Raw genomic sequence first — 57,671 nt, forward strand, 5'->3', positions numbered from 1 at the left:
CGCGCGGACACCGATCGGCAGATGGTCGACTGGTACGGCGGGCGAAGCGACGTGGCGGCGGCCGTCGCGGCGGTCGAACGGCTGGCAGGCGCACGCGGCGTGCCGCCTGCGCAGATCGCGCTCGCGTGGGTGCTGCGGCGTCCGGGCGTAACTGCGCCGATCGTCGGCTTGTCGAAGCCGCACCATGTATCCGACGCGCTCGCTGCGCTCGCGCTCGAACTGTCCGACGACGAGATCGCCATGCTGGACGGCACGACGGAGAACAGCCTCGACGTCGCGCAATGGTGAGCGTGGCGTGCGGGTTCGCGCGGCGCTCGTCTTGTCGCAAGTCCTTCCGCTTCGCGCGTACGAAGGAAACAACGGCGCGCGACGCCAGGATCGATCGCGAAGGAACTGGTGGGGCGTGGCCGTTTGGACGACCGATCCGTCAATGCGCTTGGCCTGCCGCCGAGTATCGCCGGCGGCGGCGAACAGCGCTCGCGTTTTCCACAACACCGTTCGATTCACGCTTCTCGCTTCGATGACGCTTGTTCCGCTTTGATCATTCGCCGATCACCGGCGTGATCGACGCGATGCGGCAAAGCCGCAGCTTCATCCTGCTCGACGGCGGGAACGACGAGGTCGGCGCGTTCGGCGTGACGATCGTCGACGTGACGGACATCGGCATCGCGCAGGATGTGCTGCGGAATCGGGAGAAGCGGCTGACCGAAGCGCTCGCCGAGCTGACCGCGAGCCATGTGGAGCTGTTCGAGCTGAACCGCCAGCTCGCCGTCGGCATCGTGCTCGAGATCAACAATCCGGTGCAAGCCCGTGCGCATCGGCGCCTTCCGCGCGTATTGCATCGACCGAATCCGCCGTGATCACATGTTCTCGCGGACACCGATTGGATGAGCGACGCGCTGGCGAACCGGCTCCCCCGATCGGTATTGGCGATGCACGGTCTCCGTGGCGGGCGGCGTGCGCGGGCTCGCCGGCGGCAATCCCGGTGGCGGCCCGGTGTCCGCCAGATTGAACGTCGGCATCGAAACGGGACACTGGAAAGTCTTCAGCACGTTGCTGGTCAACGGATTGGCGACGCTGCCGGTACTCGCGATGTCGAGCACGGCCCTGCGGCCGTCGAAGTCAAGCGCGACGCGCGAGCGCCCGGGCGTCGCCGTTTCGATCAGATGCCCCTTCTGCAACAGGCGCAGCAGCGCCCATGGGCCGTCCGTCGAGACCGTCGACGTGTCGGGCCGGATGCGCGGGCTCGCCGTGATCTCCACATGGACGCCGCCGCGCGGTCCCGGCCAGCTCACCGTAAATGGGGCAACGGGACCGTGCTGATAGAGCGTCGTCTGTCCGTCGACATCGATCATCAGGCTCGTGATCGTAGGGTCCAGTTCAGGCGTCCGGATGTCGGCCTTCCAGGCGAGTTGCTTCTCGCCCGGATCGCCGAAAAAGATCTCGCGGATCGCCTTGGCATGCTGGAACGGTTCGAGATCGGGGCCCTGCACCGGTTCGGTCGCGCCGGGCAGCGTCTTGTAGCGCCACGGCCTCGTAGACGTATCGACGAACGGCGCGAGCGTCTTCGTGAAGAAGTCGTCGATGACGCCGCCCCGCGCGAACACGCGTGTGAAATCGTCGATGCGCACGTCGCGCTTGCTGTCGGTTGCAAACGGATAGTTGCCCTCGATCGTGAGCCGGCAGGTGTCGCCGACCATCGCCTCCATCTGGCGCGACAGCAGTTGGCCGATCCCCCGGTTCACCTCTCGCGAGCCCTCTATCGAGAGTTCGAGCAGCACCGCACGAAAGGGCGCCGGCATCGTGTTCGCGGCCATCTTCAGTTTCGCCGCGGCGTCGCTTGCGGGCGGCATGCTGTTGTTGGAAAGGGCGTCGTCCGCCACGGTCAGTGCGGTGTAATAGTCGTTCAGCAGGTTCGCCACGCCGTCGAGGCCGGTCTTGCCCGCCTGCGCGGCGGAGGGGGGTGTTTCCGTCCGGGCCTCCGCGCTGCCCGTCACCATTTCGCGCAAGCCGGCGAAACGACTGTCGACCAGCTCGCGCTCGACGCGCTCCTCGGCGCGAATGCCGAGCGCCTTGTCCGCTTTCTGGCTCAGCGAGTCGGTCGCCTTTTGCAGGACGGAACGGTCCGCCTGGGCGATGGGCTGCGTGAGTGTCGTTTCGTGGACCGCCGCGCGCGCGAGCCGTGCGAGCGGCGAATCCGGTGCGGCGAAGCTTCGCAGGACCAGCAGGTTGAAGGCGAGACTCGTGCCTGTCACCGTGCGGATGTCGCCGAGAAAGGCATCCCATTGCTGTGCGTATTCCATCAGGTATTGCCGGCGGATGGCTTCAGTCAGCGGATCGTCGGTATCCGCCGCCGCGCGCCCGATTGCAGTCGTTTTTTTTTGAGCCTCGCCCAGATAGGCGCGGCCCATGACCCACGCGTCGTCGTCGCGCGCGATCTGCACGAACTCGGGCAGACGCTTGTCGAACACGCGCCGATAGCCGTCGAACGTGAAGAGGCCCGGCACGCCGCGCGAGAGCGGCGCGTCGCTCGCGCGTGCGAAGACCGTCCCGGCCTGCGGGCCGACGGCCTTGAGCAGCGTGAACTCGTCCGGCGCTTCCTTCTGCATCGCCGCCTTCGCGCGCTCGTAGAGCCGCTGGGTCGCGTTGCTGCCGTCGAGAAACGCACGCGCCTGCTGGATCAACCCGTCGTTACGGATCAGCGGGGACTGCACGGCACGCTCGCCGGAGAAGAGCTGCTCGACGTGGGCGATCATCGATGCGCGACCGCCGAACACCGCCGCGCTGTCGGTCTTGGCCCAGTCGTCGAGCACCCACGCTTCGACCTGGGCGGCGTCGAACTTTGCCTTGTCGTACAGCATCAGGTAGACGCGCAGCGCATCGTAGGCGGCCTTCGGGTTCCTGCCGGCGATCGACTGAGCAAGGACCGCTTCGATGCGCTTCACGATCTGCGGCAGCAGCAGGGTGTCCTCCAGTGCGTCGTAGGTGCGATGGCTTTCGGCGACGATGTCGGGCGGTGTGTACAGGCCGAAGCGCCAGGCGCCGTCCGGGTTCGACAGGTCGAGACCCGGGTACGCGGGGAGGTGGCGCGCTTCGGTCAGCGCATCGGGCACCGCCTCGGGCTTGGGCGCCTTGTATAGCTGGCTGACCCGGGATGCGAGCGCCGCCGTCTTGTGCCCGATCGCGTCGAGATAATCGCCGTTGTTGCTCATGCTGATGCGCAGGCCGATCGCCAGCCACCCGAACAGCAGCAGCGCGAGCGCGTGGCCGATGAGACACAGCGTGCGAGAGCGATATTCCCACCGCAGATTGGGGTGTACCAGATGCGCGTCCGGAAACACGATCTTCGTCAATGGATCGTGGAGGAAGAAGCTCTGGCTGCCTTCGTGCCGCGGCGCGAGCGTGGCCGTGGCCGGCACGCGTCCGATGGCGGCCGCGAGACGCTGCGCCACGGTGCGCGGTTCCGCCGCGATCTCCCCGCCGGTTTGGGCGGCGCTCGTGAAATACACGCCGCGCAGCGTCGAGTGGCGCTGCGTATCGTCATAGCGGGAATCGAGGAACACGCGGTTGATCAGTTCGCCGAGCGTGTGCGTCAGCACGAGGAACTCTTCGGCAAAGGCGGCGAGCCGGCGGCGTCTGAGCGTTTCGTGTTCCTCCAGCAGACGTGCATTGACGCCGGCGGCGAGCCTCGCGGCCAGTTCGCCCAGTTCCTCGGTGCAGCGAGCATGGACGCCCTCGTTTGCAATGGTTTCCTTGCCGTACGGGAGCGTGAAACCCCAGGTCTGGGCACGGCCTTCCGTCGTCAGCGAGCTGAAGTATTCACTGAAGCCCGGCAACCGGTCCATCTTCGTGATCAGCAGATAGACGGGAAAACGGATGCCCAGCTCCGTGCGCAGATCGGCGAGCCGTGCGCGCAATGCGGCGGCTTCGGCAATGCGCGCGTTCTCGTCGACGCTCGTCAGTTCGGCCACGTCGACGGTGAGCAGCGCGCCGTTGATCGGCGCGCGGGGACGGTGCTTGCGCAGCATGCGCAGAAAGCCGAGCCACTCCGCCTGGTCGACGATCTGCCGCCACGTGCTTTCCTCGCCAGGCGGGAAGTCGGCACTTGCCGTGTTTGCCGAGGCCGCAGCGGCAGCGCGGCCTTCACCGGTCGTCTGGCCCTCCGAATGGCGGGCGTGGGGCTTGCCCGCGGATTCGGCGCCGTCCGGATGCCCGGACGAAGCCGGGACGGGCGGTTGCGGCAATGCATGCCGCGAGGTGCCGTGACGCGTGTAATGGCCCGCCGTGTCGATCAGGACCGCGTCGTTGGTCAGCCACCAATCCACGGCCCCGCTCTGGTTCGCCAGCCTGGCCGTCGCCCGTTGCATCTGCGCGGCCAGCGGGAACGACAGCCCGGCGTTGAGCAGCGCGCTCGTCTTGCCCGATGCCCCCGAACCGAGCGTGATGAACCACGGCAGTTCGTACAGGTAGCGCTTGCCCTGGAAGAGGCGCCCGAGTCCGCGGGCGCCGGTGCGCATCGCCTTCAGCCGCGCGAGCGCGCCGGCGACCGCCGCATTGACCTTGGCCAGTTGGCCGGCTGCGGGCGACGCGTGCTTCTTGCTGCCGAACTCGATCAGGTTCTTGAGAAAGTCCGCGTCCGTGCGCATCTTCTGCAAGAGCCGGAACGCCAGGTGGATCAGAAATGCCGTGAGGACGACCGCGATCGCAATCACCCGCGCAGATTCCGGTACGAAGGGCGTTGCGTGTCCGAACGCAAGAAGCGGCGACGCATGCCAGATCAGCAGGCACAGCAGCGCCACGAACACGACGCTGGTCGACCAGTCCGCGAGCCACAGCAGCACGCCGGCCAGCAGCAGCGCGATCACGAGGATTCGCATGCCCGCGCCCGCGAGCGGCTTGAGGCCCCCGAACGCGACAAACGGGCCGACGAACCAGATCAGCAGCGCGACGAGCAGCAGCGCGACGAAGGAGAGGAACTGGCGCGACACCAGAAAGGACAGGAACTTGTTCATGTCGAGGTTCCGAATGGTCCGGCGGGGAGTTAGTACGCAACCGTGATTTCGACGCGGCGGTTCAGCGCGCGGCCTTGCACGGTTCCGTTGTCGCCGATCGGGCCCGTGTCGCCCTTGCCGATTGACTCCAGGCGGCTCGCCGGCACGCCTGCGCTCTGGAGCATCTGCATGACCTGAGTCGCGCGCTCCTCGGACAGCGCCTCGTTCGATGCGAACTGACGGCTTTTGATCGGCACGTTGTCGGTGTAGCCCGTCACCGTCACCTTGCCCGGCATCTTGACGATCTCGCCCGCGATCTTCGCGATCAGCGGTCCCATCGCCGAATTCACGGCCGCCGCGCCCGGCGGGAACATCGCATCGCCGCGAAAGGTCACCGAGCCGTGGCCGCTGTCTTCGTCGACGCTGACCGTACCCGCGGCAATCTCGTTCCCGAGCAATGCCTTGAGACGCAGCGCGGGCGGAGCAGGGGGCGGCGTCATGCGGCCGATGTCGGCGATCCGCTGTTGCACGTCGGCGCTGCGGGTCGAGAGCACGTATTTGAAATAGCCGAACAGGCCGAGCAGGATCAGCGACAGCACGACGACCGTGATCCAGACGGGGAAGTCGTAGAACGAGACGCGCCCGCCCCTGGCGTCGGACTGCCAATGCGGCGAAAGGGCGACGGACACCGCGCCGCGTCGAGACGCGATCTCGTTGTGGAGCCGCTGGCGGACGGTCTCGTGCTTGCGCTGGCCGTCGGCTTCGTACCGGTAGCGGCCTTCGAAGCCGAGGCTCAGGAGCCGGTACACGACTTCGAGCAGATCGAGGTGTTCCTGCGGCGAGCTCATGAGTCGTCCGATCAGCAGATAGACCTTGTCGCCGCCCTGCCGGTCCTCGTGAAACGAGGTGGCGAGCCCTTCGCTGATCCAGGTGCCGAGGCTGCTTTCGCCCGACCTGGCCCACGAGGTTTGCATGGCCGCTTCGTCGAGCGCCGTGCAAAGGCAGTAGCGCGCGCCGAGCATGTGATCGCGGCGGATGTTCGCCTGATCGCAGAGCCGCTGGAACAGGCGCACTTCCTGTTCGAGCAGCAGGCGCAACTGCTGGATGCCTTCGCGATCGAGCTGGTCGGGCATGTCGGCCAACGCCCGCAGCAGAGGCCGGGCCGCTTCCAGCAGCGGGTTCGGCGCGGCCTTGATCGCGGCGAGGCGGGCAGCGGGCGACTCCGCGGCCGGGGCGCGCGTGGTGCCGCCGCGCTGCGCAAACGGCGTCACGGCGAGATCGATCGGTTCCGGTGCGGCCCTATCCGGACGATGCACGGCTTCTGAGGTCACTGGTATTCCCCGGTTCGTTTCATTCATCCAAGCGACCGGCGCACGCAGTCCGGTCGCGCTTCGTACATGCCGTTATCCCCGAATGCCCCACAGCTCGAGCTTCAGCGACGGAAATTCGCCCGCGACGTGCAACGCGAGCCCGCCGTGACGCGAGACTTCTTCCCACAACGGTCCGGTTCGCGTGAGTTCGTAATAGACGTAGCCCGCGTTGAACGGAATCTGCCGCGGCGGCACCGGCAGCGCCTGCAGCGCGATGCCGGACAGATGGCTGCGCACCAGGTCCGGGAGGCGCTCGGACGGCCCCGCCTTCGCCTGCGCGGCAAACTGCTGCTGCAGGATGTCGGGCGGCATCTGCGCGTGCACCGCGAGTACGACCGCGCTGAAGCCCTGCATGTCGGCCGGGTCGACCACGGCATTGAGCATTCCGTGTCCCTGATCGGTGAGCACGATGCTTTGCGCGCTGCGCACGAGCACGGCGTTGAGCAGCCGATGTGCATCGTCGACGACGGGCTTCAGGCACAGGTGCGGCGCGACGTGCTGATACGGCGGATGCGTGTCGAGCGGCCGGCGCGTGTCGGTCCGCACATAGGTCGACAGCTCGCCCGCCATGCAGACGAGCAGCGCATACAGCTCGGCGGGCGAGGTGGTCGGCACCCGCTGCAGATGCTGCAGAAGCGGCTCGTAGCGGTTGAGCGTTTGCAGCAGCAGGTAGTCGGACACTTCGGCCGTCGAGCCGGCCTTGCCGTCCGCGCCCGTCAGGCGTTCGGCGAGTGCGTTCGCGCGCAGGTGCGTGAGGTCGTGGATCTTCGCGAGCCAGCTCGCGAGCGTATCGCTCGCGCCGTAGCCGACCACGGGCGGAATCAGCGTGTCGTCGAGCTCGATGCTGGCGTCGGCGCGGATCGTCTTCACGCGCGTCAGCGCAAGGCCGATCCACGCGTCCGTCAGCTCCTTCTCCGGAACCAGCCGCAGACGCAGGTTCGATAGCTGAACGGTCTTCGGCCCTTGCCCGATCGAGTTCGTATCGCGCAGGTCGGTATCGAACACGACGTAGCGGGCGAGCGACTCGGCGGCATCGTCGAACGCGGTTTCCTCTCCGTTCGGCACGCGGATCGGCACCGCGAGATAGATCAACTGGTCCAGATGCTCGGGCCGGATCGTGAGCGGCGCGGGCGGGGGCGTGCTGCCCGGCGCGTCGAACGGCGTGCCGTCGGCGAATACGCCGCTGGCCGATTTGACGACTATCTTGCCGAGCGCCGGCGCCTCGGTATCGAGGCTGAAGTGGCTGAAACCGAAGAAAAACGGTGAGAGCGGCGCCGCGCGCTTGTGCGCATAGTGTTCGAGGTAGCGCTCCTGCTGCTGGAACAGTTGCGGGCGCATGAACAGTCCCTCGCTCCAGACGACCTTGTTATGCCAGCTCATGGTTTCGTTCCGCCGTTCATGTCATTTTCCGGTTTCGGTGACCTTGATCGCATGGGTGTCCAGATCGATGGTCAGTTTCAGCTTCGGCGACGAGAAGCGGTACCAGGCCGCATCCGGCGCGGGCGGCAGCCGGTAGACCGCGCGCCAGACCGCGTTCGGCAAATCGCGGTAGGCCGCGACGATGCCGATTGCGGTCGTCGCCGGATCGGCGTTGCGCCGGATCGTCCGGCGCTCGCCCGGGCGAAGCAGGAACCGGTCGCGCGTCACGAGATCGTCGGCCAGCACGGTCTTCTCGTTGTCCTGCAGCGTGAAGAAGTCGGCGGCGTTGAATGCGCCGTCGGTCTTCAGTTCATAGATGCCGACGACGATCGGCGCGGCTCGGTTTCGATCGTCCGGATTGACGGTAGGCGCGGCGTTCACGATCAGGTCGAGACGGATCGGTTCCTTCGGCTTGGGGGGGCCGCTCGCACATGCGGCGAACATCAGCGCGAACGCGACGACGGTAACGGGAGTGGGCGGGCGCATTCAGGTGTACGGTGCAGGAGGGATTCGATCGAAGGCGGGCGCTGCCCGGCGGGCGTCGTCGACGTTCGCCGGGCTCGCGACCCCGCCGCTCAAGCTTCCTTGTTGCCCTTGATGTCGAAGCTGGTCGTGACGGCGCCGCCGCTGCCGCCCTGCGCGTTCTGCACGACATACTCCTGCTTGACCTTCGCGAACGACAGCGACACCGTTTCGCGGCTGCGCTCCGCATCTGTCCTGCTGCCGGACGGCTTCACCCGCGTGACGATCACGTCGCTCATCGTGAGCTTCAGGTACTCGAGCGGGTTGCCGCCGGCCTTGCGCATGACGAGCACGGCCTGGTCGACGTGCTTGCCGGTCAGCGCGTACTTCATCAGATTCGGGCTGGCGCGGTCGATCGCATGTTCGAACGTGAGGTCCTTGACGCTCGCCTTGCCGGCGCCGCCGCCGCTGCCGGCGTGCATCGTGGATGCCTGCTCGATTTCCCAGTCCCAGTTCAGGACTTCGATTTCGTCCTTGTGACTGTCGTCGAGCGATTCGCCGTTGATGCCGTCGATCTTCAAAAAAATATCCTGAGCCATGTCGTTGCTCTCTCATGTGGATGACAAAAACAGCCGGTTTCGCGGCGCGCCGCGCGCGGTCAGCCCGCGACGAGTCCGCGATATGTCCGCGAAACCGGCCAGCCAGGGATGCCGGCCCGCAATCGCTCAGGCGGCTTCCTTGATCGACGGCAGCTTCGCAACCAGCCGCAGCGACACGGTCAGGCCTTCGAGCTGGAAGTGCGGCCGCAGGAAGAATTTCGCCTTGTAGTAGCCGGGGTTGCCTTCCGCTTCCTCGACGACCACTTCGGCGGCCGCGAGCGGTCGGCGCGCCTTCGTGTCCTGCGACGAGTTCGCCGGGTCCGCATCGACGTAGTTCATGATCCATTCGTTCAGCCAGCGCTGCATGTCCTCACGCTCCTTGAACGCGCCGACCTTGTCGCGCACGATGCACTTCAGGTAGTGCGCGAAGCGCGAGCACGCGAAGAGATAGGGCAGGCGCGCCGACAGGTTGGCGTTGGCGGTTGCGTCGGCATCGTCGTATTCAGCCGGCTTGTGCAGCGACTGCGCGCCGATGAAGGTCGCATGGCCGGTGTTCTTGCGGTGAACGAGCGGAATGAAGCCGTTCTTCGAGAGCTCGGCCTCGCGACGGTCGGAAATCGCGATCTCGGTCGGGCATTTCATGTCGACGCCGCCGTCGTCGGTCGGGAACGTGTGGCACGGCAGGTTCTCGACCGTGCCGCCGGACTCGACGCCGCGGATCAGCGAGCACCAGCCGTACTGCCTGAACGACCGGTTGATGTTCACGCCCATCGCATAGGCGGCGTTCGTCCACGCATAGCGGCGGTGATCGGCGCCGTTCGTGTCTTCCTCGAAATCGAACTCGTCGACCGGATTGGTCTGCACGCCGTACGGCAGGCGCGACAGGAAGCGCGGCATCGCGAGGCCGATGTAGCGCGCATCGTCCGTGTTGCGCAGCGAATTCCACGACGCGTATTCGAGGTTCTGCGTGAAGATCTTCGTGAGATCGCGCGGATTCGCGAGCTCCTGCCACGATTCCATCTGCAGCACCGACGGCGACGCGCCGGAAATGAACGGCGTGTGCGCGGACGCGGCCACCTTCGCGATCGAGCCGAGCAGGTCGACGTCCGGCGGCGTGTGGTCGAAGTAGTAATCGGCCATCAGGCAGCCGTACGGCTCGCCGCCGAGCTGGCCGTATTCCTCTTCGTAGATCTGCTTGAAGAGCGGGCTCTGGTCCCACGCCAGGCCCTTGTAGCGTCGCATGGTGCGGCGCAGCTCTTCTTTCGAGATGTCGATGAAGCGGATCTTCAGGCGCTCGTCGGTTTCGGTGTTCGACACCATGTGGTGCAATCCGCGCCACGCCGACTCGATCTTCTGAAAATCCTCGTGATGGAGGATCAGATTGATCTGCTCGGAGAGCTTGTGATCGATCTGCGCGATGATGGCGGCGATGCTCTTGTAGGCATCGTCGCTGATCTTGGCGGACTGCTGCAGCGCCTGTTCGGCGAGCGTGCGGACTGCGTACTCGACGGCTTCGCGGGCCTGTTCGGTCTTCGGCTTGAACTCGTGCGTGAGTAGACGCGCGAAGTCCGATGCCGGTTGCGCTTCGGCGACAGGCGTCTGCGTTTGCGGTTTTTTCATGATTCGCTCCTCGGGGTTAGCCTGTTCGACCGATCAGATTGCGTCGTCCTCGCGACCCGCGGCATCCTCGGTGCCCGGTTCGCTCGTGAGCTGGGGTTTCGGTGCGGACGCGAGCGACTGGAGCAGCGCCTGGTCCTGCAGCAACTGGTTCACGAGCGCTTCGGCGCCCGACTTGCCGTCCATGTAGGTCTGCAGGTTCGCGAGCTGCGTGCGCGCCTCGAGCAGCTGCCGCAGCGGTTCCACCTTGCGCGCGATCGCGGCCGGCGAGAAGTCCTCGATGCTTTCGAAGGTCATGTCGACCATCAGTTGCCCGTCGTCCGTCAACGTGTTCTGGACGGCAAACGCGGCGCGCGGCTTGATGGCCTTCATGCGCTCGTCGAAGTTGTCGATGTCGATATCGAGAAAGCGGCGGTCGGCCACTGCCGGCAGCGGCGTCACCGGCTTGCCGGACAGATCGGCGAGCACGCCCATGACGAACGGCAGTTCGACCTTCTTTTCCGAGCCGTAGACTTCGACGTCGTACTCGATCTGCACGCGTGGCGCGCGATTGCGCGCGATGAATTTTTGAGAGCTGCTGGATGCGGACATGCGTGACTCCATGGACGAGGGAAGGGATAGCAGGGTTAGTTCGCCTGCTCGACGAAAAGCGGCGCGGTTGGGGACGTCGCCGGGGATGTGGCGCGGTCCGCGTAACCGGGGTGGAAGGCGAGTGCCTCCAGCGCGGGCGCGGCCGGGTCCGCCACGTCGACGTCGATGCGCGCGAGCGCTTCTTTCGATCCGAACGCGTCGAGCCACAGCGCGGAGAGGCGCGGCAGCACGTGCTGCTCGATGAAGCCGATCAGCAGCCGGGCGCCGGTTTCCTGCACGAGGCACCGCCCGACGATGTAGTCGACGACCGCGTCGTCATACGCAAGGGCGATCCGATGGTTGTCGGCCATGCGCGTGACGACGCGATCCAGATGCAGGCGCACGATGCGCGAGAGCGCGCCTTGTTCGAGCGGCCGGTACGGCACGACGGTGACGCGCCCCAGAAACGCGGCGGGGAAGACCTTCAGCAGCTCGGGCATGAGCGCGTCGCGAAGGCCGGCGGCGTCCGGCGCGAGCGACGCGTCGGCGCACAGGCTCGCGCTCAGATCCGAACCGACGTTGCTCGTGAGCAGGATCGTGGTGTTGCGGAAATCGATGTAGCGGCCGTCGCCGTCTTCCATGTAACCCTTGTCGAACACCTGGAAGAACATTTCGTGCACGTCGCGATGCCCTTTCTCGATCTCGTCGAGCAGCACGACCGAGTAGGGGCGGCGCCGCACCGCCTCGGTCAGCACGCCGCCCTCGCCATAGCCGACGTAGCCGGGCGGGGCGCCTTTCAGGCCGGATACGGTGTGGGCTTCCTGATACTCGCTCATGTTGATCGTGATCAGGTTCTGTTCGCCGCCGTACAGCGCTTCGGCAAGGGCGAGCGCGGTTTCGGTCTTGCCCACGCCCGACGGCCCTGCCAGGAGGAACACGCCGAGCGGTTTTTTCGGGTCGATCAGGCCCGCGCGCGCGGTCTGCACGCGCTCGCCGATCTGGCGCAGCGCATCGGGCTGGCCGATCACGCGCGCTTCGAGGGTGGCGGGCAGCGTTCGCACGGCGGTGACTTCGTCGGTCACCATCCGGCCGACCGGAATGCCGGTCCAGTCGGCGACGATTTCCGCGACGATCGCCTCGTTGACTTCCGGGAACACGAGCGGCGTGTCGCCTTGCGATGCGGCGAGCACACGTTCGAGTTCGCGCAGCGCCGTGTTGGACGTGGCGTCCGGCGTGTCTGTCGCCGGCTCCGGATCCCCGGCCAGCGCCGCTTCGCGCGCGGCGAGCAGCGCCTGCGCCGCGTCGGCCTGCGCCTTCCAGCGTGCGTCGACGGCCGCTTCCTCGGCCGATAGCGCCGCGATGCGCTCGCGGGCGGCGGCGACGGACCGGCCGGCCGCGAGGCCGATGCGCGCCTCCTGCCGAAGCAGGTCGAGTTCGATGCGCGCCGCTTGCAGACGCTGGCGGACGTCCTGCAGTTCGCGCGGCGCGGCATGCTGCGAGAGCGCCACGCGCGCGCAGGCGGTGTCGAGCAGGCTGATCGCCTTGTCCGGCAACTGGCGCGACGGGATATATCGATGCGAGAGCTTCACCGCGGCGCGGATCGCTTCGTCGCGCACCGCGACACCGTGATGCCGCGAGAACATCTGCGCGAGGCCGCGCACCATATGGACCGCCGCCGGTTCCTCCGGCTCCGGCACCTGCAGCACCTGAAACCGGCGGGTCAACGCGGGGTCCTTCTCGATGTGCCGTTTGTACTCGGACCACGTGGTCGCGCCGATCGTGCGGATCGTGCCGCGCGCGAGCGCGGGTTTGAGCAGGTTCGCGGCGTCTCCGGTGCCGGCCTGGCCGCCGGCGCCGATCAGCGTGTGGACCTCGTCGACGAACAGGATGACCGGCGCGGCGGACTTCGCGGCGGTTTCGAGCACCCCTTTCAGGCGCGCCTCGAATTCGCCCTTCATGCTCGCGCCGGCGAGCAGTGCGCCGACATCGAGGCTCATCAGCCGTACCTCGGCGAGCTTCGGCGGCACGTCGCCTGTTGCGATCGCCCGCGCCAGGCCTTCCACGACGGCCGTCTTGCCTACGCCCGCTTCGCCCGTGAGCAGGGGATTGTTCTGACGGCGCCGCAGCAGGACGTCGATCATCGTGCGGATTTCCAGCTCCCGGCCGACGACAGGGTCGATGCCGCCGTTGCGCGCGCGGGCGGTCAGGTCCGTGCAGTACTGTTCGAGGGGCGAGCCCTTCGATGCCGGAGGCATCGCATTGGATACCTCGCCGGGCGTAGCGGGGGAGAAATCGCTGTTGTCGTAGGGCGCGTCGGCGGCTTCCGGGGAGCCTTCGATCCACGCGGGCAGCGCGTCATCGATTCCGTCCGGAGCAATCCTGCCGAAGGCCGGCGAAATGGACAGCAGCACGCGTCGCAGGTCCGGCGTATGCACGAGCGCTGCCACGAGCCACGCGCCGCGGATGCGGCGGTCGTCGAAGCGCAGCGTCGCCAGCACCCATGCGCGCTCGATCGCCGTTTCGATGTGATGCGAAAAATCGCTGATCGAACTCGCCCCGACGGGTAGCGCCGCGAGCGCGCGCGCCATGTCGCGATCCAGTGTGTCGCGATCGATTCCGGCGCACCTGACGATGCGATGGAGGTCCGAGTCGGCCTGCTGCAGCAACTGATGCAGCCAGTGGACCAGCTCGACATACGGGTTGCCGCGCAGCTTGCAAAAAGCCGTAGCCGACTCGATTCCCCTGAAGAGCGTGCCCCCGAGCTTGCCAAACAGCGCCTGACGCGAAATCGTCATGAACAGATCCTTTCTTTTGCTTACCTTGTCGTTCTTTTTATTGCGGAGGGGGCAGGTCGTTTCGCATGTTGTCTAAATGTTTTATGCGTCATTTGAAAATCGGTTGATTGCATTGAATCGACTGCCCTTGATCGAATTATTTTTGTGGGGTCGATCATTCGTCAACTACCATAAATCGTTGGCCTGTTTTATAAAGCGAAATGGTAGATGGTTATATAAGGCGAACGGAAACTGTTAAAAATTGCAAAGTCGATCCTGCTGGTTATGGACAGCGGCAATCGTCAGGCGCACACTGTTTTTGCGCTTGCGTCGGGCAGTATGTGGCTCGTAGTGAAAATGGAGCTGCGGTCATTGGTTTTTTTGAGATTGGATTGATTAATTAGCCGAAGGCTCGCGTGCGGCATGTCTGGTTTGTGAAAATCGGTTGACGTATTAAATCCGTTTCGACGGATGGAAAATTAGAATGGATGTCAGCGCCGCTTTTTAATTGAGCCTCGCAATTGATCGGATTCCCTATGCGCACTTTCAAACTGTTTCGCCGTGGCGAGCCGGATATGAAATACGCCGAAGCGATGCCGCAGCGCGCCGACGCTTCGCCCGCGGCTGCCTGCGACGCGGACGCGCCGGTCATGGAAACGCTGCTGACCGGCTCGCCGGAAGATGGCTTGCGTGACGCGATCCGCGACGGCAACGCGGTGTTCGGCCTCATCGGCACGGCGATTTCGGCGGAAACGTTCGCTCGCCGGCAGGGTGAACCCGCAACGGATGTTGCGACGGCGGCCGGCAGCCCGGTCCAGGCGCGGGATCTGATGCAGTCGCTGTACGAGCAGTACTGCGGCGCGCTTGACGATCCGCAGGCGTCGCTCGCGAGTGACTGGCCGGCTCAAACGGCGATCGTGCGCAGGCCGCCGCCCGATCAGCGGGGCGACCGGCGCAAGGGGATTGAGGAGGCCGAGGAGGCGGATTCGATCGACGCTCTCGTGTCCGGCTCGCCCGTCTTCGACGAAGTCTTCGGCTTGCTCAAGCCGGGCGATGCGCCCGATCCGGCGGCGATGGAGCCGATTCCGGAGGTCCTGCGGCTTTTTGCGCCGGCCGAATACCACGCGGCGATGGCGCGCCGGCCGGGTAGTCTGCCGCCTGCACTTGCCCGGCGGGAACACCAGACGCTTGCCATCGATAGTCCGCTGTCGGCGTCGGGTTCGACGTCGAACCACGACGCGCCATGACGATGCCGATTCCCTCCGATTCGTTCTCCGCCGCCGAGGCCGGTCCGTCGCGCGATCTGCCGCTCGAGGCGAGGCTGGCGAGCCTGGAGACGATAGTCCGGGCGCAGCCCGCGGTCGCGGAACACCGCTGGTCGCTCTTTCAGCTGCTTTGCGCAATGGGGCAATGGGAGCGCGCGGTTCAGCAGTTGCAGGTCCATGCGCAGCTCGCTCCGCAGGACGCGCAGACAGCCCAGGCATACCGCGATCTGATTCGCGCCGAGCGCTGGCGCGCCGGCGTGGCGGCCGGACAGGCGCGGCCCGGATTCGTGTTCGACGCGCCGCAGTGGGCCGGTGGTTTGCTGGAGGCGCTGCGCCTCGCGTCGATCGGCAGGCACGACGAGGCCGACCGCGTGCGGGAGCATGCACTCGATCAGGCGCCGCTCGTCGCGGCGCGCATCCCGCACGCGCTGTTTGACTGGATCGCCGACAGCGATTCGCGGTTCGGACCGGTTTGCGAGATCGTGACCGCCGGGCATTATCGCTGGCTGCCGTTTTCGGACATTTGCGCGTGGCACGTCGCGCGTCCGGCCAAGCTGCTCGATCTCGTATGGGCGCCCTGCGCGCTGAAGCTCGTCGACGGCAGCCCGATGCGGGGGTTCATGCCGGCGCGCTATCCGGGTTCGGAAGGCGGGCGGACGGGCGCCGGGCCATGCGCGCGCGAGGAAATCGACGCGCTGCGCCTGGGCCGCAGGACGGTATGGCGCGAGGTCGGCCGTACCGGCGTGATCGCGCTTGGCCGGAAGACCTGGTCGACGAGCGCGGGCGACTTCGGCCTGTTCGAACTGGAAACCTGCGAGTTCGGCGAGAAAGCGCTCGCGACCGACGCGATCGGCCGCGCAACGCATGAACCGGCATCATGCGAGGGGGACACCGATGGGCATGAATAAGAAGGGCGTGCCGGTGCAGGACAAGCGCAGCGACAGGCGCGCGGGCGACGATGGCGTGGCGACGCCGCGCCGCGCGAACACGCATCTGCTGCCCACGCTGCTCGACCGCCTGCGCGACGACGCGCCCCAGCGCCAGACGGAAGCGCCCGGCGAATACGCGGTGACGCGCATGCAGATGCGCGGCATCGTCCAGCGGGACCTTGCGTTTTTGCTCAATACGATGAGCATCGAGGAGCACATCGACCGGGAGCGATATCCGGAAGCGGCGGCGTCGACCGTCAACTTCGGCATGCCGCCGCTCGCCGGCGCGTTCATGGCCTCACGCAAGTGGGCCGAGATCGAGCGGATCATCCGCCGGGTGATTCGCGACTTCGAGCCGAGACTGATCGCGGAAACGCTCGTCGTCGCGCCATCGAAGGACACCGAGGCCAGTGAACGCGCCAACGTGCTGTCGTTCGAGGTGCGAGGGATGATCCGCATGGACCCCTATCCGCTCGAATTCATGGTCCAGAGCTCGCTCGATCTGGAAACGAGCCAGGTGAACATCACCGGCATGCGCGCGAGCTGACGCGCGGGCCGACAAACGGGAATGCACAGTGGACCCGCGACTGCTCGACTACTACAACCAGGAACTGATCTATATGCGCGAGCTTGCCGCCGAGTTCGCGCAGGCACACCCGAAGATCGCGCGGCGCCTTGGCATGCAGGCGGGCGAAGTGGCCGACCCGTACGTCGAACGGCTGATCGAGTCGTTCTGCTTCATGGCCGCGCGCATGCAGCTCAAGCTCGACGCGGAGTTCCCGCGCTTCACGGGCCGGCTGCTGGAGGTGCTGTATCCGAACTACGTGGCGCCCACGCCGTCGATGGCGGTCGCGCGCCTCTATCCGAGCCGCACGGAAGGCAATCTCGCGGACGGGTTCCGCATCGCGCGCGGCACCGCCTTCACCGCGCGCGTGCCGGCCGGCGAGAAGACCGCCTGCCAGTTCCGCAGCGGCCAGGATGTGACGCTCTATCCGCTGGAGATCGCCGAGGCGCGGCTGACGGGCATTCCGCCCGACATCCCCGCGCTCGACCGCTATGTGCCGGCCAGCACGCAGGTGCGCGGCGCGCTGCGCCTGCGGCTGCGCACGACCGGCAACGCCCGCATGGCCGATCTGAAGGGACTGGACCGGCTGCCGCTGTATCTGGCGGGCGACGACCAGGTCGCCTCGCATCTCTTCGAACTGCTGCACGCCGCCGGCGTCGCGACGATCACGGGGGCGCCCGGTGAGTTCGCCGCGCCCGGCCAGCCGCTCTCGGCCGTCACGGTCAATGCGGTCGTCCACGAAGGACTCGGCGCCGACCAGAGCCTGCTGCCGCTCACATGGTCGAAGTTCCACGGGCACAACCTGCTGCATGAATACTTCGCCTGTCCAGGGCGGTTCTACTTCTTCGCTTTGACCGGACTCGAGGCGGGATTGCGCCGCGTGACCGGCCAGGAGGTCGAGATCGTCGTGCTGCTCGACCAGTCGACGGAGCGGCTCGCGAACGTCGTCGACGCATCGCGTTTCGCGTTGTTCTGCACGCCGGTGATCAACCTGTTTCCGCGCCACACGGACCGGATCGAACTGTCGTCGGGACAGACGGAGTTCCGCCTGGTGCCGGCTCGCCTGGCGCCGCTCGACTACGAGGTGTTTTCGGTGGAGGCGATGTACGGACAGGTCGCGGCCACTTCCGCCGAACTCGAGTTCCGGCCGCTGTACCAGACGCTGAACAACGACGAGCACAATCATGGCCGATATTTCTCGACACGGCGCGAGCGCAGGCTCGTGTCGGAATCGGCGCGTCGCTACGGCACGCGTACGCCCTATGTCGGCACGGAGACGTTCGTGTCGCTCGTCGACCAGAACGAGGCGCCCTATAGCGAGGACATTCGCTACCTGTCGGTCGATGCGCTGGTGACGAACCGCGATCTGCCGAGCCTCGTGCCGCGCGACGGCGTTCGCGACCTGATGGTGGCCGAATCCGCGCCGCTCGAAAGCGTCGGACTGATCCGCGCACCGAGCGTGCCGAAGGCGCCGTATGCGGAGCGCGAGACGGCCTGGCGGCTGATTCGCCAGTTGAATTTCAATTACCTGCCGCTCGACGAACTCGATCACCGTGCCGGCGGCCAGGGATTGCGCGATCTGCTGCGGCTGTTCCTGACGGGCGACGAGGCCGACAACCGGCGGCAAATCGAGAGTCTCGTCGGCGTGAAGACGCGGCCGGTGACGCGGAAGCTGCCGGGTGCGGGCCCGCTCGTCTTCGGGCGCGGCGTCGAATGCTCGCTGACCGTCGACGAGCCGGGGTTTTCCGGGGTCAGCCCGTACCTGTTCGGCGTGGTGCTCGAACACTATCTGGCGCGGCACGTATCGATCAACGTCTTCACGCAGACCGAGCTGCATTCGATACAGCGCGGCCACATTGCGCGCTGGCCGGTGCGCATGGGCGCGCGGGGGGGAGCCTGATGGCGCATGCCATGCTCGAGACCGTCGTGCTTGATACGGTGCTTTCGTCGCAGCTGCTCGAGCGATTGCGGACCGAACCGTGGCGCTACAGTTTTCTGACGCTCTTGCGGCGCATCGGCGCGGATCCACGCATCGATCCGGTCGGCACTGCCAGGCGCCCGCAGGCGGAGCCGTTTCGACTCGGACAGCAGCCGAGCCTCGCCTTCGCGCCGCGCGAGATCGCGAGCGTCGGCGAGGCGGGCGGGCGGGTCAAGGTGCGCCTGTTCGGTCTGGGCATGCTGGGGCCGAACGGGCCGTTGCCCATCCACGTGACGGAGATCGCGCGCGATCGCGAGGAGAGTCGGCGCGACGCGACGCTCGGCCATTTCCTCGACATTTTCCACCATCGCTATCTGACGCTGCTGTATCGCGCATGGGCGTCGGCGCAGGCGGCCGCGGGTCTCGACAGGCCGGGCGACGAACGGTTTTCCTTCTATATCGCAAGTCTCACCGGTCAGGACACCGACGAGATCGGCCGCCGTCCGCTGCCCGCGCATGCGCGTCTGTCGGCGTCCCCGCATCTGGTGCGCGAGGCTCGCAATCCGGATGGCCTGCGCATGACGCTCGCGCGGTACTTCGGCGTGCCGGTGACGATCGAGGAAAACGTGTTTCACTGGATTCAGGTGGACCCGCTCGAGCACAGCTATCTCGGCAAGCCGGGTGCTTCGTCGACCATGGCCGAAGGTGCGATGCTCGGCGAGCTGGTGCCGGACCGGCAGCACAAATTCCGCATCGTCGTCGGGCCGCTCGATATCGACGCCTACCTGCGCTTCACGCCCCAGGGCGAAGACTTGCCGCGGCTCGTCGAATGGGTGAGGGCGTTTGTCGGCTACGAGTTCGAATGGGAGCTGGAACTGCGCATCAAGCCGAACGGCGCGCCGCCGGCGGTGATGGGCGGGACTCAGCAGCTCGGCTGGTCAGGGTGGCTGGGCCGTTCGCCTTCGGGGGAGCCCGTCACGGGCATGCGTTTCGAACCCGAGCGGTATGCGGACCGATTCGTTCATGATGCCGGCCGATCCGCCCGGTCACTTGGCGTATGAGGGGAGCCGATGAGCGACAACAAAAAACACGCGGGCAAATCCGCGTCCGCCCGGACGCCCAAGACTCACGACTGGCTGGCGCCGGTCGATCCGGCCGCTCCGTGCGGGGCGGATCCTGAATACGATCCCGAATTCGTCGTGCTGGCGGCGAAGGCCGCCCCGCGGGCGGAAGCCCAATATGGCGATTTCGTCGGATCGCCGGAGCCCGTGAACTGGAGCGACGTCGATCGCGACTGCCGGCGGCTGATGATGCGCAGCAAGGACATGCGCCTCGCGGTTCTGTTCACCCGGTGCCGCACCCGGCTCGCCGGGGCGACGGGACTCGCGGAAGGCGCCGGCCTGCTTGCCGCATGGCTCGCCGCGTTTCCGGATGCGATTCACCCGCAGCCCGACGTCGACGCGGATCGTGATGCGGCGCTGGAGATCCGGAAGAATGCGCTGCAGGCGCTGACCGACGCCGACGGCCTGCTGGCGGACGTGCGGGAGATCGCATTGACCCGGTCGTCCGCGATTCGCCTGCAGGTGCGCGACGTGGAGCGTGCGTTTGCGCAGCCGCGCCCGGGCGACGCGCTTGCGCCGGAGTCGGTCGCGCACCAGCTCGACGAACTGCAAGCGCAGCAGCCGGCCATCCTCGCGGGCTTCGACGAAGCGCTCGCGAGCGTCGGCGCGATCGATGCATGGAGTCGCGAGCACCTCGGTGAATATGCGCCCGACTTGTCGGCGCTCGCAGCGCTGCTTCGGCATGTCGCGAGTCGGAGCGCGCGCTCGGTCGGCGCGGACCCGGCGGACGCGCCCGCCGATGCCCCCGCCGATGCCCCCGCCGACGCGCCGTCGACGCGGAAGGGGAGACGCACGCAGGCGGACGAATCGTCGCCGGCGCTTGACAGAGGCGCTGGGGCGCCGGTTGCGGCGGCGATCGGACTCGGTGCGATCGCGACGCCGGCCGATCGTCACGCCGCACGCGAGTTGATCCGGCAGGCGCGCGAATGGTTCGAGCAGCATGAGCCGAGCAGCCCGATTCCGGTGCTGCTCAGGCGTGCCGAGTATTTCGTGGGAAAGCGTTATGCGGATGTGGTGCAGGCGATCCCGGTCGAACTGCTTGCGCAGTGGGGCGGCGACGAGTCCTGATCGCGCGTGGGCGCGACGGACGCAGGACGAGGCGATTCACCGATCGATAGCGTTTCTGGAGGGTTTCAGTCATGCCGAATTTTCCCGCCGCTCGTACCGTCATGGTGAGCGGCCCCGCATTGCCGGTGTCGCCCGTCGGCGAGCCAGCGCTTCAACTGAGTGCCGTCCACGGCAATGAGACGTTGTCGGAGATCTACGCATATACGTTGGACTGCCTGACGCCGCCGGACCTGACGCTGCCGGACGAACAGGCCGCCAACCTCGACCTGAAGGCGATGATCGGCAAGGAGCTGACCGTGACCGTCCAGCTCGAGGGAATGGGCGCGTTCGTGTCCGGCATGCCTGGGCTGTCCGGCGCGGCCAATATCGGCGAAGGCAAGCGCGAGATCAGCGGCATCGTGACGGGCGCGAGCTTCGAAGGCCAGTTGAACCGGCAGTGCCGATACCGGCTCACGATGCAGCCGTGGATCTATCTCGCCGACCAGCGCTCGGACTATCGGATTTTCCAGAACAGGACCGTGGAAGAGATCGTCGACGAAGTGCTGAATGCGTACTCGTACTCGTACGACAAGCGGCTGAGCGGCCGGTATCCGAAGATGCCCTACCAGGTGCAGTACGGGGAGACGGATTTCGCATTCATCCAGCGGCTGATGCAGGAGCATGGCATCTACTGGTTCTTCGAGCACTCGAACAAGGTGCACCGGATGGTGCTCGTGGATCATCTGGGCGCGCACAAGCCGGTGGAGAGCGCCGCGTACCGCACGCTGCGGTACTACCCGCCCGGACACAAGATCGATATGGAATATATCGACGCGTTCAATACGGCGGAGCGCATCCAGCCTGGCCGCTGGACCACGAGCGATTTCGATTTCGAGCATCCGAAGGCGCGCCTCGGTGTCGAGAACGCGCTGCCGCAGGACACCGCGCACAACGGGCTCGAACGATACGAATGGCCGGGCGACTACACGGATCCGGCGCTCGGCGAGCACTTTGCCCGGGTGCGGATGGAGGAAGTGCGCGCGCAAGGCGAGCGCGCGTCGGGCGGCGGCAATGTGCGCGACGTCGTGTGCGGCACGACGTTTACGCTGGAAGGCCATCCGCACGCCGGCGCGAACCGGGAGTACCTGGTGCTCGGCGCGTCGTTCTCGGCCACCGAAACGGAGGGGGCGGCGGGCCCGGGCGAATACCGGATCAGCACGTCGTTTGCCGTGCAGCCCGCCACCACGGTGTTCCGGCCGCCGCGCACGGTGCGCAGGCCGCGCACGCGCGGGCCGCAGACGGCGGTCGTGACCGGTCCGCCCGGGCAGGAAATCTGGACGGATCAGTACGGGCGGGTCAAGCTGAAATTTCACTGGGACCGCTCACCCGTTCGCGACCAGAATTCGTCGTGCTGGGTACGGGTGTCGTATGCATGGGCGGGGAACAGCTACGGCGGCATCAACATTCCGCGGGTGGGTTCGGAAGTGATCGTCGATTTCGAGAACGGCGATCCGGACCGGCCCATCGTGACGGGGCAGGTGTACAACGCGTTGCACATGCCGCCGTGGGCGCTGCCGGACAATGCGACGCAAAGCGGGATGCTGAGTCGCACGCCGGCCGGCAGCGGCGAGAACGCCAACATGCTGCGCTTCGAGGACAAGGCCGGTGAGGAGCAGATCAAGCTGCACGCGGAGCGCAATTACGACGTGTCGGTGGAGCGGGATTCGACGATCACGGTCGGGCGCAAGCATCTGACGCTGGTGGGGCTGGATTTGCCGCCGGTGCCGTCTACACGGTCGCCGCTGGATCGATTGATCGAGGTGTTGCGACTGGGCGGCGCGCCGCGTCCCGCTTCTCCGGCGCAACAGCCGGCGGCTCAGCAACAGCAACAGCAACAGCAACAGCAGCGGCAACAGCAACAGCAGCAGCGGCGGCAACAGCAACCCTATCAACAACTGAAACGACAGCGTCAGTTGCAACGCGCCGGCGCGTTTCAGGCGCTTGCCGCGAACGTGACGAAAGCGCTGCAGGACATCGTGGCCGTGCTCACCAACCCGTCCGCAACCGCATCGGTGAGTACCGTGCAAGGTGCGTCGACGGCCGTGGTGTTCGGCGACTCGACCGGCGTGAACGTCGGGCACACCGTGACGGTCACCAGTGGAAACGCCAGTAGGCAAGTCAACGGAACGAATTCCTTGAAATCCCCGAACAACGTCTCGTTGTTCGCTACGAATACTAGCCTCAATGGGGAGAGTGTCACTACGACAGGATTGAGCGTTGCGACGACAGGCGCGAGTATCGCGACGACCGGAATGAGCGTCAGCAATACGGGGATAGCGGTCAGCCAAAAAAAGTGCAATGTAAGGAATATCGCGGGAATTGACATAACATTTTGACCGCAGCTTCTTGCAAGCATCAGGTTGTCAAATGATGATCATCAAACCATTCAGGATCAGTCCGTTGACCCGCCTCTATCGGATGCATGGAGAGGAACACCTTGGCGTTGCAGCGCTCATGGCCGCGACACTGGGCGACGATCCGCGACTGCTGACGGACTCGGAGCTCTGGGAACTGGCCGGCGACGAACTGGGCGGATACACGCTGGACATGGCGCTGCCGAAGGCGTGTCCGGAATTTCTCGTCTCCGGATATGCGTACGGAAAATATGCGGAAGAACCGGGCGGCGGGACATGCGAGGTCGGCATCCATATCGCCGGCATCGAGAAACGGCTGCGGGTATCCGGCGACCGGCAATGGGACGGCATGCGCGCCACCGCGCCGCGGCCTTTCGAGCGATTGGCGCTCGACTGGGCATTCGCATACGGCGGGGCGGGTTGCGAGGACAACCCGAAAGGCCGGGGCGCCGAGATGCAGCAGGGCGCCGTGCGTTATCTGCCGAACATCGAATACGCGCACAGCCCGATGCGCTTCCCGGACGAACGTCCCATGCCGGCGGGCTTCTGCCCGATCGACGCGCAGTGGCCACAGCGCGCCGGCCTGTACGGCGAACTCGACCGGCAATGGCTGGAGGAAGATTGTCCGGGTTTCCCGCGCACGCTCGATCCGCGCTACTTCAACATTGCGCCGGCGGATCAGCAATTGGCCGCGCTTTCCGAATTTCCGGACGGCGCGACCTACGAATTGATGCACCTGCATCCCGAACATGCATGGCTGACCGGACGCCTGCCTGCGCTGCGCGCCAGATCGTTCGTCATCCGTAACGGCAGCGATACGCCGGAAGAAATTCCGATGCGATTGACGACCGCGTGGTTCATTCCGCATCGCGAGCGCGTGGTGATGATCTATCACGGCGTCGCGACCATCCGGCAGTTCGACGCAAGCGACGTCCACACGTTGCTGTTCGGTGCGGATTCGAGCTGGCAGCCGAGGCCGGTCGAGTGGTATCGCCAGGTGATCGAGTGGCGCACGCGACACGAGAAGGCTGCGTTATATGCGCTGCGCGATCGGGATCTTTTGCCCGAGAGCTATTTGTCGTCCGAACTTCCGGCAATGTCCGGCGCGGTTTCGCAAAGCGCGAGACAACGGCTGCTGCGGGATCAGTTGAGCGTATTTCCGAACGCCGGCCAGGCGGAGGCGCCTCGTCTGGATCAACTGGTCGAGTTCGTCGAGCGCCAGGAAGCGTTGGCCGACGAGAAGCGCGCCGGCCTGGAGACAATGCGGCAGGATCTTTCGTCTAACGAAGCGTTTTCGGCGGCAGGGCGGCGTGGTCCGCCGGCCAGTACGGCTCCCCTTGAAGACGACGTTGCACGGGGGAGCCCGGCTTCGACCGATCCGCCGGCCACGCCGCAAACGCCGCGCGATGCGGACAAGGACCTTCGTCAGCTGTACTTGCAATCGGCGCAACATCAAGATGCGCCGGCGCGGCTGGACGAGGCCGCGTCGAAGTCACGCCGCGAATTCGTCAACGCGGCCGTCGCGGCAGGACGATCGCTGGAGGGTGTCGACCTGACCGGCGCGGATCTTTCCGGGATGGATCTGCGGGGCGCACGGCTCGCCGGCGCGCTGTTCGAAAACGCCGATCTGAGCGGCGCCGATCTGTCGGGCGCGATATTGACCCGCACAGTGCTGGTGCGTGCCAGCCTGAGGCAGACGGCCTTCAGCAACGCGGATTTGACGGGAGCGAACCTCTCTCTGGCGGATTGCGAACAGACGGATTTCTCCGGCGCCAACTTGAGCGATTGCATGCTCGAGCGTGTGAGCCTGCGCCGCTGCCGCTTCAATGGCGGCATCCTGGCGAACACCCGATTCGATGACTGCCGATTCCACGCCATCGATTTCAGTCAGGCCACGTTGCGCGGTCTGATCTTCATCGATCAATCCTTCGAGGACGTAGATTTCTCGAGCGCGACGATCCGCAAGATGCTGCTGATGAATTGCGCGCTCGTCAACGTGCGGTTTTCGGCGGCCAGCATCGAGGGATTCGGGATTCTCGAGGCGCAGGCGCAAGGGCAGCTTCGTTTCGATCGCGCGAACGTGGTCAAGGCGTGCTTTATCCAGCACTGCGACATGAGGCGCGCCAATTTTTCGTTCGCGATCCTGAGAGAAGTCAACTTTCGCGAAACGAATCTGGGAGAGGCCGATTTCAGCGGCGCGCGCATCGGCAACTGCGATTTTACCGACGCCGCCCTGCGGGCCGCCAACTTCCGTGGCGCGAAGGTGGAGGGGAGCGACTTCGTGCGCGCCGATTTCACCGGAGCCGATCTCCGGAGCACCGATCTCATCGCGGCCTGTCTGCGGGGCGCGACACTGGACGGTGCCGATTTGCGCCGGGCCAATCTGTTTCGCGCCAACCTCTCGCAAATCCTGACCGACGCCGATACCCGGTGGGAAGAGGCTTATCTCAACAAGGCGATGCGGTTCCCGCTGGCGGAGGCGCGCACATGAGAGCGAACGCGGAACAGTTGCGCGAGACGATCGGCCATGGTCACGCGGTCAGGGACGTCGTGATCGATTCGGAAAACCTGGACGGGCACGATTTCTCCGGGGGCGTGTTCGAGCACGTTCAATTTATCGACGTGTGCATGAAGCGCGTGCAACTCGTTGAAGCCGTTTTCAACGAATGCCTGTTTCGCGGGGTCGACATGCAGCACGCGGATTTGTCGAAATGCATATTCGAAAAATGCCGTTTTGACGACGTTTCCTTTTCGGGAAGCAATCTTCAGGGGTGCACGATGAGCTCGACCCATGCCGTCGGCGCGGACTTTTACGGCGCGCACGCGAATGGCTTCAACTGCGTGAAGAGCGACCTGAGCGATTGCAGGTTTCATGACGCGCGTATCGAGTCCTCGGTGTTCTGCGAGACGCGGTTGGACCGTGCCGATTTCACCGGGGCCATCGTCGGCAAGACGATCTTCTACCAGCTCGATCTGAAACAGACGATTTTTGTCGATGCGACGTTCAATGACGCCGTCTTTGCCGAATCCAGTCTCGCCGGCCAGCGTTTGCGCGGCCAACGGATGCATCGCTGTCAGTTCGCCCGCGCGGATCTGAGCAGTGTCGACTTTACTGCCGCAAGCCTGGCGTACTGCAATTTCCAGGCAGCAAACCTGTCGGGGGCGCGACTGGACGAAATCGACGCGCCGTACGCTATTTTTTTCGAGGCCGAGGTGCGGGACGCCGTTTGCCGCGAGGCCGCGTTGCAGGACAGCATATGGGTTCAGGCGGACGTCAGGAATATCGACTTCACCGGCTCAACGCTGGACCGCGCCGTGCTTCAACATGCGCGATGCAATGGTTCGCGCTTTTCACGGACGAGTCTGAAGGGTTCCGATTTTTCCTACGCAGATCTGACCGAAGCCGCATTTGACGGAGCCGGCTTTGCCCGGACCGCGTTTCATGGCGCGACCGCGCCTGACATGGCGTGGCGCGACCATCCGGGCGCGCTGGATTGCGATCCGGAATTGTCGGATGCTCAAGCGTGGTCGCGGCAAAGGGATGAACGCGACCAGCGTAACCGCGATTGAGTGCTGGACGGATGTGGCGACGGGCCGGCGATGGCCTGCGCGGTTGCTTCGCCCGACTCGACGGTTTCCCTGGCGCCGCTTTCCGGCTCGCCGCTTAACGGATTAACGGCTTGACGGATGGGTCGGAACGTCTCGCGCCGGTCCATCTTTATTCAGTCATCCAGAATTGAAGGAAAGAAGATGAATTCAACGACAGCGGAATTTCATGCGAATCTTTCGCCCGATACGCTAGAGAAGGCGGCCACCGTGGTCGGCGTGCTGCCCGACGGCGTGTTCCTCGTGGCATGCGAAGGCGCGAAGGTGCGTTGCCGGCGCGCGTTCAGCTGTCTGGTCGAACCTCGGGCCGGCGACCGCGTCGCCATTTCCCGAGCGGACAGCCGATGCATTTACGTGACCTCGATCCTGGCGCGCCCGGACGCGGATGGCGTGCACATTCGCGTCCACGGCGACCTCGTGCTGGAATCGACGCAAAGCGTTCATTTGACGAGCGGCGACGCTCTTCGCCTGACGAGTCGCGAGCAAGTGTCGATAAAGACGGAGCGACTCGCGATGTCGGCGCAGGAGGCGTCGTTGTGTTCCGATAGAGCGACACTGGCCAGTGCGGAATTCCATGGCCGGCTCGGGAAGGTTCGACTGATCGGCAAGATACTGGAGATGGTGATGGACCACGTCGCGCAATCCTGCCGAAGCAGCTTCCGTACCGTGGAAACCGTCGAGCATCTGCGGGCCTCGCATATCGATCACGCCGCGACCGGGAACATGCGTCTGCACGCGAAGAATACCCTGCTCACGGCAGAGAAACTGTCGAAGATCGATGCTGGACAAATACACCTGGGTTAGGAGGAAGCGTCAATGGTCATGGTGAATTCAAGCGCGGGCGGCGACAACATTGCCACGAGCGTCAATCTCACCCCTCCCGCGGGTACGCCTGTCGCCTATTCCAACACGGCTCGGCGCGCAAGCGCCATACCGAACGTCTCCAACATCTACGTGGGCGGCGGCCCCATTCACAATGCCGCGACGACTATCCCGGGATCGAGTGGCGACGGCGGGGGGGCGATGGGCGGTGTGGCGTCGGGAACCGTATCAGGGGCCTCCCGTAATCCCCAGGGGGCCACTAAAACGTTGGTTGCCGGCATGCCGACCACCCGCATGACCGACCCGACGCGGCAGAATACCGGCAATGCTGTCGGCTCGGGCAGTTCGCCCAGCCAGACGCGTGTCCTGAATCTGAGCTGACGAGGATCGACGGGCGGCGTGGCGTCACGCGCCTCCCGTCATTCCGAGGACGCAGCCAAAGCGGCGGTTGCCGGCGCGTCGACAAACGGCGCGACTGATCCGGCGCAGCGAAATGCCGGCAACGGCGTCCGCCAACGGGCTCGCCCGGTTGGCCGCTCGATCGGGCGCGATCGTCGGCGTACATCCTCCGGCGCGTGACGCGCAAACGACGCACCGCAACGCGGTCACTGTCGCGGATTCGCCGCCGTCTTCGCAAACGCGCCGCGCACCTCGAAGCCGATCGCATCCGCGACGTTGCCGCGCGCGTCGACGAGCTCGAGCCGGTGCGGTCCCGGCCACGGCATCCACGCCATCCGGTCGCCGTGTCCGATCACTTTGCCGTCGAGCCGCCACGAGAATCGCGCCGCGCGTCCCGCAACGCGCTCGAACCAGATGCGCTGATGCTTCGGCGGAATGTCCGGGTCGATCGCGAAGATCGTTCCGTCGGTCGGCGCGCCGATCGTGAGCGGCGCGCGCGGCCCGTCCTTGCCGGGCGTCACGGACGCGGCGAGCCGCACCGTATCGAGCGCGGTGCCGGCGAGAAACCACTCGCTGCGCGCGGGCTCGACATCGCGGTCGAACGCGATGCGCCGCTGCTCGACGCCCGCGGGCGGACGTGGTGCGCGGCTCGCGAGATTGCGGTGCAGGTAGCCGACGATCGCGGCCCATACGGGCGCCGCGCCCGTCACGCCCGACACGTCCCACATCGGCGAGCCATCCGCGTTGCCGACCCACACGCCGACCGTGTAGCGCGACGTGTAGCCGACAGCCCAGTTGTCGCGCATGTCCTTGCTGGTGCCGGTCTTGACGGCCGAGAAGAAGCGTGTCGCGAGCGGGCTGTCGAAGCCGAACGTGCGCACGCGGGCGTTGTTGTCGGCGAGGATGTCGGTGACGATGTAGCTCGCCGCCTCGCTGAACACGCGCGTGCCGGTGGCGGCGCGGGCGGGCGGCGCCGCCGGCTTGGAAGCAGTCGCCGCGGATACGGTCGACTTGGAAACCGCCGCCACGGAAACCGCCGCTGGCGCGGGCACATCGACGGTCGCGCGCGCGACGCCGCCGTTCGCGAGCGCGCGATATGCGTCGGCGAGCGACAGCAGCGTGACGTCGGCGCTGCCGAGCGCGAGGCTGAAGCCGTAGTAATCGCCCTCCTCGGCGAGCGGCAGCCCGAGCGCGGTGAGCGTGCGGGCGAAGCGGTGCGGCGTCACGAGCACGAGCGTGCGCACGGCCGGCACGTTGAGCGAGCCGCCGAGCGCGGTGCGCACGCTGACCCAGCCCTTGAAGTGCTTGTCGTAGTTCTGCGGGATGTACAGGCCGCCGCCGGTGGCGAGGTCGATCGGCGCGTCGTCGAGCAGCGACGCGGCGGTCAGCCGCTTCTCGTCGATCGCCTGCGCGTAGAGGAACGGCTTGAGCGTCGAGCCGGCCTGGCGCGGCGCGAGCACCGCGTCGACGTCGCGCGCGCTCGACAGCGCGCCGGACGAGCCGACCCACGCGCGAATCTCGCCGCTTGCGTTGTCGATCACGACGACCGCGCCGTCCTGCACGTTGCGTCGATGGGCGGGCGCGTCGAGCTCGGCCAGCGCGCGCGTGAGCGTGTCGCGCGCGAAACGCTGCAGCGGGGCGTCGAGCGTCGAACGGACGCGTGCGCCCGCACCCGGCTTGACTTCGGCGGCGACGCGCCGCGCGAAATGCGGCGCGAGCGCGTCGTCGTCGCGCGCGGCGTTCGACGGGCCCGAAGTCACGAACCGCACGTATCCGTCGAGCGGCGCGCACGGCTGCGCGGCGCGCATGTCGCGCAGAATCCGGCATGCGCGCTCGGCGACCTTGGCGGCGGATGCGTTGGGCGCGCGCACGAGCGCGGCCGCGACCGCCGACTCGCGGACGTCGAGCCCGGACGGCGCCTTGCCGAAGAGCGCATGCGACATCGCGTCGAGCCCGACGGTCTCGCCGCGGAACGGCACGAGGTTCAGGTATGCCTCGAGGATCTGGTCTTTGCGCCAGCTGCGTTCGAGCCGCAGCGCGTTCATCGCCTGCACGGCCTTCTGCGGCAGCGAGCGCTGGCCCGAGCGGCGCGGCGCGTCGCTCAGGAGGCCGGCGAGTTGCATCGTCACCGTCGATGCGCCGCGGGTGCGCTCGTTCCACAGGTTGCCCCACGCGGCGCCCGCGATGCCGCGCCAGTCGACGCCGCTATGCGCGTAGAAGCGCTTGTCCTCGGACACGACGATCGCTTCGCGAAACGCGGGCGATACGTCGGCGAGCGCGATCCAGTCGCCGCGCTGCTCGGCGAGGTCGACGCGCGTGCGCGCGAGCGGCGTGCCGTCGCGCGCGAGCAGCACCCAGTCGGAACTGAGCCAGTCGCGCCGCACGTCGTCGTAGCTCGGCAGCGCGTGCGCGACGAGCGGCGCCGCGAGGATCGCCGCGACGAGCGCGCGGCGCGCGGCGGGCAGCACGCGCGGTCGCGGCGCGGGTCGCGAAGCGGACGGCGCTGCGAACCCGTTCATCGCCCGCTCACGGCTTGCCCGCATCGGCCGGCTTGACCGTGACCGGCGGATTCGGCCACAGCCCGTATACGGACGGCGCGTACAGCGCTTCGACGCGCGTCGGCGGCAGCCCGAACGTGCCGACGTTGTTCAGGCGCACCGTGTACTCGACCGTGAATTTGCCCTTCGGCAGGTAGTCGTAGTACGCGCGATAGCCGTCGAAGTCGCGCTCGACGAATGCGGGCCATGCGGCGTCGGGCGACTTCTCGCCTTGCGTCGCGGCTTCGGAATCGCGGCCGAGGCCGGAGCCGAGGATCGTCGCGCCGGACGGGATCGGATCGTTGACGACGACCCACGTCATGTCGCTTTGCGCATCGATGTCGATGCGCACGCGCAGCACGTCGCCGCGCGTGAGCGCGCCCTTGACCGCGGGCGACACCGGCGTGACGGTCTTCGCGATCCGGTAGCCGGCGGCGAACGGCGCGCGCAGCGGCGCCGCGGCGAGGCTCTCGATCGTCGCCCATGGCCGGCCGCTGCCTTCCTGCACGACGGAGAGCGTGCCCGGCGCGCGTGCGGCGCGCGGCCACGGCAGCATCACGCTGCGCACGGCGGCGGACCGCGTCGCGGCGGTCGATATCGCGGTCGTCGATGCTGCCGCGGTCGATATCGCGGCGGTCGACGCCGCGACGGCCGTTGCCGGGGCAGCCGTTGCCGCGCCCGCCGCGGCTGCCGGCTGCGACCACGCGATCGAGCGCGCGTCGGCGCCGAGCGTCACCTTCGTCGTGCCGGTCACGGGCGCGCGCTCGTAGGCGCGCGAGAAGCGCTCGACCGCAAGCAGGCCGAGCGCGTTCGCGGTCGTCGTCTGCCATGCGCCGTTGCGTTGCAGCGCGAGCAAGCCGGCCGTCACGCGCGGCATCTCGTCCTGCCAGCCCGCGTCGCCCGCGAACTCGAGTGCGAGCCGCGCGGCGTTGGTCTCGTTGCTCGTCATCAGCCACCACAGATCGTCGTCGCGCGCAGTCGAGAACACGAGCTGCGTGCCCTGGTACGTGAGCCGCGCACGCAGGATCTGTTCGGCCTGCGCGCGCCTCTCGTCGCGTTGCGGGATGTCCTTCACGCGCGAGAGGATCGCGTGATAGTCGATGACGGCCGACGTCGGCCACTGATTCGGCGCGATCTCGATCGAGCCGAGCATCCGGCCTTGCGCGGCGCCGTAGCGCGACAGCGCCTCGATCGCCGCGAGCTTGCGCAGGTCGCGGTCCTGGCGCGGCGCCCATGTGTCGCGTTCGATCCGGCCTTCGACGAAGCGCGCGAGTCCGGATTCGAGCTGCGTGCGCACGTCCTCCGGCAGCGCGAAGCGCGAATCGAGGCGGCCCGCCTCGTCGGCGAGGACGAGCAGGTACGCGGACAGCGGCGGGCTGCCTTGATGCGCATCGTCGGACGACGGCGGGAAGTAGCTCGCGAGTCCGTCGCGATCGAGGTAGACCGGCATCCGCGCGGTCAGCGCCTGCCATTGCGCCGGATCGCGCAGGCCGATCGCGCGCGACGCCTGCTGTTCGAGACAGCGGTACGGATAGCGCTCGAACCAGCGCTGCACGCCCGGCAGGCCGTCGGCGAGCTTCGACTGCAGCGACACGGCGATGCCGCCGCGCGGCGCGCCCTGCGCGTTGGCCGCCGCGCCGGCGGGCGGCGCGACGGGCAGGGTCAGCGTGCCGTCGACTTGCGCGAGCGTCGCCTGCTGGACCGTCACGGGCAGCGCGGGCACGACCTTCTGCGTGACCGCGAGCGCATCGGCCGCGCGCTTGCCGCCTTGCTCGGCCGCTTCGATGCGCCAGCTCAACGCGCCCGCCGCGTCGATCGCCTGCTCCGGCACGGTGACGGTCCACGCGATTTCCCGCGCGGCATCGGGCGCGAGCGAGACGGTCTGCGGCGCGACGTCGACGCCCGGCACGCGCGGCGTCACGACGACGTCCATCTTGCGATCCGTCGCATTGCGCACCGTGACCTGCGCGCGGAACGCATCGCCTTCGCGGACGAGCGGCGGCAGGCCGGAGATCAGCTGCAGGTCCTGCGCGCTGCGGATCGTCGCGCTGCCGGTGCCGAAGCGGTCGGCGCCCGTCGCCGCGATCGCGACGATCCGAAAGCGCGTCAGCGCATCGTTGAGCGGCACGTCGACGGTCGCGCTGCCGTTCGCGTCGAGCGCGACGCGCGGGTTCCACAGCAGCAGCGTGTCGAACAGCTCGCGCGTCGGCGCCATTCCGCCGCCGCCGCCCGCCGGCACCGCCTTGCGGCCGAAGTGGCGGCGGCCGACGATCTCCATTTGCGCGGTCGCGGTCTCGACGCCGTAGGCGCGACGCTGCAGCATTGCGTCGAGCAGATCCCAGCTCCGGTTCGGCATCAGTTCGAGCAGCGCTTCGTCGACCGCGGCGAGCGCGATCTGCGTGCCGGCCGGGGCGGGCCGTCCGTCCGGCTGCGTGACCTTCACGCGCACGTGCGCGTGGCCGCGCACCGGGTAGCGGGCCGCGTCGGTCGTCACAGCGACGCCGAGCTTGTGCGCGCCCGTGCCGACCTTGATCTCGCCGAGACCGTAGCGGAACGCCGGCTTCGACAGGTCGACGAGCGCGGTCGGCGCTTCGTAGCGGCGTCCTTCGCGCCAGAACGCGCGCGCCCATTCGAGCGGCGCCTTCCAGCCCCACGTGAAGAACGAGTACCACGGCACCTCGCGCAGCCGGCCGCGCAGTGCGAGCACCGACACGTAGACGTTCGGCCCCCACGTGTCGCCGACCTTGAGATCGACGGCCGGATTCTTGCCGTTCAGCTCGACGACGCGCGTCTCCATCACGCCGCCGCGCTCGACGGCGACGAGCGCGGTCGCGTAACGGAACGGCATCCGCACCTGGAAGCGGGCCGTTTCGCCCGGCTCATAGGCGGTCTTTTCCGGAATGACGTCGATCCGATCGGTGTTGTCGCCGCCGAACCAGAGCTCGTCGTCGCGCGTGACCCACACGGACGTCGATGCATTCGATGTGCGGCCGCCGCCATCCTTCGCGACGGCGATCAACTGCACGTTGCCGGCCTGCGCGAGCGTTGCGTCGCACGACAGGCGGCCTTGCGCGTCGGTCTTGCCGGAGCACAGCACGCCGAGGTCGTGCGTATCGTGCTTGTTGTCGTACGCATAGAAGCCGCCGACCATCCGCTTGCGCGACGACGTCGTCACGCGCGCGACACCCTTGATCTCGACCGCCGCCGACGCGCGCGGCTTGCCCTGCAGATCGACGACGAGCGCCTGCACCGGCACGCGCTGGCCGACCGACACCCAGTGGCCCGCCTTGATGCCCGCGACGACCGCGGCCGGCCACAGCATCGCGTCGCCGCGAATGGTCTGGACCTCGCCGTTCGGATCGGCGAACGTCGCTTCGAGCGCGATGCGCTTCGGCGCGTCGACGGCGGGCAGGCCCTTCAGCGTCAGCGAGCCGGAGCCCGTGCGATCGAGCGTCAGCGGGATCTTGTCGGCGATCAGCTTCGCCGCGTCGGGATCGTTGCCGCGCGACGCGCTGTCGTCGTCCTGCATGTCGTCGTCGACCATGCCGCCGTCGGTCTCGGGGCGGTACGGCGTGAAGCTGAAATCGGCGTACTGCTCGGTGAACGGCGGCGCGGCGCTTTGCAGTAACGCCGACACCTGCACTGGCAGGTTCGACGCGCCGCCGCCCGACACGTAGTCGATCTGCACCGCGAGCGGCGCTTCCTCCGCGCCGACGAGCGGGCTCGTCTTCGCGTCGCGCGCGCCGATCGAGCCTTTGAAGACGGGCAGCCGGAACGCCTCGACGCGGAAGCTGCCGCCGTAGTAGCTGGCGCTCGGTGCGTCCTCGTCGCCGTCTTCGAGCTCGACGCTGTATTCGCCGAGCTTCGCGGCGGCGGGCAGCGTGAAGCGCGTGTCCGCGCTGTGATCGGCGGCCCACGCGAGCGGCACGCGATACGTCTGGCCGCTGCCGAGATGGCGGATCGTCGCGCGCGCCGGGTAGTGCGCGGGGAACGCGAGACCCTGCAGCGTCTCCTCGCGCACGAAGTGCTTCATCGATACCGTCTCGCCCGCGCGCACCAGCGTGCGGTCGAACACGGTGTGCGCGCGCACGGTCGGCGTGCGGCTCGTGTCGGTCGGCACGTTGAAGCGCCACGACTCGATGCCGCGATTCCAGCTCGAACGCACGAATGCCATGTCGGGGCCGGTCTTCGGATCGTCGACGCGGGCCGACACGAAGTAGTCGCCGTCGCCCTTCGAATAGTCGCATTCGCGCTTCGGCTCGAACGGCGTGTCGATCGCGAGCAGCCCGTGCGCGTCGGTCCTGCCGGCGGCGATCGCGTCGCCGTTGCAGTCGGACACGCGCACCTGCGCGTTAGGCACGGGCTTGCCCCTGTCGAGCGTCGTCACCCATACGACGCTGTTCTCGCGCCCCTGCTTCAGGTGCACGCCGAGATTGGTGACGAGCACGGCGGTGCGCACGTACATCTTCGACGGCTTCGCGAGCAGCGAGCGGCCGAGCGCCGGCGACGCGAGCTCGAGCACGTAGAAGCCGGGCTTGTCGATCGGCACGCCGACGACCTCGAACGGACGCAGCGCTTTCGGGTCGGCCTTCGGCAGCGTCAGCGTCTGAACGCCGGGCTCGCCCGCGAGCAGCGACAGCGAGCGAATGTCGATCTGCCGATGCTGCGGTTTCGGCTGCCGCTCGCCTGCCGCGAGCGGCACGTAGACGGGATGCTGATCGCGCGCGAGCAGGCCGGGGCGAAGCTTGTCGATTGATTCGACGGTCATCGCGCGGCCGTCGAAGCGATCGACGAGCCGCATCCACGCGCGGATCGCCGCGTCGTTCTCGACCTTCAGGTTCGCGAACTGCGCGCCGCCCGTATTGAGGCCCGCGACGTGCAGATCGGCCTCGACGTTGCGCAGCGTGACGGGTATGAGCGCGGGCGCACCCGGTTCGGCGAAGCGCTCGACAATGCCGAACGTGCCCGACGAGAATTTCGCGAGCGGCGGCATCGGCGCAGTGCGCGTCGCGAGCGGGAACAGGTCGGCGTTGGACAGCGTGCGCCCGGTGACGTCGCGCAGGCCGGACGGCAGATCGAGCGTCAACGCGGCCTGAGCGGGCAGCGGCGCGGCGAACTGGACGTTCGTGACTTCCTCCGAGCGGTCGTCGGGCTTGAAGAACGGCTCGATTGCGCCGTCCGGGCCGCGCAGCCGGATCTTTTCGGCGGACTGACGCGCGATCGGCGCGTTGAACGACAGGGTCAGCGGGCGCAGCGGCGTACAAGGCGCCTTCGCGTTCTCGCGTTCGCACGAGAAGCTCGCGGCGAACGGCGCGCGAACGGTGTAGTCGAAGCGCCGTTCGGTGTCGTTCGCGATGCCGCTCGGGCTCGCGACGCCCTTGCCGTAGACGAGCTGCATCTTCGCGCTCGCGGGCAGCGCCTGCGCGCACGACAGCGTCAGCACGCGCGCGGCGTCCTTTTTCCAGCGGAAATGATCGAGCAGCGCGGCGCGCGTCGATGCTTCGGCGAGCGTGACGGGAATGCGGTTGCCGATGCCGGCCGCCTCGCACCAGATGTTCGCGAGCGCCGAGCGTTCGTCGGCCGGGCCGTTCAGCTTGATGACGAAGACCTGCCGCTCCTCGATCTCGCGCGAGCCCGGCCGCACGGACACGGGAAACGGGCCGCCCGTCTCGAACGCGAAGCGGCGCGGGCCGGTCACGGCGTGGCCGGCGACCGAGCGAAGTGCGTCGTTGAGCGAGACCGTGCAACGCACGCCGGGCGGCAGGTCGCTCTCGAAGTCGTAGACCCACGTCTTGTCGTCGAGCCAGTGTCCCTGGCCGCGGCCGGCCGCGGAATCGGTACAGGCGACGCGCGCCGGGTCCGGCGCGGACGCCGAGCCGAACGCGACCATCGCTTCGTCGAACTTGACGACGGCCTGCCGCACTTCGGCGACGGTGCCTTGCGGCGACACGCTCGTCGTGCGCGCCGCATCGGCCTGCAGCGACGGCGCGGCGACGGCGCCGAGCGTCGCGACCGCGCCGATGCGCCACAGCAGCCGGGCGGCCGTTCGGTTCGGTGTGTTGTGCTTGTCGTCGTGTTTCATCGCTCGATTGCTCTCGGAGGGAAGCTTTCGGTTTGATCGCACGCGATTCTAACCGACCGGTACGAGCGGAAATGGCCGGCGGTGAACGGCTCGGGGCTGCGGGAAGGCTCGCATGATCGAGCGCGCGGGACGATCGACGGGACGGGCGAGAGGCTCGCTGACGCAGCCGATGGACGATACGCTGAAGAAGTCGTCCGGCAGCCGATGCAAGCGAGGCAGTGCGCGGTGCATGAGGCGTTCGGGGATCGATCCATCGCGCTGGCGCGATCGCGCGCGGATGCCGAATCGCGATGCGCGGCGGCATCGCGTTCGACGAGGCGAGCGGGGCAGATCGATTCGTGCGACGTCGCGAGCGAGGTTGCGGCCGGCGACTGCATCGATCGATGGCCTGCCCGTTTCGATAAACGATAGATAAATCAATATCCAAGCGCCATTTCGATGCGCTTTTCTTCGAATTGCAACGGCGAAATATATGGACCGGCGCTTCTCTATTCGTATGAACATTCTAGCTTTCGAAGTGTAATAATCTATAGAATCGCCATCTTTCATTTAAATGAACAAACAGACATGGCTGAATCGACCGTAGTCAGAATGGCCCATTCCGGGGATTATCCGAACATCCTGTCATTGCAGAACGCAAATCAGATCGTCAATCTCACCGAGGCGGAGCGCAAAAATGGCTTCCTTTCTGCGGAAATTCCCGAGAAGAAGATCGACGCGATCGCGTCGGACATCGGCATTGTCGTCGCCTACGAAGAATCGGAGTTCGCAGGATTCTTCTGCATTTCCCGCCTCGATCCGTGGCGCGGCAATGCGATCATCGATGCGCTCGTCGCATCGTTCGAAAAGAGCGGCGAATATACGCTGGAAGAATTATCCGATACCGTATGTCTATTCGGCCCGATGTGCTTGAGTCGGGTGGCGCGCGGAAATGGAATTCTCGAAAAGATGATCGGTTTCGCGATCGCTTCCGCCAAAACTCGCTTCAAGAACGCAATCAGCTTCATTGCCGTCGATAACGAGCGATCAGTCAATGCGGTCGCGAAGCTCGGATATCGGCCCGTTCACCGCTTCGTGTCCGGCGAGCGCGAATATCACGCGTTGGTCGCCGATCTCGGCTGAGGGCGAAGCACACGGCATGGCCGGCCGCCGAAGACGCGCATCGCGTGCGCCGCTGGCCGCGCATCCGTCGATGCGCGGCGTGACGCGAGCCGTCGGCCGAGCGCATCGCGCACGATGTCGATCGCGCGCGGCGCCGTTTCCGTGCGATTCCATTCGGATTCCGCTCGTTTGCCGCGATCCGATCGCGCGTTCGCCGGCCCATCGCGAAGCGCGCACGCAAGGATCGCGCAAAACCGGACAGACGGCGCCGCGCGCACGGCAATCCGACAAGCGCCGCGGACGCTTCGTCACTCGATCGCATTATTGTGAAAGCCGAGTTTAAAGCGATAATAATTCAACAATATAAAATATATTGATAATTCGTCTGTTAAATTGACTTGTTAATCATCGGTGTTATATCTTTTGCGCTCCAAAATAACCGAGGGCAAGTCAAATGCTAATAACAGAGATGTCTCGCAAGGCCCGTCGCTGGTCCGCCGTCATCGCGATGTCGGTATTCACGGGCTGGGTCGGCACGGCGTGGGCCAATACGCAGCCGTCGCAGGAAAAGCAGGCGCGCATGCCGCGTTTGCCGCAGAACTTGCCGCTGTCGCCCGAGCAGGCCGAATACAATCTGCCACTCAGCAAGCAGGATCGCGCGACGCTCGTCGAACCGCTGCGGCAGAAGCAGCAGGCGACGCGCAGCAAGCGCAGCGCGCCGGGCGCTGATTGCCGCGACATGTCGGCGATGACCCAATATCACGGCGCCGCGCTTGCCGATTACATCGCGAATCTTCCTGATTACGAATGCCATTACGGCCTGTTTTCGGTCGATAAACCGCTGGCCGCGCAGATTTTCAATGCCGAAAATGTTCATGCGGTCGCGAGTCGTTTCGTGCAGGACATATATCGATACGACGCGAGCAATTTGATTTTGGTCAATTTGCTGATTTATCTGCGTTCCGCTTATTACCAATATGAGGTATCGGGTCTTGCCAATCCGATTCCGGATCTCGCCGTATGGCTGCGTCCGTACATTCGGCAGAGCCTCGCGGGCGACGCGCTGTTTCGTGAGAATTCGCGTGCGCCGAGCACCGCGAACGAGTTGATGAAGCTCATCACGAACATGAAGGACGAAGCGTACTACCTGCCGACGCTGAAAGACCGCGTCGCGCTCTACACCGCAAGCGCGGCGAATCCGCAAGCTGCGGCGCCGCTGCTGCAGCCGAGCGCGGCGGGCGGCTTCACCGGCCTGCTGACCGTGTTCTTCTACGCGCATCAGCGCAGCGCCGCGCAGCAGATGCTCGGCAGCGACGCGACGCTGCCGGAGACGCTCGATCGCTTCGTCACGGCGAACCGCGCGAGCCTGTCGAACACGAGCGCCGCCTATCAACTGGCGGATGCGGCGCGCGAAACGTTTCGCTTTCTCCGCTATCCGGCGCAGAAGCCGCGCGTGAAGAAGATGATCCAGGACATGCTCGCGTCGACGAGCATGACGGGCGCGGGCAGCGACCTGTGGCTCGCGGCGGCGGAGGCGGTCGACTATGGCGATTCGGGCAACTGCGCGGACTACGGCACGTGCGACTACAAGAAGCGGTTGACCGACGCGGTGCTCACGCGCCGTCACGCATGCAACGCGAGCGTGCGCATTCTCGCGCAGGGCATGACGGCGCCTCAGCTTCAGTCGGTGTGCGCGGCGGTCGCGCTACAGGACGACTATTTCCACCGGATGATGAAGACCGGACGCAAGCCGGTCGCAGGCGATCGCAACGATACGATCGAGCTCGTCGTGTTCGACGACTACGAGAACTATCGAAAGTATGCTTCGGTGATCTACGGAATCAGCACCGACAACGGCGGCATGTATCTCGAAGGCGATCCGTCGGCGCCCGGCAATCAGGCGCGCTTCATCGCGCACGAAGCCTCGTGGCTGCGGCCGGAGTTCAAGGTCTGGAATCTCGAGCATGAGTTCACGCACTATCTCGACGGCCGCTACGACATGGCGGGCGATTTCACGGCGAGCACCGCGAAGCCGACCGTCTGGTGGATCGAAGGCGTCGCCGAGTATCTGTCGAGAAAGAACGACAACCAGGAATCGATCGACGCCGCGCGCATGGGCACGTACCAGTTCTCGGACGTGCTCGGGACGCGTTACTCATCGAGCGACTATGTCGCGCGCGCGTACCGGTGGGGCTACATGGCGACGCGCTTCATGTTCGAGCGCCATCGCGCCGACGTCGACACGATCGTGTCGCGCTTTCGCACCGGCGACTACGACGGCTACGAGAACTACGTCGCGTACATCGGCCGCCGCTACGACAACGAGTTTGCCGATTGGGTGCGCAACGCGACGACGGCGGGCGAGCCGACGCTGCCGGCGAAGAACTGACGCGCGATCGAACGTTTGCGAGCGCGGGGCGACGGTGAAGCGAACGACGCGGACTTGGCGTCTCGCGACCGTTCGCTCTCCTCCGTCGTCCCGCGCTGCGGATCATTGGTGAATCATACGGGCGGCAGGCGTTGAAAGGCGCATATGCCGCCCGGATCGAGTCCGTGCGACACGCGTCGCCGTTCCCGGCTCGTCGATCGAGCGCTATCAATGCGCAGGGCCGCGTGCACGATCGGTCTGGCCGATGCGCGCTTCGATCAGTGATGACGATACGGCGCGTCCCAGCCGCCCGATGTCGGCGAGACGCGCTGACCGGATTGCATCGCGCCGGCGGCGGTGCCGCCGTAGCCGGAGCTCGACGTGTTGACGCCGCCGCTTGCCGATGCGATGCGAGCTTCGGTTGCCTGGATGTTCGCCGGGTACTGGTTCTTCGACGGCTGATAGCCGGCTTTTTCGAACTGGATCAGTTCGTTGCGCACTTGCGCACGCGTCAGCGGCCCATTGGACGACGGTTGCGCAAACGACAGGGCCGGAACAGCGAGTGCGAGTGCAAGCGCGACCGTTTTCAGAGCGGACTTCATGATGCGTACCTCCATTTGTCCCCGCCGCGGGCGAGCGTGCTCGCGGTCGGCCATGACAGCTTGACGAATCTGTCTTAAGACGAGGTTAACGGCGCCGTGCGGGATGTTGCCGGATGTGTTGTGATACGGGGCGTCGTCGAAGGATGAAGAGGGCCGCGAATGACGGCGGCCGTGAAAATTGACACTCGCATTCGGTGTGCGATCCTGCGATCAACCAGATCGTGGCGCTGTCCAGCGCGCAAAGCCGGCTGCGGCGTTCATCGCGATGTTCATCCGGCTGAGTTTGGGGAGCGCCGAATATGGGGGCGGCTTTCCGTTCCCGGGACCCAATCCGGACGAATCATCGATACAACTTGTTGCAGCTTTATCGCTGGACGTCCACGCGGCATGGCTTCGCGCCGATCGTGCCGGACCGCCGGAGCCGTTGTCTGCTTGCACCCCATGATGGAACGGTGCGATTGCGCGGAACATGAGACCGCTTTCCGGGTCACGCTTCGCCAGCGGTTCCCAGCAGAGCCGAGTCTCGCCCGCTCGTTTGCAATTGGGATCGGAAGTTGGCGAGGAGTGCCGAGCGATCGTGATAGGCCGTCGCCAGCGAGTGGCCGTAGGAAATCACGGCCTCGTTGACGGGATGCCGCACACGTTCGAACGAGCCCAGCGCTTCGGCCAGCGCGACCTGTCCGCTCAAATACCGGTCGAGGCAACTGCCGAGCTCGCCGGCATCCTCGATCGCGAGGTTCATCCCTTGGCCGGTAATCGGATGGATGCTGTGAGCCGCATCGCCGAGCAGCACGACATTCTGCTTGTGATAGCGGCTCAGATTCATCCGGCCGAGCGGTATCAACGGAAATTCCGTACCCGCGCCTATCATCGCCATCGCATCGGCGCTCTCGTGACTGACGAATTCACTCAGACGCGACACCAGCTTCGCACGCGTGGCGTCGGCAAGATAGCCTTGCATGTCGTTTGCGGGAAAGCTGACGACGAGACGCGTCGCTTCGTTACCGATCGGGTAGAAGTAGGCGAGCCCCTTGCTCGAATCGACGTATAGCCTGTTGCATTCCCGAACGCTGTCGGTCAGCGGAATCGTGCCGAATGCCATCGGCGTCGTATACGGAATGCGCTCGGCGTGCATGCGCAGGATGTCGGTGCGAATCATCGAGCGCGCTCCGTCGGCGCCGACGAGCACATTGGGCGAGACGGTCTCGCCGTCGCTCAATACGAGCGACGTCACCGCGCCGCCGGCGTCTTGCTCGACTTGCTCGATGGACGTCTCGAAGCGCAAATCCACATTGGGCAGGCCGTCGAGCTTGCCGAGCAGCAAGCGACGCAACTGCTCGCAAGGAATCAGAATGAAGAAGCCGAGCGTGCTGGAAACCCGATAGTCCAGCGATGCGATCGGTTCCTTGTCGTGGAACAGCTTCATCGCATCGCGCTCGAGCCCGCCGGCAGCGAAGACGTCGTCGAGCAGATCCATCCCGCGAATGATGTCGATGCCGGAGGGCTTCAGCAAATCGGCGCCGTTTTGTGCCCGATTCCGCGCCAGTTGCTCGACGACCGTGACGCCGTAGCCGCGTCTTCCAAGCAGGTACGCGAGCGCGACACCTGCGATACCGCTGCCATTGATCAGTACATCGACGTGCTTGCTTTTCATAGTGGGTTCGTTTTATTCCAATGATCGCCATTGACGATTTTCCCGACCCCGGACGGATTCGGTCAGGCGAATCGTGACGCAGGCCTATGAACAAGATTCGTGTGCCGCTTCAGTCTTTTCGATTTCGTATTCGTGGTTTATTGAATGAAAAAATTTCAGCGTGCCGCAATCCTGCCGATCTTTCCAGGGTGATTCGTCATGGAATTTGCTTGAGCTCGGGAGGGAGGCAGCCTTCCACGGCCGACCGGCGCGCATATGCAACGAAGTGAACCTATCGTGCGGACCGCTCGCTGATCGCGACCGCAATCGTATTAAAGATGCAAAAAATATGCAAATAATTATGGCAGAGAGAAATGGAAATCGATGTGCGAGATGAGCTGATGAAGGGTGATCGATTTATTTTTAGAAAAAGTCAAAAGATCTATTTCATCGATTGCGGGAAAATGTGTCAATTCGATCGCCAAATAAACTGACGCCGCAAATCGCGATGGACATATCGAATGCGCGTCACGACGACGGCCTGCTCGCCGTCAATCGCAAGCAGATCGCGCGCAATGCCCAGCGAGCTCGCGTCGTGCAGAGCCGCGGGCGCGAACGTGCGCGCGTGCGCGACGCGATGTCGCGCGCGTCCACATCGCCCGATCGAATATCCGACGCAGCGAAAGCGATGCGGACAAGCCCGCCGGTTTCGCTTCCGCGCCGCTCAGCGCGCGGTCATTTTCACGCCGCGCCGTGGCGCGCCGCTCGTCGCGATCGTGCGTGCGGCGGGCGCACGCTTCGGCCGTTCGGTCTTCCGCGCCGAAGGCTCTTCCGCGGGCGGCGGCTCGGCCGTCTTGCGCGCGGCGCGCGTGCGTAGCGGCTTCTGCCCGCCCGGCAGCGATGGGAACGCCGGCTGCCCATCGCCGAAGAGCGGCAGCGTGCCGACCGCGATCAGCTCGACGGGCGCGTTGCCGACGTTCACGACGCGGTGCCGCTCATGCGCATTGAAGTGCGGCGAATCGCCGGGCCGAGCGGGAAGTCCTGTTTGCCGACGGTGTAGCGGACGCGCCTCGACAGGACGAACACGAATTCGTCGCTGGCATGCGCGACCCATTCGGAGCAATAGCCTTCCATCATCGACACCTTGACCGCGTTGAGCTGGCTGTCCGTGAAGGTGGTCGACAGGCGCTCGTAGCGCTGCTGCGTCGGGCGGATCGAATACGATTCGCGGCTGCCTTGATGCGAATCCGGCTGATCCTGACGGGGCTGGTCGACGAGCGCGCTGAGCGGCGCGCGCAGCGCGCTCGCGACATTGACGAGCGAAGAGATCGAAATGCCGGTCAGGTTGCGTTCGACTTGCGACAGGAATCCGACCGACAGGTTTGCCTCGGCGGCGACCTCGAGCAGCGTTTTCTTCAACTCGCGGCGCAGGCGGCGGATGCGTCCGCCGATGTGCATGATGTCCGAATCCATGCATTTCCCACGAGGCTACGGTTGCCGTTCGACGCAAGCGCGCGGCGCGCTGGCGGGTTGCGTCGGCCGTGCCCGTTGCGCGGGCGCGGCGCGGGGCGATGGTGCCCGTGCATTGTACAGCGACGCTTTTGGCTTTTTGCGCGGCGGAGGCGTAGGTCTACGCGCATCGCCGACGCTTCGCCGGGCGCGTTCACGCGGGCGGACAGCGCTTGATTCACGTCAAGGCCGCCGTCGCGCGACGGGCGATCATACAGGCAGGCTGGATGGAAAGCACGCGCGTCGATCGCGCGTGACGACGCCGGCGCGCGGGCCGCGCACGCAGTCGGGCGGCCGCACACACGAAGCCAGGAGACCGTCATGGTGCGCAAATATCGGGTCATTCTCGCGACCATCGCCGTATTCATATCGCTCGCGGGGATGATGGAAGCCATTCGCGGTCTGCTGTTCGACAGTAATGCCGAATTTTTGTATGGCGTGGTGGCGCTGTCGCTCGGCGTCGCCGCGTTCGTCGTGCTGCTGAATCCGACGCCGAAGGACGAGCGCTGACCGCGTCGCGATGCGAGTCCCACATCGGACGATTCATCCGCCTGAAAGCACACGAAATCACGCCGTCGGCGCGACGCAGGCGTGGGGCTGGCCGGTCATCGAACGGCTGGCGCGGCTGTCGCGGTCGGGACGGCCGCCGGTTGTCCATCGCCGGCTTATTCCGATTCCCGGATTCATCCGCTTACCGATCAGCTCGGCACGACCGCCGAATGCGCGCGCTTGTCCGCGAGCGGCAATTCTCCCCAGCCGAGCGGAATGAACACCGTGCCGCCCGCTTTCTCGACCGTTTCGACGAACGTGCGGAGCGTCGCGCCTGCGGCGATCGACAGCGGCTCGCCGCCGAAGTAGCTTTCGGTTCGCAGCCACGGCGCGAGCCCTTCGTTGATGTCGACGACGCTGCAGGTGACGGCGCTGCGCCCGGCCTCGGGCGGCAGCAGCGGGCCGTCGAACGCGACGCGCAGGAGCTGGTCCGGACTGTCCCCATAGGGCGGCCCCGCATACAGCTCGTAAGGCGCCTCGCTCCAGCGGTCGCCGCATTGGCGGTCGAGCGGCAGGCACGTGAAGTAGGCCCACGGACTGCGCACGAAGCACAGGCGATAGGTGTCGCGGACGCCTTCGAGATTCGCTTTCAGTGTCATGGCTCGCCTCTTCGTTCGACGCTCGCGGGGCCGGCACACCGGATGTGACGGGGCGTGCGATGCGACGATCATCGTTCCGCCGCCGCCCGGCGCGTTGACGCAGATCAACCGTGCGCCGCGCGCGGCCGGTTGACGTGGGTCAAGCGCGTGCGGCGGCGCGGCTCTATGCTGAAGCATCGATGGATCCGTTGCCCGTCCCGGCAGCGGCTACAGGAGGCTGTCATGCCCGTCATGAAGATTTCGTTTCCTCAAGATCCGCCGCCCGAATATTGTGCGCGCGATCTCGTCGTCGCATTCCCCGCGCTCGTCGACGGCGAGTACGTGCAATGCGCGATCACGGCCGAGGCGCTCGAGGATCATTTCGGCGCGGCATCGCTGAAGGAAGACGATCTGCTTACGGCGTTCGACCTGCACCGCGGCAAGATCGAGCATGCCGCGCGCCGGATGCTCACCGAGATCGGCGGCAAGCCGGTCTTGCTGCACAGCGGGTTCTTTCGATTCCTTTACGAGTAGCGCCCGCGCGCCGCGCGGCTTCGCGTTGCGCCGCGGCGGCCGATTCGGCAGGAGAGCGACATGACGTTGTCAGGCAACATTCAGGAAGGCGACTGGACGGTCGAAGTGACGACGTCGCCGGTGCAGGGCGGTTACGTGTGCGATATCAAGGTGATGCACGGCGCGCCGAGCGGCGCATTCAAGCACGCGTTCCGGCACAGCAGGACGTTTCCGACCGAGCGCGACGCGATGCTCGAGGGGCTGCGCGCCGGCATGACCTGGATCGAGCTGAAGATGTCGAAGGCGTTCAACCTGTGAGGGCGCGCGGGGCGCGCGCCGGCCGCGCGTAGCCGCCGCGTGCGGGCCCGCCCGCGGCCGTCAATCCTCGTCCGGGTCGTCGATCAGCTTGTGCCGCAGCGCGTAGCGCACGAGCGCCGCTTCGTGCGGCATCTGCATCTTCTCGAGAATTCGCGTCTTGTACGTGCTGACCGTCTTCGCGCTGACGCACAGCTCGTCGGCGATCTGCGTGAGCGTCTGTCCGGACGCGATCCGGCGGAACACGTCGAACTCGCGGTCGGAGAGCCGATGGTGCGGCAGCGTCTCGGCCGGCTCGTTCAGGCTTTGCGCGAAGCGCTCGGCCATCGCGAGGCTCACGTACACGCCGCCCGACGCGACCTTCGTCACCGCGCCGACGAGCTCCGAGCTCGCGCTTTCCTTCGTCAGATAGCCGGACGCCCCCGCCCGGAACGCGCGCACCGCGTACTGCTGCTCCGCGTGCATCGTCAGCACGAGGATCCGCAGCGCGGGCTTCTCGTCCTTGATCTGCTTGATGAGCTCGACACCGTTGCGTCCCGGCATCGACAGATCGAGCACGAGCACCTGCGCGGGCGTCGAGCGGATGAGCGAGATGGTCGTCGCGCTGTCGAACGCTTCGCCCGCGACCTCGAAGCCGGATGCATTCTGCAGGATGTGGCGCAAGCCGTCGCGCACGAGCGCGTGGTCGTCGGCAATCAAAACCTTGATCATGGGTGGAGATATTCCTGTCGAAACGATTGCGTCGGGGAGGTCGACTGGTGCGCGGCGCGTTCGGCGGCGGACGGAGCAGGGCGGTCGCACGGCTGCGCACCGCGCGGGCGGCCGGCCGCCGCGCAGCCGCGTCCGGCCCGGCCGGCGCCGAACGCGCCGGCGGCCGCGAACGCGCCGGCGCGGGCCCGCACCGGCGAACCGGTGCAGGGCACGGCGTGCATGCGTTCGTTTCGTACCGTCGCACGAGCGGTCGTCAAGCTTTTACTCCCCGGTCGAGGCCGGCTGCGATGCGGCGTCCCGAACGCACGGACACCCTCGCAAGTGGGCCACGGCCTCTTATCATGAATATTGAGATGAATTGTGCTCGAATTGGCTGTTTTTGGCTAATGGGATTGCGCAGCAGGCATGGCGAACGAAGCGACGCCGCATGTTCGACGAGCGTTGCGTAGGCCGTGCGCGCACCCCGAGCGCACACTTGATCCTCGTCAACGGCGGGCCGTGCGCGTCGCGCGAGACTCTCGGCAGGGCGTGTTCGCACGCGATCGAATGGTGTTCTCCCGGAGGTGTCGACCATGTACAAACGAATCTTCGCGGCGCTCGACGGCAGCCGCAGCGCAGGCGTCGCGCTGGACGAAGCGATCAAGATCGCCGAGACGTTCGGCGCAACGGTGACGGCCGTCTGCGTCGTCGAGCACAAGCCGCAACTCGTCGACGTCAATGCCGCGTACATCGAGCCGCAGGAGGAAGACGGCTCGGCGAGCGAGATCGCGACCCGCGTGCTCGCCGACGCGAAGGCGCGGCTCGCGCAGCATCACGTCGAAGGCACGGTGCGCGCGATCGATTCGTATGGCGAGGACGTCGCGGTGGTGCTGATGCGCACGGCCGCCGAATGCGACGCCGACCTGGTGGTGCTGGGCACGAGCGGACGCCATGGCATTCGCCGGCTGCTGCTCGGCAGCGTCGCGGAATCGCTGCTGCGGATCGCGGATCGGCCGGTGCTGCTGCGCCGCTACGACGAGTCCGCGCAGTGACGCGGATCGTCGCGCCCGGCTGTTGCATTGCGGCATCGGGCGCGCGTTCGCTGACGCGGCGAGACGGCATCAGTCGTCGGAATCGCCGGCTGAAAGCATCGCGAAAGCACCACGAACTGTACGACGCGAGCGCGATGTAAAAGCGAAAGGCGCCCGGAAGCGGGCGCCTTTCTTTCGTACATATCGGCCCGGGCCGGCGGGCGGTTGCGCCGATCCGGCGCCCCGGTATCCGTTCCGGCACCGGCTCGCGGACGCGGCGCCGCTCAGTGCGACAGCAGCACCGGCACCGTCATCGATTCGAGCATCGTCCGGGTGACGCCGCCGAGCACGCGCTCGTGCGTCCGTGTGTGGCCGTATGCGCCGAGCACGAGCAGGTCCGCGTGCAGGTCGGCTGCGCGGTTCAGCAGCACCGCGCCCGTTTCGACGCCGGGCACATGCGCCGACGCCGAGAACGACGCCTGGATGCCGTGCCTGCCGAGGTATGCGGCGACGTCGATGCCGGCAGGCGCGAGATCGGCGCCCGTCTTGCGGCGCCGCAGAACGCTTTCCACCGTCACGAAGCGCGCGCGCCTGAGGATCGGCAGCGCGTCCGTGACCGCGCGCGCGGCCTCGCGGCCGCCGTCCCACGCGACCAGCACGTTCTCGCCGAACGTGCGCATCGCGCCCGTGAACGGCAGCACGATCGCCGGAACGCCGCAGCTCATCACGACGTCGTCGACGAAATGCTGTTCGATGTACGCCGTGTCGTCGCCCGGATCGGGCTGGCCGAGCACGACGAGATCAGCGTGGCGCGCATGCAGCGTCGCGACGTCGGTGGGCGGGCCGGCCGGCGCGCGCCATTCGAAGTTGACGCCCGAGCGTTTGCCCGCGGCCGTGAAGCGCGCCTGCGCTTCGTCGCGCCGTGCGGCGTGCTGAGCCTCGTTCGCCGCGAGACGCAGGCTTTCGTCGCTGCGAAAGAGCGGCCGCAGCAGATCCTGGCACACGACGTACAGGCCGATCACATGTGCGTCCCAGCGCCGCGCGAGGTCGAGCGCGAACTCGGTGCGCGCATCGCTCTGGCGGCTGTCGTCGATATGGACAAGCAAAGTCTTGAATTTCATCACGCAGTCTCCGTCGGATGAGTCGCGTTCGCGTCGTCGGCCGGCACGCTGCGGGCAGGGATCATCATCACTGGGCAGCGGGCGTGGCGCAGCAGCCGCTCGGCGACGCTGCCGAGCATCAGCCGGCGCACGCCGCGCCGGCCGTGCGTGCCCATCACGATCAGGCTCGCGCCGATCTCGCGGGCCGCGCGCTCGAGGCGCTCGGCGATGTCCTCGCCCGGCGGCTCGACTTCGATGAGCCGCGGCGCGCCGGCGACGCCGCGCCGCGTCATCCGGCTCTGCGCGTCGTCGAGCACGCGCCGGCCTTCCTCGCGAAACGCGTCGATGAGGATCGACGGGTCATAGCCCGGCGTATCGAATGCGAACACCGGCATGTCGACGACGTAGACGGGCACGAGCCGCGCGCCTGTGTCGACGGCGAGCTGCAGCGCCGCGTCGAGCGCATGCGACGCGGTCTCGCTGCCGTCGAGCGCGACAAGAATGATCGAATACATGTTTGTCTCCCAACACCTTTTTCGTTCGGTCAACATCGGCCGCGCATCGCGCCGCCCGCCTGACCCGGATCACGCGCGCGGGGCTTGCCGTCCGCGCGCCTCTTCGGGCGGCTGCGGAGGCGCGCGGCGTTGCGCGGCTCAGTGCGACATCAGCACCGGCACCGTCATCGATGCGAAGATCGTACGCGTCACGCCGCCGAGGATCAGCTCCTTCCAGCGCGCGTGGCCGTATGCGCCCATCACGAGCAGATCCGAACCCGATTCGTACGCGTGCGACAGCAGCACGTCGCCGATCGACGAGTCGCGCGAGCGTTCGAGATCCCGCACGTCGATGTTCGCGTGATGGCGCGCGAGCGTGAGCGCGATGTCGGCGCCCGGAATCCGCCCGCCGGGCGGCTCCTGCGTGGCGCCGTTCACGGTGACGATCGTCGTCTTCGTCGCGAGTGCGAGGAACGGCGCCGCGTCGTGGACGGCCCGCGTCGCCTCGCGGCTGCCGTCCCACGCGACGAGCACGCGCGTGCCGAGCGCGGACGGCATGCCCGCGTACGGCAGCAGCAGCACCGGGCGGCCCGCCGACAGCACGAGCGTGTCGGGGAAGCTGTCGTCGACGTAGGTTTCGGGGTCGTCCGGATCGGTCTGGCCGGCGATCACGAGGTCTGCGTAGCGCGCGTAGTGCGGCACCGATTCGTTCGCGCGCGCATCGGCGACGATCCACTGTCCCTGCACGTTGGCGCGCGTCAGCTCCGCGTGGAACAGGCGCTCGAGCGCCGCGCGCTTCTCGCCGCGCCGCTTCTCCTGATCGGAGAAGTAGTCGGCGGTGCCCGCCATCACGTAGAACGACGTCGGCTCGGGCGTGTAGATCGCGAAGATCGCCGTCAAGTGGGCGCCGAACTGGCGCGCGAGCGTCAGCGCTGTTTCGAGCCGCGCGCGCGCGCGGTCGCTCGTGTCGAGATGGACCAGGATGCTCTTGTAGCTCATCGCTCGTTCTCCTTGGTTCCGGCGCCCGGTGCGCCGTCTGTGCGTATGCCCCCAGTCTATGAAGGGCGCGGGCGGGGCGCTTGACTCAGATCAAAGCCCGTCCGGCCGTCCGCCCGCTCGTGGGGGACGCCGCGCGCGAGCGCCGCACGCGGATGGGCCGCGGCGCTTGATTCGCGTCAACCGGCGCGCGCGGCAAGCGCATAGAGTGGGGCGCGAGGGGCATCCCACGCCCCGCGAGCGGAGAGACGACATGAAAGCGCTGGTGTATCACGGGCCCGGCAGCAAATCGCTGGACGAGCGCCCGATGCCGGAATTGGCGGCGCCGACGGACGTCATCGTGCGCGTCACGCGCACGACGATCTGCGGCACCGACCTGCACATCCTGAAAGGCGACGTGCCGAGCTGCGAGCCGGGGCGCATTCTCGGCCACGAGGGCGTCGGCGTCGTGCATCTCGTGGGCGCCGCGGTGAGCACGCTGAAGGAGGGGGATCGCGTGCTGATCTCGTGCATCTCGTCGTGCGGCCAGTGCGAATATTGCCGGCGCGGGATGTATTCGCACTGCGCGACGGGCGGCTGGATCCTCGGCAACCGGATCGACGGCACGCAGGCCGAATACGTTCGGATCCCGCACGCGCAGACGAGCCTGTACCGGATTTCGCCGGGCGCGGACGAGGAGGCGCTCGTGATGCTATCCGACATTCTGCCGACGGGTTTCGAGTGCGGCGTGCTGAACGGCAAGGTGCAGCCGGGCTGCACGGTCGCGATCGTCGGCGCAGGGCCGATCGGGCTCGCCGCGCTGTTGACCGCGCAGTTCTATTCGCCCGCGCAGATCGTGATGATCGATCCGGACTCGAACCGGCTCGCGGTCGCGAAGCGCTTCGGCGCGACCGCGTGCGTCGACAACGGCCAGGTCGACGCGGTCGCCGAGGTGAAGGCGCTGACGGGCGCGGGCGTCGACTGTGCGATCGAGGCGGTCGGCATTCCCGCGTCGTTCGAGCTGTGCCAGCAGATCATCGCGCCGGGCGGCGTGATCGCGAACGTCGGCGTGCACGGCGTGAAGGCGGATCTGCATCTCGAGACACTGTGGGACCGCAACATCACGATCACGACGCGGCTCGTCGACACGTCGAGCACGCCGATGCTGCTGAAGACCGTCGGCTCGGGGAGGCTCGATCCGAAGCAACTGATCACGCACCGTTTTCGGCTCGCCGACATCGGACAGGCGTACGAAACCTTCGGCCACGCGGCGAACACGCGCGCGCTGAAGGTCATCATCGAAGTGTCCGAGTAGGCGCGCGGACGGCGCGGGCCGCGTGAGCCGCTCGCGCGGCCGCCGTTTGCTGTCGTTTGTTGTCGTTCGCTGTCGTTCGCTGTCGTTCGCGATTCCGCCCGGTTTCTCGAAGCCGGGCGGACGCGCGCGCTCGCTTGCTTGCACGAGCGGGTCACGAAACGCGTTTAGAATGCGGGTTGCCGATCTACGCCGCGCACGCGCCGCGGCCGGCGCCGCGGCGATTCGCGGGCGCCGACGCCACCCGGCTCGGCATTCGTCGCGTTCGAGGTGCGTTCGTGTGGCATTTTCCCCAGGCTATTCCCGCGTCGCTCGGTCCGTGGGCCGTGTTCGCCAGCGTGCTCGTCACGCAGCTCGGCATGCCCGTTCCGGCCGTGCCGATGCTGATCGTCGGCGGCACGATGGCGGCGATGGGCCAGGCGTCCTATGCGAGCATGCTCGGTGCGGCGGTCGCCGCGACCGTGCTCGCCGATTCGATGTGGTTCTTCGCCGGCCGCGCGCGCGGCCGGCGGCTCCTCAACGCGCTCGTGCGCTTCTCGCTGTCGCTCGACACGACGCTGCGCGTCGCGCGCAAGGTGTTCGAGAAGCACGGCGCGCCGCTCCTCGTGCTCGCGAAATTCCTGCCGGGCCTCGGGCTCGTGTCCGCGCCGCTCCTCGGCACGACGGCCGTCGCCGTCTGGGTGTTCCTGCTGTGGGACGTCGCCGGCGCGTCGCTGTGGGCGAGCGTGTGGCTCTTCGGCGGCGCGGCGCTGCACGACGAGATCGTGCGGCTGATGCAGTGGGTGAGCGCGAGCGGCGGCACGCTGTTCGACGCGTTCGCGGCGATCTTCGTCACGTTCGTGCTGTACCGCTGGGTGATGCGCGTCCGCTTTCGCCGCTGGCTCGCGAAAATCCGCATCAGCCCGCAGCAACTCGATGCGATGCTGAAATCGGCCGCGCCGCCCGTCGTTTTCGACGCGCGGCCACGCGCGGTGCGCGACAAGGAAGCGTACCGGATCGCGGGCGCCTATCCGCTCGATCTCGATTCGCCCGATCCGCTGCATCCCGACCTGATGACGCGGCCGATCGTCGTCTACTGCGTATGCCCGAACGAGGCGACCGCGAAGCGCATCGTCAGCCAGTTGCAGCGCAAGCGCATCCGCCACGCGCTCGCGCTGAAGGGCGGCCTCGACGCGTGGGAAAAGCTCGGCTATCCGGTCGAGCCGCTGCCCGCCGACTTCGACGCCGCGCGCTACGTCGCGCCGCCCGTCGAGCCGGATGACGGCGGTGGTTATCCGGTGCGCGCCGGCTTGACGGACTAGCCGCGCCGATCGCGGCGGCGGCTCGCCGAGCCGAAGCCGCCGCGTTGCTGCGCCGCGCTGTCGCTTCGACGCTTCGCACGAAACCCATCCCGACCGGTCACGAACCCGCCCATGCCCGCGCGTCCCGCCTCTGCCGTCCGTCCGCCGATTCCGCGCACCGTGTGGGCGCTCGGCTTCGTCAGCCTGTGCATGGACTTGTCGTCCGAGCTGATCCATGCGCTGCTGCCGATCTATCTCGTCACGACGATGGGGATGAGCGTCGCGGCGCTCGGCGTGCTCGAAGGCGCGGCCGAGGCGACTGCGATGATCGTCAAGATCTTCTCCGGCGCGCTGAGCGACTGGCTCGGCCGGCGCAAGGCGCTGCTCCTGCTCGGCTACGGGCTCGCCGCGCTGACGAAGCCGCTGTTTCCGCTCGCGGGCGGGCCGTCTACGGTCGCCGCCGCACGGCTGCTCGACCGCGTCGGCAAGGGCATCCGCGGCGCGCCGCGCGACGCGCTCGTCGCCGACATCGCGCCGCCCGAGATCCGTGGCGCGTGCTTCGGGCTGCGCCAGTCGATGGATACGGTCGGCGCGTTCGCGGGCCCGCTGCTCGCGATCGCGCTGATGCTCGCGTTCGCCGATCACATCCGAATCGTGCTGTGGTTCGCGGTGGTGCCCGCTTTCCTGGCGGTCGTGCTGATCCTGATCGGCGTCGACGAGCCGGCGCCTGCGCCCGCCGCGGCGCGCGCGTTTCGCTCACCGCTGCGCTGGCGCGCGCTGCGCGAGTTTTCGGGGCGCTATTGGTTCGTCGTGCTGATCGGCACCGCGTTCACGCTCGCTCGCTTCAGCGAGGCGTTCCTCGTGCTGCGTGCGCAGCAGGCGGGTCTCGACATCGCGTGGATTCCGGCCGTCATGGTCGTGATGAGCGTCGCGTATGCGGCGTCTGCGTATCCGGTCGGCATCGTGTCCGACCGGTTCGGCGCGCGCGCGCCGCTCGCGGCCGGCATGCTGCTCCTGATCGCGGCCGATCTGCTGCTCGGCGCGAGCGCGTCGGTGACGACGCTCTTCGCGGGCGTCGCCGTGTGGGGGCTGCACATGGGCTTCACGCAGGGGATGCTGGCGGCGCTCGTTGCGGAAACCGCGCCGCCGGACCTGCGCGGCACCGCGTTCGGCGTGTTCAATCTCGCGGGCGGGATCGCGATGCTGGCGGCGAGCGCGCTTGCCGGCTGGCTGTGGGAGCACCACGGCGCGCCGACGACGTTCTTCGCCGGTGCGGCGCTCGCCGCCGTCGCGCTCGCGATGTGCGGCTTCGTTCGGCGAGGGGCGGGACAGGCGGCGTGATGGCGGGCGGCTGACGGGCGACGGCATGTGCTCGCGCCGGCCCTCGGGCGAGCGCGAAGCGTGAGCGTTCGTGCGGATTTCGACCGACTCGACCGTCCTCCGCTGTTTTCCGAATCCGTCGTCGCGGCCGGCCGCGCAGGGCGCTCGGAAAGCGCCGATGCATCGTGGCGCGTCGGCGGGGCGGCGTCGCTCGGATTGCGTTCGATGTTTAGACGACCATCGTGACGATGCCGTGAGTGACGATCGGCAATTGGCGATCGGCGGCCGCAGTGAGCGGCTCAACGCCGGCTCGTTCGGAGGCGCATGTTCGAGCCATTGGCCCTCCGCGATTCACGCGATGACGGCTGTCTCGGCACCGATCTCGATCTCGAATGCCCGTTGGAAACGACAGCGTGATCGCGCATGTCTCAACGCGTCGCTTCGTGCATCGCCATCGAAATTTCATCGACTCGTTCGATGACGGAAGCGATCGTTCGCGCACGACGATCGCCTGCGACGCTGCTCCGCCGCACATTGATCGACACACGCCGCGAACGCCCGCTCGAACGTCTTGCGGACCGATCTCCGTCACCCGCTCGCCCCGTTTCCCGCATGCAAGACTGCGCGGCCTACAGGGTTTTAAAAACGCTCTATGCTCAACGCTCCTTCAACGAGCGTGTTCGCAGCCATCCGGATAAACATATCTCGTTTTCTTTGTTTCACACGCGCGACTGACGATATAGGGTTCGCCGATATGACCATCGATACAGAGTCGTCCTCTTCCATTCCGCTCGCATGGATCGCGGGCGTCGGCGCGAGCGCCGGGCTCGGCGCGGCCGTTAGCCGGCGCTTCGCGCGCAGCGGCTTCGCGGTCGTGTTGACGGGGCGCACGCACGAACGCGTCGCAGCGGTCGCGGACGAGATTCGTGTGCAAGGCGGCATCGCGCACGTCGCGAGCGGGGACATCGCGAACGAAGCCGATGTTGAGCGCCTCGCCGTCGAAGTGCGCACGCTCGGCACACTGCGGGCCGCGGTGTTCAACGCAGGCAACGCGGTGCGTGCGCCGACGCTCGAGCTGAGCGCCGCGCAATTCGAGCACGCGTGGCGCACGAACGTGATCGGCGGCTTTCTGTTCGCGAAGGCGGCGCTCGCGCAACTGCTCGACGCGGGCGACGACGCGCCCCGCAGCCTGCTGTTCACGGGCGCGACGGCGTCGCTGCGCGGCCGGCCGCCGTTCGCCGCGTTCGCATCGGCGAAGGCCGGTTTGCGATCGCTCGCGCAGACGCTCGCGCGCGAGTTCGGGCCGCGCGGCATTCACGTCGCGCACGCGGTGATCGACGGCGGCATCGACGGCGAGCGCCTGCGCAGCGCAGCGCCCGACCAGGCCGCGCAAGCGGGCTCGGACGGGCTGCTGTCGCCCGACGCGATCGCCGAGAGTTACTGGCAGCTGCATGTGCAGCACCGTAGCGCGTGGACGCAGGAACTCGATCTGCGTCCGTACAAGGAAGCGTTTTGACGAGGAGTAGTCGCGATGAGCACGGTCATCGAAGCGCGGCCGCCTGTGCAGGCAGGCGGCGAGATCGAAGCAGGGTCAACTATCTGGCGAAGGGTGACGCGCGCACGATCGCGCCCGACGATCTGGTGCCGAGCGACCTCGTCTATCGCGACAAGGTCGGCGACACCTATTCGGTCGTCGCGAATTCCGCGCACCACTGGTTCTACTTCCCGCGGCTGCGCGCCGACGAGACGCTGCTGCTGAAGATCTACGATTCGCTCGACGACGGCCGCGCTTGCCTCACCGCGCGCACCGCGTCCGACGCGTCCGACGACGCGCGCGACTGCCGCGCCGCGCCGGAGCATCGAGGTGCGTGCGCTCGTGTTCTGGCCGGCGGCTGCGTGAGCGTCGGCGGCAAGCGGCGATGGCGTCGCGGCGAATAGAGTAGAGCCCCGGTCGATCGACCGGAACGGGTTTCGTTTGCATCGCGCGCCGGAGATACGAACGGCGTGATGCGGCAAGGTGCGATGCGGCGAGCCACGGAAGGCCTCGCGACGCCTTGGCTCGCTGCATGCCTTCGCCGCCTCCGGCGGCACCGGTTTCATCCGCGGCCGCGTGAGCGGCCCAGCGTTTGCGCCGCCACATTGCCGTTTGCATGCGATAGAAACGGCTGGCGACGAGCGCCATATTCTTCATATAATTGCCGCTGCATTTCGACCGAGCGTGCAATGCCGATCCGAGCGCCGACGCAAGTTGCGAGGTTCGCTCGATCATCGCCGACTTCCCGAGCAACACGAAACAGATGCGCGCCCGTGGCACGCGCGCTTGTTCATGCTTGTCGGGCGGCGGCGTGCGCGCGTGCTTCGGCACGATCGGATGCGCGTTGCGCGATGCGTCGCGACACCCGGCCGAATTCGGCCGCTGCGCCACTGCGTTGCGATTGACGGAATGAAGCGGTTCGATCGCGATTCGCTTTCGATCGGGCGCGGTGATCCGATTCGCCGCCGGGCGTCGCGCCGTCTTCGCGAAGCGGTCGGCAGCGGCGGAGCACGCGGCCGGGGCCGCAGGCTGTAAGCCGTGAAATCGCACGCCGCGCGCAACACGCCACGGTCTTCCCTCGACACGACATCACAGCGGCGCACACCCGCGCGCCGACAGGAGACATGGGTGACTTCACAAGACGAACGGCTGCACCGCGGCCTGGAGGAGCGGCACATCAACCTGATGGCGCTCGGCGCGACGATCGGCGTCGGCCTCTTTCTCGGCTCCGCCGCCGCGATTCGTTCCGCGGGCCCGGCGATCCTGCTGACCTACATCCTCGGCGGCGTCGCGATCTTCCTCATCATGCGCGCGCTCGGCGAAATGGCGATCGACAATCCGGTCGCGGGCGCGTTCAGCCGATACGCGCAGGACTACATCGGGCCGCTCGCCGGGTATCTGACGGGCTGGACCTACTGGTTCATGTGGATCGTCACGTGCATGGCGGAAATCACCGCGGTCGGCGTCTACATGCACATGTGGTTTCCCGACGTGCCGAACTGGATCTGGACGTTCGCCGCGCTGATGGTGATGGGCGCGGTGAACTTCATCGCGGTCAAGCTGTACGGCGAGTTCGAATTCTGGTTCGCGCTGATCAAGATCGTGACGATCGTGCTGATGATCGCGGTCGGCGGACTGATGATCGTCGCGGGCGTCGGCAACGGCGGCGTGGCGACCGGCATCTCGAATCTGTGGGCGCACGGCGGCTTCATGCCGAACGGCTTCTCGGGCGTCGTCGACGCGCTGCCGATCGTGATGTTCGCGTATCTCGGCGTCGAGATGCTCGGGCTCACGGCGGGCGAAGCGCGCAATCCCGAGAAGTCGCTCGCGAAGGCGGTGAACTCGGTGTTCTGGCGCGTCGTGATCTTCTATGTCGGTGCGCTGTTCGTGATCATGTCGATCTACCCATGGAACCAGATCGGCACGCAAGGCAGCCCGTTCGTGATGACGTTCTCGCGGCTCGGCATTCCGGCCGCCGCCGGCGTCATCAACTTCGTTGTGCTGACGGCGGCGTTGTCGTCGTGCAACAGCGGGATCTTCAGCACCGCGCGGATGCTGTTCAATCTCGCCGAGCAGGGGCAGGCGCCCGAGCGGCTCGCGTCGGTGAACCGGCGCGGCGTGCCGGTGTACGGCGTGCTGATCTCGGCGGCGCTGCTGTTCGTTGGCGTCGTGCTCAACTACTTCGCGCCTCAGAAGGTGTTCGTGTGGCTCACGTCGGTATCGACGTTCGGCGCGATCTGGACCTGGTGCGTGATCCTGA

General features: G+C 66.8%; 41 protein-coding genes and 3 pseudogenes (2 of these 44 only partly in view). 26 read left to right on the forward strand and 18 right to left on the reverse strand.

The window, feature by feature from the left end:
- Together WS70_RS23200 and WS70_RS23205 are read left to right on the forward strand one after the other, a co-directional pair.
- Nucleotides 1-288, forward strand: the 3' portion of a protein-coding gene (locus WS70_RS23200) for an aldo/keto reductase (protein WP_226382952.1). It extends 543 nt beyond the left edge of the window; 288 of the gene's 831 nt are visible here — the last part of the coding sequence; its start codon lies beyond the left edge, outside the window; its stop codon occupies nt 286-288.
- Nucleotides 289-527: 239 nt separating this feature from the next.
- Nucleotides 528-803: pseudogene (locus WS70_RS23205) on the forward strand (hypothetical protein); the annotation flags it as partial.
- 57 nt (nt 804-860) lie between these two features.
- Here WS70_RS23205 and tssM read toward each other — a convergent pair.
- From tssM to tssH, 8 genes are all read right to left on the reverse strand, one after another.
- A complete protein-coding gene (gene tssM / locus WS70_RS23210) occupies nt 861-5,012 on the reverse strand; it encodes a type VI secretion system membrane subunit TssM (protein ID WP_059598445.1) in 4,152 nt (1,383 codons plus the stop codon).
- A gap of 29 nt (nt 5,013-5,041) precedes the next feature.
- Nucleotides 5,042-6,307 carry a type VI secretion system protein TssL, long form gene (gene tssL, locus WS70_RS23215; RefSeq protein WP_059598444.1) on the reverse strand — a complete coding sequence of 422 codons (1,266 nt, stop codon included), beginning with the start codon at nt 6,305-6,307 and terminating at the stop codon, nt 5,042-5,044.
- An 87-nt stretch (nt 6,308-6,394) separates the two neighbouring features.
- Nucleotides 6,395-7,741 carry a type VI secretion system baseplate subunit TssK gene (gene tssK / locus WS70_RS23220; protein ID WP_059472370.1) on the reverse strand — a complete coding sequence of 449 codons (1,347 nt, stop codon included), beginning with the start codon at nt 7,739-7,741 and terminating at the stop codon, nt 6,395-6,397.
- A 21-nt stretch (nt 7,742-7,762) separates the two neighbouring features.
- Nucleotides 7,763-8,266 (reverse strand): type VI secretion system lipoprotein TssJ, encoded by a 504-nt coding sequence (gene tssJ / locus WS70_RS23225; protein ID WP_059472371.1) that lies wholly within the window; start codon nt 8,264-8,266, stop codon nt 7,763-7,765.
- An 89-nt stretch (nt 8,267-8,355) separates the two neighbouring features.
- The gene (locus WS70_RS23230) at nt 8,356-8,841 is read right to left on the reverse strand and encodes an Hcp family type VI secretion system effector (RefSeq protein WP_059472372.1); all 486 of its coding nucleotides are present in this window, start codon (nt 8,839-8,841) and stop codon (nt 8,356-8,358) included.
- A gap of 126 nt (nt 8,842-8,967) precedes the next feature.
- Nucleotides 8,968-10,461, reverse strand: a complete 1,494-nt coding sequence (gene tssC, locus WS70_RS23235; protein WP_059472373.1) for a type VI secretion system contractile sheath large subunit — start codon at nt 10,459-10,461, stop codon at nt 8,968-8,970.
- Between the two features lie 33 nt (nt 10,462-10,494).
- Nucleotides 10,495-11,049, reverse strand: a complete 555-nt coding sequence (tssB, locus tag WS70_RS23240) for a type VI secretion system contractile sheath small subunit (protein WP_059472374.1) — start codon at nt 11,047-11,049, stop codon at nt 10,495-10,497.
- Between the two features lie 35 nt (nt 11,050-11,084).
- The gene (tssH, locus tag WS70_RS23245; RefSeq protein ID WP_059598443.1) at nt 11,085-13,823 is read right to left on the reverse strand and encodes a type VI secretion system ATPase TssH; all 2,739 of its coding nucleotides are present in this window, start codon (nt 13,821-13,823) and stop codon (nt 11,085-11,087) included.
- 515 nt (nt 13,824-14,338) lie between these two features.
- On the opposite strand from tssH, the gene WS70_RS23250 reads away from it, so the two are divergent.
- The 11 genes from WS70_RS23250 (at nt 14,339) to WS70_RS23300 (ending at nt 27,870) form a co-directional block, all read left to right on the forward strand.
- Nucleotides 14,339-15,049 carry a TagK domain-containing protein gene (locus WS70_RS23250; protein WP_059472376.1) on the forward strand — a complete coding sequence of 237 codons (711 nt, stop codon included), beginning with the start codon at nt 14,339-14,341 and terminating at the stop codon, nt 15,047-15,049.
- Nucleotides 15,046-15,975 (forward strand): type VI secretion system accessory protein TagJ, encoded by a 930-nt coding sequence (locus WS70_RS23255; RefSeq protein ID WP_059472377.1) that lies wholly within the window; start codon nt 15,046-15,048, stop codon nt 15,973-15,975. Before WS70_RS23250 ends, WS70_RS23255 begins: the two co-directional genes overlap by 4 nt.
- On the forward strand, nt 15,968-16,543 hold the full coding sequence (tssE, locus tag WS70_RS23260; RefSeq protein WP_059472438.1) for a type VI secretion system baseplate subunit TssE: 576 nt from the start codon (nt 15,968-15,970) through the stop codon (nt 16,541-16,543). The genes WS70_RS23255 and tssE overlap by 8 nt, the downstream gene beginning before the upstream one ends.
- A 28-nt stretch (nt 16,544-16,571) precedes the next feature.
- Nucleotides 16,572-18,461: a type VI secretion system baseplate subunit TssF gene (gene tssF, locus WS70_RS23265; RefSeq protein WP_059598442.1), complete on the forward strand. Its 1,890-nt coding sequence runs from the start codon at nt 16,572-16,574 to the stop codon at nt 18,459-18,461.
- On the forward strand, nt 18,461-19,540 hold the full coding sequence (gene tssG, locus WS70_RS23270; protein WP_059598441.1) for a type VI secretion system baseplate subunit TssG: 1,080 nt from the start codon (nt 18,461-18,463) through the stop codon (nt 19,538-19,540). Before tssF ends, tssG begins: the two co-directional genes overlap by 1 nt.
- A gap of 75 nt (nt 19,541-19,615) precedes the next feature.
- The gene (locus tag WS70_RS23275) at nt 19,616-20,668 is read left to right on the forward strand and encodes a type VI secretion system protein TssA (RefSeq protein WP_418230173.1); all 1,053 of its coding nucleotides are present in this window, start codon (nt 19,616-19,618) and stop codon (nt 20,666-20,668) included.
- A gap of 71 nt (nt 20,669-20,739) precedes the next feature.
- Nucleotides 20,740-23,043: a type VI secretion system Vgr family protein gene (locus tag WS70_RS23280; protein ID WP_059598439.1), complete on the forward strand. Its 2,304-nt coding sequence runs from the start codon at nt 20,740-20,742 to the stop codon at nt 23,041-23,043.
- 31 nt (nt 23,044-23,074) lie between these two features.
- Complete coding sequence (locus WS70_RS23285) at nt 23,075-25,552, forward strand: DUF2169 family type VI secretion system accessory protein (RefSeq protein ID WP_059598438.1); 2,478 nt, start codon at nt 23,075-23,077, stop codon at nt 25,550-25,552.
- Entirely contained in the window at nt 25,549-26,631 is a 1,083-nt protein-coding gene (locus tag WS70_RS23290; RefSeq protein ID WP_059598437.1) for a pentapeptide repeat-containing protein, read from the forward strand. Before WS70_RS23285 ends, WS70_RS23290 begins: the two co-directional genes overlap by 4 nt.
- Before the next feature lie 180 nt (nt 26,632-26,811).
- Complete coding sequence (locus WS70_RS23295; RefSeq protein ID WP_059472384.1) at nt 26,812-27,471, forward strand: DUF3540 domain-containing protein; 660 nt, start codon at nt 26,812-26,814, stop codon at nt 27,469-27,471.
- A gap of 12 nt (nt 27,472-27,483) precedes the next feature.
- Complete coding sequence (locus tag WS70_RS23300; protein WP_082716328.1) at nt 27,484-27,870, forward strand: PAAR-like domain-containing protein; 387 nt, start codon at nt 27,484-27,486, stop codon at nt 27,868-27,870.
- A 224-nt stretch (nt 27,871-28,094) separates the two neighbouring features.
- On the opposite strand, the gene pbpC is transcribed toward WS70_RS23300, so the two are convergent.
- Together pbpC and WS70_RS23310 are read right to left on the reverse strand one after the other, a co-directional pair.
- Complete coding sequence (gene pbpC, locus WS70_RS23305) at nt 28,095-30,407, reverse strand: penicillin-binding protein 1C (RefSeq protein ID WP_059598436.1); 2,313 nt, start codon at nt 30,405-30,407, stop codon at nt 28,095-28,097.
- Nucleotides 30,408-30,414: 7 nt separating this feature from the next.
- Nucleotides 30,415-36,507 (reverse strand): alpha-2-macroglobulin family protein, encoded by a 6,093-nt coding sequence (locus WS70_RS23310; protein ID WP_059598435.1) that lies wholly within the window; start codon nt 36,505-36,507, stop codon nt 30,415-30,417.
- Nucleotides 36,508-37,074: 567 nt separating this feature from the next.
- Here WS70_RS23310 and WS70_RS23320 point away from each other — a divergent pair.
- Nucleotides 37,075-37,629, forward strand: a complete 555-nt coding sequence (locus WS70_RS23320; protein ID WP_082722443.1) for a GNAT family N-acetyltransferase — start codon at nt 37,075-37,077, stop codon at nt 37,627-37,629.
- Between the two features lie 433 nt (nt 37,630-38,062).
- Nucleotides 38,063-39,997, forward strand: coding sequence for a collagenase (locus WS70_RS23330; RefSeq protein ID WP_059598431.1), 1,935 nt, complete (start codon nt 38,063-38,065; stop codon nt 39,995-39,997).
- Nucleotides 39,998-40,254: 257 nt separating this feature from the next.
- Here WS70_RS23330 and WS70_RS23335 read toward each other — a convergent pair whose 3' ends face one another.
- From WS70_RS23335 to WS70_RS23345, 3 genes and pseudogenes are all read right to left on the reverse strand, one after another.
- Nucleotides 40,255-40,578 (reverse strand): DUF4148 domain-containing protein, encoded by a 324-nt coding sequence (locus tag WS70_RS23335; RefSeq protein WP_059472439.1) that lies wholly within the window; start codon nt 40,576-40,578, stop codon nt 40,255-40,257.
- A 487-nt stretch (nt 40,579-41,065) separates the two neighbouring features.
- A complete protein-coding gene (locus tag WS70_RS23340; RefSeq protein ID WP_059598430.1) occupies nt 41,066-42,232 on the reverse strand; it encodes an FAD-dependent monooxygenase in 1,167 nt (388 codons plus the stop codon).
- A 703-nt stretch (nt 42,233-42,935) separates the two neighbouring features.
- Nucleotides 42,936-43,684 (reverse strand): annotated as a pseudogene (locus WS70_RS23345) (helix-turn-helix domain-containing protein).
- Between the two features lie 357 nt (nt 43,685-44,041).
- On the opposite strand from WS70_RS23345, the gene WS70_RS23355 reads away from it, so the two are divergent.
- A complete protein-coding gene (locus tag WS70_RS23355) occupies nt 44,042-44,230 on the forward strand; it encodes a DUF2964 domain-containing protein (RefSeq protein ID WP_059472391.1) in 189 nt (62 codons plus the stop codon).
- A gap of 188 nt (nt 44,231-44,418) precedes the next feature.
- Here the strand turns inward: WS70_RS23355 and WS70_RS23360 are convergent, their stop codons facing one another.
- A complete protein-coding gene (locus WS70_RS23360; protein WP_059472392.1) occupies nt 44,419-44,868 on the reverse strand; it encodes a hypothetical protein in 450 nt (149 codons plus the stop codon).
- A 222-nt stretch (nt 44,869-45,090) separates the two neighbouring features.
- Between WS70_RS23360 and WS70_RS23365 the strand changes: the two genes are divergently transcribed.
- Together WS70_RS23365 and WS70_RS23370 are read left to right on the forward strand one after the other, a co-directional pair.
- Nucleotides 45,091-45,381 (forward strand): DUF1488 family protein, encoded by a 291-nt coding sequence (locus tag WS70_RS23365; protein WP_010108636.1) that lies wholly within the window; start codon nt 45,091-45,093, stop codon nt 45,379-45,381.
- A 60-nt stretch (nt 45,382-45,441) separates the two neighbouring features.
- Nucleotides 45,442-45,678, forward strand: a complete 237-nt coding sequence (locus tag WS70_RS23370) for a hypothetical protein (protein ID WP_059472393.1) — start codon at nt 45,442-45,444, stop codon at nt 45,676-45,678.
- A 60-nt stretch (nt 45,679-45,738) separates the two neighbouring features.
- On the opposite strand, the gene WS70_RS23375 is transcribed toward WS70_RS23370, so the two are convergent.
- Nucleotides 45,739-46,386, reverse strand: a complete 648-nt coding sequence (locus tag WS70_RS23375; protein WP_059472394.1) for a response regulator — start codon at nt 46,384-46,386, stop codon at nt 45,739-45,741.
- Between the two features lie 572 nt (nt 46,387-46,958).
- Here WS70_RS23375 and WS70_RS23385 point away from each other — a divergent pair.
- Nucleotides 46,959-47,417, forward strand: a complete 459-nt coding sequence (locus tag WS70_RS23385) for a universal stress protein (protein WP_059472396.1) — start codon at nt 46,959-46,961, stop codon at nt 47,415-47,417.
- 263 nt (nt 47,418-47,680) lie between these two features.
- On the opposite strand, the gene WS70_RS23390 is transcribed toward WS70_RS23385, so the two are convergent.
- From WS70_RS23390 to WS70_RS23400, 3 genes are all read right to left on the reverse strand, one after another.
- Entirely contained in the window at nt 47,681-48,517 is an 837-nt protein-coding gene (locus WS70_RS23390) for a universal stress protein (protein WP_059472397.1), read from the reverse strand.
- Complete coding sequence (locus tag WS70_RS23395; RefSeq protein ID WP_010108642.1) at nt 48,517-49,011, reverse strand: universal stress protein; 495 nt, start codon at nt 49,009-49,011, stop codon at nt 48,517-48,519. The genes WS70_RS23390 and WS70_RS23395 overlap by 1 nt, the downstream gene beginning before the upstream one ends.
- 138 nt (nt 49,012-49,149) lie before the next feature.
- Nucleotides 49,150-49,989, reverse strand: coding sequence for a universal stress protein (locus WS70_RS23400; RefSeq protein ID WP_059598429.1), 840 nt, complete (start codon nt 49,987-49,989; stop codon nt 49,150-49,152).
- Nucleotides 49,990-50,239: 250 nt separating this feature from the next.
- Between WS70_RS23400 and WS70_RS23405 the strand changes: the two genes are divergently transcribed.
- From WS70_RS23405 to WS70_RS23440, 7 genes and pseudogenes are all read left to right on the forward strand, one after another.
- Nucleotides 50,240-51,280, forward strand: a complete 1,041-nt coding sequence (locus tag WS70_RS23405; RefSeq protein WP_059598428.1) for a zinc-dependent alcohol dehydrogenase family protein — start codon at nt 50,240-50,242, stop codon at nt 51,278-51,280.
- Between the two features lie 275 nt (nt 51,281-51,555).
- Nucleotides 51,556-52,578: a VTT domain-containing protein gene (locus WS70_RS23410; protein ID WP_059472440.1), complete on the forward strand. Its 1,023-nt coding sequence runs from the start codon at nt 51,556-51,558 to the stop codon at nt 52,576-52,578.
- 111 nt (nt 52,579-52,689) lie between these two features.
- A complete protein-coding gene (locus tag WS70_RS23415) occupies nt 52,690-53,898 on the forward strand; it encodes an MFS transporter (RefSeq protein ID WP_059598427.1) in 1,209 nt (402 codons plus the stop codon).
- A gap of 456 nt (nt 53,899-54,354) precedes the next feature.
- Entirely contained in the window at nt 54,355-54,612 is a 258-nt protein-coding gene (locus WS70_RS31825; protein ID WP_203236023.1) for a hypothetical protein, read from the forward strand.
- Nucleotides 54,613-54,631: 19 nt separating this feature from the next.
- A complete protein-coding gene (locus WS70_RS23425; protein WP_059598426.1) occupies nt 54,632-55,393 on the forward strand; it encodes an SDR family NAD(P)-dependent oxidoreductase in 762 nt (253 codons plus the stop codon).
- 83 nt (nt 55,394-55,476) lie between these two features.
- A pseudogene (locus WS70_RS23430) lies at nt 55,477-55,777 on the forward strand (CmcJ/NvfI family oxidoreductase); the annotation flags it as partial.
- 762 nt (nt 55,778-56,539) lie between these two features.
- Nucleotides 56,540-57,671, forward strand: the 5' portion of a protein-coding gene (locus tag WS70_RS23440) for an amino acid permease (RefSeq protein ID WP_059598425.1). The gene runs 254 nt beyond the window's last position; only the first 1,132 of its 1,386 coding nucleotides appear in the window; it begins with the start codon at nt 56,540-56,542; its stop codon lies off the right edge, out of view.

Source organism: Burkholderia mayonis (assembly GCF_001523745.2).
Classification (GTDB): Bacteria; Pseudomonadota; Gammaproteobacteria; order Burkholderiales; family Burkholderiaceae; genus Burkholderia; species Burkholderia mayonis.

Excerpts from the sequence above, each read along its gene's own strand:
- WS70_RS23385 (WP_059472396.1), top strand. The coding sequence starts at position 46,959 with ATGTACAAACGAATCTTCGCGGCGCTCGACGGCAGCCGCAGCGCAGGC.
- WS70_RS23310 (WP_059598435.1), bottom strand. The coding sequence starts at position 36,507 with ATGAAACACGACGACAAGCACAACACACCGAACCGAACGGCCGCCCGG.
- WS70_RS23330 (WP_059598431.1), top strand. The coding sequence starts at position 38,063 with ATGCTAATAACAGAGATGTCTCGCAAGGCCCGTCGCTGGTCCGCCGTC.
- WS70_RS23405 (WP_059598428.1), top strand. The coding sequence starts at position 50,240 with ATGAAAGCGCTGGTGTATCACGGGCCCGGCAGCAAATCGCTGGACGAG.
- WS70_RS23340 (WP_059598430.1), bottom strand. The coding sequence starts at position 42,232 with ATGAAAAGCAAGCACGTCGATGTACTGATCAATGGCAGCGGTATCGCA.
- tssK (WP_059472370.1), bottom strand. The coding sequence starts at position 7,741 with ATGAGCTGGCATAACAAGGTCGTCTGGAGCGAGGGACTGTTCATGCGC.
- tssE (WP_059472438.1), top strand. The coding sequence starts at position 15,968 with ATGAATAAGAAGGGCGTGCCGGTGCAGGACAAGCGCAGCGACAGGCGC.
- WS70_RS23255 (WP_059472377.1), top strand. The coding sequence starts at position 15,046 with ATGACGATGCCGATTCCCTCCGATTCGTTCTCCGCCGCCGAGGCCGGT.
- tssB (WP_059472374.1), bottom strand. The coding sequence starts at position 11,049 with ATGTCCGCATCCAGCAGCTCTCAAAAATTCATCGCGCGCAATCGCGCG.
- WS70_RS23400 (WP_059598429.1), bottom strand. The coding sequence starts at position 49,989 with ATGAGCTACAAGAGCATCCTGGTCCATCTCGACACGAGCGACCGCGCG.
- WS70_RS23290 (WP_059598437.1), top strand. The coding sequence starts at position 25,549 with ATGAGAGCGAACGCGGAACAGTTGCGCGAGACGATCGGCCATGGTCAC.
- WS70_RS23370 (WP_059472393.1), top strand. The coding sequence starts at position 45,442 with ATGACGTTGTCAGGCAACATTCAGGAAGGCGACTGGACGGTCGAAGTG.
- WS70_RS23355 (WP_059472391.1), top strand. The coding sequence starts at position 44,042 with ATGGTGCGCAAATATCGGGTCATTCTCGCGACCATCGCCGTATTCATA.
- WS70_RS31825 (WP_203236023.1), top strand. The coding sequence starts at position 54,355 with ATGACGGAAGCGATCGTTCGCGCACGACGATCGCCTGCGACGCTGCTC.
- WS70_RS23365 (WP_010108636.1), top strand. The coding sequence starts at position 45,091 with ATGCCCGTCATGAAGATTTCGTTTCCTCAAGATCCGCCGCCCGAATAT.
- tssM (WP_059598445.1), bottom strand. The coding sequence starts at position 5,012 with ATGAACAAGTTCCTGTCCTTTCTGGTGTCGCGCCAGTTCCTCTCCTTC.
- tssG (WP_059598441.1), top strand. The coding sequence starts at position 18,461 with ATGGCGCATGCCATGCTCGAGACCGTCGTGCTTGATACGGTGCTTTCG.
- tssJ (WP_059472371.1), bottom strand. The coding sequence starts at position 8,266 with ATGCGCCCGCCCACTCCCGTTACCGTCGTCGCGTTCGCGCTGATGTTC.
- WS70_RS23280 (WP_059598439.1), top strand. The coding sequence starts at position 20,740 with ATGCCGAATTTTCCCGCCGCTCGTACCGTCATGGTGAGCGGCCCCGCA.
- WS70_RS23375 (WP_059472394.1), bottom strand. The coding sequence starts at position 46,386 with ATGATCAAGGTTTTGATTGCCGACGACCACGCGCTCGTGCGCGACGGC.
- WS70_RS23295 (WP_059472384.1), top strand. The coding sequence starts at position 26,812 with ATGAATTCAACGACAGCGGAATTTCATGCGAATCTTTCGCCCGATACG.
- WS70_RS23320 (WP_082722443.1), top strand. The coding sequence starts at position 37,075 with ATGGCTGAATCGACCGTAGTCAGAATGGCCCATTCCGGGGATTATCCG.
- WS70_RS23335 (WP_059472439.1), bottom strand. The coding sequence starts at position 40,578 with ATGAAGTCCGCTCTGAAAACGGTCGCGCTTGCACTCGCACTCGCTGTT.
- WS70_RS23395 (WP_010108642.1), bottom strand. The coding sequence starts at position 49,011 with ATGTATTCGATCATTCTTGTCGCGCTCGACGGCAGCGAGACCGCGTCG.
- WS70_RS23285 (WP_059598438.1), top strand. The coding sequence starts at position 23,075 with ATGATGATCATCAAACCATTCAGGATCAGTCCGTTGACCCGCCTCTAT.
- tssC (WP_059472373.1), bottom strand. The coding sequence starts at position 10,461 with ATGAAAAAACCGCAAACGCAGACGCCTGTCGCCGAAGCGCAACCGGCA.
- tssH (WP_059598443.1), bottom strand. The coding sequence starts at position 13,823 with ATGACGATTTCGCGTCAGGCGCTGTTTGGCAAGCTCGGGGGCACGCTC.
- WS70_RS23390 (WP_059472397.1), bottom strand. The coding sequence starts at position 48,517 with ATGAAATTCAAGACTTTGCTTGTCCATATCGACGACAGCCGCCAGAGC.
- WS70_RS23415 (WP_059598427.1), top strand. The coding sequence starts at position 52,690 with ATGCCCGCGCGTCCCGCCTCTGCCGTCCGTCCGCCGATTCCGCGCACC.
- WS70_RS23300 (WP_082716328.1), top strand. The coding sequence starts at position 27,484 with ATGGTCATGGTGAATTCAAGCGCGGGCGGCGACAACATTGCCACGAGC.
- WS70_RS23425 (WP_059598426.1), top strand. The coding sequence starts at position 54,632 with ATGACCATCGATACAGAGTCGTCCTCTTCCATTCCGCTCGCATGGATC.
- WS70_RS23250 (WP_059472376.1), top strand. The coding sequence starts at position 14,339 with ATGCGCACTTTCAAACTGTTTCGCCGTGGCGAGCCGGATATGAAATAC.
- pbpC (WP_059598436.1), bottom strand. The coding sequence starts at position 30,407 with ATGAACGGGTTCGCAGCGCCGTCCGCTTCGCGACCCGCGCCGCGACCG.
- WS70_RS23360 (WP_059472392.1), bottom strand. The coding sequence starts at position 44,868 with ATGACACTGAAAGCGAATCTCGAAGGCGTCCGCGACACCTATCGCCTG.
- WS70_RS23230 (WP_059472372.1), bottom strand. The coding sequence starts at position 8,841 with ATGGCTCAGGATATTTTTTTGAAGATCGACGGCATCAACGGCGAATCG.